The following is a 55623-nucleotide window of genomic DNA, read 5'->3' as shown; positions in this document are numbered from 1 at the left end:
GCCGTGGTGGTGTCTGTCCTTGCCTTCGCCTATTCCAGCAATTTCGGCCAGATCCTGATCCTGGCCTATTACGCGGTCTGGCTGCCGCTGCTCTTCGTCGACTACAGGCGCTTCACCTGGAAGCTCTCGAACGCCTGGCTGCCGATACTCTTCGCGGCCTATGTCTGCCTGTCGGTCTTCTGGTCGCAGGCTGCCGGCACCAGCGCGCGTGCGGCGGTGCAATATTCCTCGCACATCGTCTGCGCCTATATCGCGGCGCGCACCATCAGCGTCCGGACGCTGGTGCTGGGCTCGTTGATCGGCATCTTTTTCGTCCTGCTCTACTCACTGAAAGTCAACGCTTACGCGCTCGACATCATCGACGGTACCTTCAATTTCGTCGGCGCTTTCACCTCCAAGAACCTGGTCGGTTTCTTTTCGTCGCTGGGAATCTTTTTGTCCTTCGTCTTCCTGATGTTTTACCGGCGCAACTGGCTGAGCTTTTTCTGGACCGCGCCGATCATCCTGATGTCGGCATACATGCTGGCGATCTGCCATTCGGCGACGTCCGTCGCCTCGCTGCCGGCGGTGCTCGGCATCGTCATCTTGCTCACCATGAGCAGGGTCCTGTCGCGGCGCTACCGCCGCGTGCTGTTCGTGGTCGGCGGCGGCGCGCTGGTGGGCGGCGTGGTGGCCGCGCTGAACCTTGGCCTGCTGGACGTCGTGCTCGGCATCTTCGGCAAGGATTCGACGCTGACCGGCCGGACCTATCTCTGGCAGCAGGGCTGGGAGGCAGCGCAGCTGCATCCGCTGCTCGGCTACGGCTATGCCGCCTACTGGGTGCAAGGCTTCGCCGATCCGGAACGGCTGTGGGCGGAGTTCTACATCACGACCCGCACCGGCTTCCACTTCCACAACACCTATATCGAGACCCTGGTCGAGATCGGCTTTATCGGCGTCACAATGCTGGCGCTGGTCATCCTGCGCGCCTTCTACGGCCACATATCGAAGGTGGTGTTCGGTGACTGGAACGCCGATTCGGTGGTGCTCGCCGGCGTCGTCGGGCTGATGCTGATCCGCTCTTTCTTCGAGGTCGAGATCCTCGGCCCGTACTTCATGGCCTCCTTCATCGTCTATTTCGGCCTGTTCAAGCTGAGCCCGATGCCGGTTGCCCGGCGACGGCGGGTCGTCATCCCGGTCGAGGACCAGAAGCCCGCCAACGGCCGCGTCCCCGCTCCGGTCTGATCGGCTGGGGCAATGCCAGCAAGGCGCGGAGCGGTTTCCGCTCCGAAACTGTACATGGAAATGTCCGAGATCCTACGCCACGGCCCGCGAGCGCTGCATCTGCCGCTGCAGGAAGCGGCGCAGCGGCTCGTCATAGATTCGGGTGGCGATGTCGGCGATGACGATGACCGCAACGGCCATCAGGATGCCGAACCAGGGATGGTGCGCGAACGGGTCGACCGACACCGCCTTGCCGGCTCCGGCGATGATCATCAGCATCGGCGTGTGGATGATGTAGATCGGGTAGGAGATCCGCCCCAGCCAGCCATAGAGGCCCGCCAGCCGCGGAGCGGTCGGCGCCACGGCGCCGGTCACCACCATGATCGGGAAGACGATGGCGATGCAGGCGAGATCATAGGCGACGCGTACACCGCCCGCCGGTGCAATCGCAAAGACGATCAGCGTGAGCAGGATCGCGGCCTCGACCCACCAGCCGCGCCGCAGGAAGCCGAGGCCGTCGTGGTAGCGGGCCATCGACCGGCATAGCAGCACGCCGAGGAAGAAGGAGAACGACACGCGCGGCAGCCCGCTGACGATGGTCTTGCCGGTCATGCCGAAATCGAGAGTGCCGGCGATCACCGAGGCGACGATCAGCAGCACGAGGCTGACGGCGATCAGCGCCGTCAGCACGCGTCTCGACAGCAGGAAGAAGAGGGCGGCATAGGCGATGTTGACGATCAGCTCGAAGAACAGCGACCACGAGGCGGGATTGAGCGGAAAGATCGTGTGGTAGGCCTCGCCGACCAACGGAATGAAGAACATGCCTGTGGTGAGCTGCGTGCCGATCTCCGTCAACGGCATGTAATCCGCCGGCATCAGCCCGTTCTTGACCAGCAGGTAGAAGAAGCCGAGCAGCGTGCCGGCGAGGTAGAGCGGATAGAGGCGTATCAGGCGGATGGCCACGAACGTGCCGAAACCCATGCCGTTCTCGATCTTGCGGTCATAGGCATGCGCGATGACGAAGCCGCTGAGCAGGAAGAACAGGTCGACCGCGAGATAGCTCGACGGCAGCACCTTGCCGTCGGCCAGGAACGGCGAGAAGTGGTAGAGCATCACGCTGATCGCCGCCACGCCGCGGATGGCGTCGAGGTTGAGATAGACGTGACGCGGAGCGGCGGGTTGCATTCTATGCCTTCAAGCGGTCCAAACAGATCGCTCGCCCGCGCCTTTGCGCGAACGAGCCTGACGTGTTCCTCCCGCCTCCGTGCCGGGCCGCTGAAGCGAGGCCCGAGCTGGTGGCGCTATTGGCTGGCCGTCGGCGACAGCTTGACCTTGATCACGTCGCCCGGCAGCACCGGCGTGTCTTCCTTGGCGTCGACCTCGCTGGTCTTGCCGTCGGCGACGCGCACCAGCGAATAAAGCAGGGTTGGTGCCTCGCTGCCGGTCATGGCAGCCATCGTCGCCGGATCCGACGCCTGCGCGATCAGGCCCTTCTGCATGGCTGTCCTCAGCGTCGCCTCGTTGAGGTCGGCTTCGGCCTGCTGCCGGCTGGCGGCCAGGTTGGAGTTGAGCGTGTTGCGGGCATCGATGGCGTCCTGCTCGGCCTTGCTGATCGACTGCTTGGCGGTGAGGACCGCTGTTTCATAATCCAGGATCTTGCCCTGCAGGTCGGCCACCGACTGTTTCGAATCGAGCAGCCGCGCATTGGCGACCAGGCCCTTCTGCGCCAGCGGACCGATGCTGGTCAGCTGCTGCTGCGCCAGGTCCACCTGCTGCTGCTGGTTGGCAATCTTCTTCTCAAGCGATTCGATTTCGCCCTGCAGAACCCCTTTCAGGTCGTCGAGCGCATCGAGCTTCAGCTTCAGCGCCTTCTGGTCGGCCGTAAGGATCTGCATTTCGTCGGCGACGATCGCCTGCACTCTCGGATCGCCCTCGACCTCCTTCGGCACGTCGAAGCTCGGCTTGCCGGCGAGATCTGCATCGATGCGGGCGCGCTTGATGATCAGCCGCAGCCGCTGGTCGTCGTAGATATCGAAACTACCCTTGGCGGTGACCAGGTCCTTGCCGAGTTGAGGGCCGTAATCGGCGCTGCGCCGGATGCCGCCGGCGATGCTCAGCGCCTTCAGCACCGTCAGGTCGGGCACATAGGGAAACTGGCCGGGATTCTGCACTTCGCCAGAAATATAGAACGGCCGGAACTGCGCCATTTCGACCGAGGCTTCAGGCTTGTCGGGCAGAGCCAGCTTCCGCTGCAGCGCAAGCCCGATCGCCGTCGCGACCTCCGACGTCGTCTTGCCGGCCGCCTGCATCTCGCCCACGAAAGGCACCGAGAGCGTCCCGGCGGGGCCGACCGAATAGTCGCCGTTGATCGCCGACCAGTCGCGGAACGTGCCGTCGACCGTCTGCCATTCGGCGACGCGGATGTTGAGCTTGTCCTGTGGACCGAGACGATAGTCCTCGGCCGCCGCCATCTGCGGCGTCAACAGAGATATCACAAGCGCCGCGGCCGCGAATCGGCCGGGCGCCCTGGAAAGAAGACTGCTGGCGAAAGACAGTCCGAACGGGTGTTTTTTCAAATGAACGTTTCCGATCCGCTTTGGCCCCATCCGCCCGATGAGATCACTGCCGGATGCCTGCCCCGCGTTCAGCGCGGCAGGCCCGTCGGTCAATAGCTGCCGCGCGACATCCACACGGCAGGCACGGTCTTGACGATGATGCGAATGTCCTCGACCATCGACCAGTTCTCGACATAGTGGCGATCGAAGGCGACGCGCGTGTCGTAGGACACGTCATTGCGTCCGCTCACCTGCCACAGCCCGGTAAGGCCGGGGCGCGACTTCAGATAGTAGACGGCGGCGCTGCCGTAGATCTCGAGCTCGTCGCGAACGACCGGGCGCGGCCCGACAAGGCTCATGTCGCCCTGCAGGATGTTGATGATCTGCGGCAGCTCGTCGAGGCTGAGCTTGCGCAGCACCTGGCCGACACGCGTCACACGCGGATCGTTCTTCAGCTTGCGCGTCGCCAGCCATTCGGCATTGGCGTCCGGATTGGCGGCCAGATGCGCCGCGAGCACCTTCTCGCCATCCTGGACCATGGTGCGGAATTTGAGGCAGGCGAAAATCCTTCCGCCGCGACCGATTCGCTTGTGGCCATAGAAGATCGGCCCGCGGTCGGAAAGCTTGACCAGCAGGGCGACCATCAGGAAGAGCGGGCTGAGCAGAACCAGACCGGCGAGCGAACCGACGATATCGAAACTGCGTTTGAGCAGACCGCCGATGGGGGGTGGAAAATCAATGCCAGCCTGCGAAAAACCCGCATTAGCCGGCTTGGCGACGTCCCTCATGCAAAAGCTCCATACGTTGAACGGATGGTTTACGGCACGATACCAAAAAAATGTTGCAGCGCAACACACAATTTCCCATCCGCATGAAATGTTCACGTCATGAATTGACTAAATAATAAACCTGCCCTGCACAAATTTTGGCCTTTGTGGCATGTTTATGACAAGGTGAGGGAAAATCAGGGAAATGTAGTGCGCCATTTGGGCCGTTTTTGGACAGCTCATTCTTTGCTGCAGACGATTGGTGGTTGCAGGCTGGCCGAATCACTCGCGGGGGTAAGTTCTTAGCGTAAAATACTAATTAATATTTTGAGTTTTACTATGGTTGGTTTAGCTATCTTGAATATGTGGTGGCGCCGGAATGTGCGTCGCAGCATGGCAGAGTCGATCCCGCAAAACCGTTGGAAATCACTTGCACCTGGCCTTGCTGCAAAGGCCTTGCCTTAATAGAGTCGCAAACTGTTTCTGTCATAGTTTGGATGGGTCAGGAAGGCCGGAAGCAACCGGTCGAATTGGGCAGCCAGAAATAGCTCTTTGGCGCAACGGGGAGTCACGCGGGTGGGTAAGTCACAGCTTTTGCATGCTTGTGTCGGTTGACGGGCCGACGAGCATGTCTTTACCAAAATTCATCGTCGGGATGATATTCGCGCTCGCGATCGTGGTCGGCTGGTCTTACTTCGACGGCACATCGCTTGGCACCATCATCATGCGTGGCGTCATTTGCGCCGTGGTCATTCAGGTGGGTTATTTCCTTCTGGTCTACGTCATGATTGCCAGGAGCGGGCCGGTGCCCGCCGATAAGAGCCGAGAGGCCGACCGCGGCATCAAGGTGGCCAAGCGCGAAAAGCTAAGCGCCAGGCGCGGCAGTCTCCGCTGATCGTTCGGCCGGCGCCGGGAGCGGCGCACTGTCGGCCAATGCCTTGTCGGCCAGCGGCGCGGTTTCCCGTTCGGCTTGCTCACCGGAGAGCATCCTGGCCAGCCGGCTGCCGGACTTCGCCTTCAGCCTTTGATATTGCCCGGCTTCCACGATACGTCCGTTCTCGATGGCCACGACCCAGTCGGCGAAAGCGATCATCGACGGCCGGTGCGCGATGGTCAGGATCGTCATCTGGCCGCGCAGGTCTTCGATCGATTGAGCGATCAGCGACTGATTCTGCCAGTCGAGCGCGCTCGTCGCCTCGTCGAGGATGAGCAGCAAGGGTTTGCGCAACAGCGCCCGCGCCAGCGCGATGCGCTGGCGTTCGCCGCCCGAGAGGCGGACGCCGCGATCGCCCACCACCGTCTCCAGCCTCCGGTCGAGCCGCTCGACGAAATCGGCCGCATGTGCCTGGCGCAGCGCCGCCCAAAGCTCCTCGTCGCCGGCCTGCGGCGCCGCCAGCCGCAGATTGGCGGCGATCGTGTCGTGCAGCAGGAACACGTCCTGCGGCACATAGGCCACCTGGTCGCGCCAGGCCCTGCGGTTCCTGGCAGTGATCTCGACGCCGTCGGCAAGGATCGTGCCCTCGGTCGGCTCGAGCAGTCCAAGCAGCATGTCGGCGATCGTGCTCTTTCCCGAGCCGGACGGACCGATCAGCGCCGTCACCTTGCCGGCGGGAAGGCTGAAGGTGATGCTTTCGACCACCGGCGTTCCGTCGCCGTCGCCATAGGCAAACGAGACGTCGCGGATGTTGAGGCCGGTGTCGAGCGACAGCCTGGCGCCATGTCCGGCTTCGTCCGGCTCCGTCTCGCGCTCGGCGTCGAAGCGTGCCTTGAGGGCCTGCATGGCGGTATATGCCGGCAGGTTGATCAGCATTTGCTGCGCCTGCACCTGCATATCCATGAAGCGCGGCGCGACCCGCATGAAGACCAAGAGCAGCACGACGATCTCGGCGAGCGACAGGTGGAAGCGCACCAGCGCGATATAGATGAACAGGCTGAGCCCGATGACGCTCGTCACCTGGAACAGCGCTGTGCCGATGGTGCTGTTGCGGACATAGGCGATGTTGTCCGCCTTCATCTTCTCGAGCGTCGCGCGGAGCTGCGTGAAATAGCTCGCCTCGACGTTCAGGCTCTTGGCCACCTTGATGCCGCCAAGGAATTCCGAAACCGTGCGGTACTGGTCCTGGCGGCTGCCGGTCAGCACGCGGCCATAGGCCCTGGCGCGCGCACGGAAGGGCTGCAGTGCGACGAACAAGAGCACGCCGATGAGGATGGCGAAGGACGTCATCACCGGGGAGATGAACAGCGACACCACAAGATAGCCGGCAAGCAGCAACGCCGTCTGGGCGAGCATCAGCAGCGAGAAGGCGGCCGCCTGCACCCGGTCGATGTCGCCGGTCAGCGCATGGTCGAGGTCGGAGCTGCGCATGCGCGTGAAGACGCCCCAGCGCGCCCGGCCGATGCTCTCGAACAGGTTCATGCGCACGCGGTTGACGAAGTCATAGAGCAGCCGCGCCATGTAGAGCGACTTGAAGCGGTTGAAAATCGCCTGCAGCGCCACCAGGGCGACGAGCAGGCACAGCACCGTCGCCAGCGACAGCGTGTCGCCGGGCGCCAGCCAGCGTAAGGCGCCCGGCACCCGCACGGCGAAATCCTGGTCGGCATTGCCGATCAGGTGCAGGAGCGGGATCAGCAGCAGGATCGAGAGACCTTCGGTCAGGCTTCCCAGGATCAGGAAGGCCAGCGCCGTCAGCGTGCGCCGCCCGCCGATATGCGCCATCACGCCGCCGAAGCCGGCGACATCCCGCAAAAGCGACAGGCGAAGTTTTGAGGACCAGGCCATGCCTCTCATCACCTTGTTTGCGCGCTGGCCGCCAGATCGCGCCCGATCAGGTCGACTGCTTCATCGATCCGCTCCAGGGAGGCCGGCACTTCAAGTCGGCAGACACCGATCCGAGCGGCAAGCTGCGCGCATTGACTGAGATGCGTGGACACGAAATCGCCGACCAGCGCCTGCCGGCCAAACCGGGTGACGTAGGAGAACTTGATGATCGCCGGCAGGGCGCCGGCGCCCGGCAGCGGCGTGATCGTCGCCCGCTCGCCGCGCTCCAGCACATAGATCCGGGCTGCCGGCACGGCTTCGCCGGCAAATCCGTCACGCAGACGATGTTGCGCCTTCTCGATCTGCGGATGCACCTGCGGCCGCACCTCCGCTTGGCCTATGCGGATGGCATCGGCGGCGTCCGCCGCAAGCTTGAGCTGCGGAAAACCGGGCAGGATCATCGGCCGGGACGGACTGGACAGGTCGAGCGCCACGACATCATCGGTAAGCAGAAGGTGACCGGCGCGGATCATCGCGCCCGCCATGGTCGACTTGCCGGCGCCCTTGTCGCCCATGAAGATCACGCTTTGGCCGTCCACCGCGACCGCGCTGGCGTGCAGGACGAGCAGGCGGCGCTGATGCAGGGCAAGCGCCAGCACGGGTCCGAGAAGTGGGAAGGCAAGCAGCGGATCGTCGATCCCAGGCGCGGGATCGACATCGATTCGGCCGGCACCGCTGATCCTGAATGTCCCGATCGCCTGCCACGAAAGATATTGATGGCTCTGCTCGAACCGGAAGGCCGTGGCGTTTGGCAATGCGCCCTCCGGAAAATCGATCGGCCCGACAGCAATCTCGATGTCCGGCGTTGCCGGCGCAGTCGGCTCCAGTTCCGGTAGAGCCACTTCGGACCCGATCGTCAGACCGTACGCCTTATAGAAGCGACGGACGCGTCCGTTTCGAGCGGCCGCTTCGGGCCTTGTGGCAAGAGAAACGGCCCGAGGGTTCATGCAGGGCTTCCATCGTGCTGGACCTGCCGTAGCCACAGCGACAGCGAGGCCGAACGCCAGATATGTTGGACATCGGGCAGCGTCGCCTGCTCGGGCTCCCGAAGCATGCGGGCATAGGCGGCGTTCACTTCGGGCAAATTGACATAGGGGGCGATCAAGTCGCTGTCCGACACCAGCAGCCGGTCCAGGAGATCGCGATGATTGACGATCATGCCTTTGACGAGGTTTGCGGTAAAATCGATCTTGTCGCGCCGCCACTGCACCACGGGCGGCAGAATGCCCTGCATGGCTCGGCGCAGCACAAGGCGGCCGAAGCCGTCCTTGAGCTTTTCCTCACCGGGCAGCGCCAGGCAGAACTCAACGAGCGGCTTGTCCCAGAACGGGTAGCGGGGCTCGATGCCGAAATTGGCGGCGGCCTTGTCAAGAACCTCGAAAGCGTGCGGCACCAACCCGCTGGACAGAAGCCAGCGATGCGTCAGCGCTTCGCTGGCGCTGACGTTGGCTGGCATTTGGCCGGAATGGTGGAACCGGTCGGCAAGGTCGGTGCGCCGGGCGAGGTCGGGATTGACCATGCTGCCCCAGGCGGGGCCGCGCGCCCGTGCGGCGGTCTTCAGCCGCAGCCGGAACAGAAGCCGGTTCATCCGGCTTCTCCATCTGGCGATCCTCCACGCGGGTCCGTAAAGGGTCAGGAAGCTGAAATACAGCGACAGCATGCCCTCGCCATAGGTGTTGGCGGCGCTGTGCAGCTCGCGCCACAGCGCCAGCCATCGACCCGCCTTGGCGAGCTCATGCAGCAGCCCATGCCCGTGCGAAACGACTTCATCGCCGCCATGGCCGTCGAGCAGCACCTTCACCCCTTCGGCTCCCGCGGTCCGGTAGATGCCGCGGGTCAGCGACAGGCCGGGCGCGAGGAAAGTCCCTTCCTGTTCCTCAAGGATGCGTTCGAACTCGGCGAAGGGCGCGTAGTTGCCGATGGAAATCATCGTGCCGTCCAGCCGGTGTTGACCCAGCACCGCATCGATGAACGGCTTCTCGTCCATCGGCGAGCCCCTCTCGAAGACCAGCGAGAAGGTCTTGAGCTTCGGTTTCCGCGCCGCCGCGGCTTGCAGGCCGGCCACGCAGGCGATCGAGGATGAATCGAGGCCGCCGCTCAGCATCGCGCCAATAGCAGGGGTGCCGCGCATCCGGTTTTGCACCGACCGGTAGAAGAGATGCCTGAATTCTTCGGCCGCATCCGCGCGCAGCGGCCTTGGCGAAGGCTCGATGTGCCAGTACTGGCGAAGCGTCACCTGGTTGTCCGTCACCGTCAAGGTATGGCGGGCCGGCAAACGGAAGATCTCGGCATAATGGGTCGACTGTGGATCGTCGGGCAGCCCGGCAAGGAATCCGGAGATCTGATGCTCGCTGACGCGCGTGTTGACACCCTCCAGGGCCAGCAGCGGGCCGATCTCCGAGGCAAACGCGAAGCGCTTGGCGCCCGCGTGGTAGTAGAACGGCTTGATGCCGAAATGGTCGCGCGCGCAAAACAGCGCGCGGCGCTCGGCATCCCAGATCGCGAAGGCGAAATCGCCTTGCAGATAGGTCGGGCAGGCCTCGCCCCATTTGAGATAGGCGCGCATCAGAAGCATCGCGTCGGCGACCGACGGGTCGTGTATGCCGAACTGCACCAAAAGCTCCTCGCGGTTGTCCAGCCGGCAATCCGCCGTGACGGCGAGCTTGCCGCCGGCCATCGTCAGCGGGCCGGGGCCGTCCTCGCCCGTCGTGTCGAGCCAGGCATGGCCAAGCGCCACACTTCTGTCCGTCCACCACGAGCTGCCGTCGCGGCCCCGGTGGCGTATGCGCGCCAGCATCTGCTGGATGTCGGATGCCGCGACGGGTCTGCCGTCTTGCCTCAGCAGAATTCCGGCGACGCCGCTCATGGTCTATTGCCAGTGATCGACGAGACGTGATCGACGAGATGGGTGAAGCCGTGGATCGAGCCGCCGAGCACGATGTGGTTGCCGCTGACCAGCCAGGCATGCGCCTTGAGCTCCGCGCCGGTGTCGCGCCTCACGCCGATGCGGATATTCGAGGCGCTGCCCTGGCGGGCAAGCAGATATTGTCCGGCGAGAGCCTGCGTGAGGCAGCTGGCGCCGGGCACAAACCGTGCGGCAGCGGCGACGCCCCACGCGATGCGCCGCAGGTCGGCGATATCAGCGTCATCGCTCGCCTCCAGCCGGGTCACCAGAGCGCGCACGCGGTCACAAGAGAGAAGTGTCAGCCCCAGCCGCACCGCGCTGACCACTGCCAGACAGCGCGCCAGAAGCAGCATCTCCGGGCCGCTGAGAGAAAGGACCCTAGGCCAGTTCCTCATGATGGAGCCTCGCAAGCCCGGCTTCGATCAGCCCCTTGAGCAAGCCCTCGGCATCGGCCTTGCAGCGCTCGGCATCAACATCATAGCGCGCAAGCATGGCGCTTCTTATGTCGAGGATCGATCGCGGCTCCTGGATCAGCTCCCAGATGTAGGCGCCGACGCCGTTCAGGCTGTAGTAGATGTTGGATTTGAGATGGAGCAGCGCCAGTCCGTTGCCGAATTCGCAAGCCACGGCATCGCCGGTTGCGACCACACGGTCGTGGTCGGATGGGTTCCAGTTCATCCTAAAACCTCATTGTTGAACGCCACGCGTCTTCAATCCTGACCCGGATCGGTTGCCTGCGATCGCCGGACAGGAAGCCGGGGAACTGGGTCCCCCGGCCCATCTGCTTATGTTTAAAAAGGGGCGTCCGGAGCCCCAACTCCGACTTGCCGGACGCCTTGACCTCAGGAGAAGGTAAGCTGGTCGAACGGCGTGTTCGCGGGAAATGCCGCGTCCAGCGCCGTCGTGCCGGCGCCGCCCTGCGTGATCGTTTCGATCGAACCGTGAACCGTCAGGCTGGGGGTCTCGTATTCATGCTTTTCAACATTCTGTTCCATTCTACTCTCCAAGATTAAGACTGGAAGCGGCTTCAAAATGCCGCCAGCATATTTGCCATGCTGCGTTGCAATTGCTGCATGGCAACATCTATGAGTCAAGTCTGATTTACCCTGCGGTAATCAATTCATGGTTGTGGACGGCTTTCGCGGCGGGCGAACCGTGAGCATTTCGGTCCAGGTCGCGCCTCGCGCGGGAATTCAGTTTGGAATATTTGCCGCTTAAATAAGCATATGATTTGATTGCAATAATCTATTTGACATCAACGGAGGTTTCGTAGTCGCGAGGGAATTGCTGCAAAAAGCTGCCGTTGCCACTGCAGTATCTGGACCGCCTGCGCTGTCTTCAAAAGTGATCGGCTGCAGGGCGCAATGAACGCTTTGGTTGCAGGCAAGAAGCCTGGGGAAGGAATGGGCTGGACGGTCGCAGAGATTTTGGCGATGCTTTTCTTCGCAGTTGCAGTATAACAGCCGCGGGCGGTTTTTTACGGAGAACGACATCGGGCATGGCCGTGCAGGATGCTTCCTATGACAGGCTGCGTGCGGCCGGCTGCGCCGACGAAGTCGCCTATGTGCAGGCCTGTCTGCGGCTGTTCTTCAGTCCGGCCGCGAGTGCGGCCGACTATGGCGATATGCCGGCTCCGGCAATCTCCGTGGCCAACGTCGCCGACATTGCCAGGTTGAACAAGGTCGCGGTCTTCGTGCTCAAGGCTCTGGCGCACGGGGCGACCGGCGCCGCGCCCCCTGGATTGTCCGCATGGCTCGATGGCTATCGGCGGCGCACCATGGCCATGAACGCCGGCTGCATCGGCGATTCGCTCGCCATCCATCAGGTGCTCCGGAGCAGGCAGATCGACTTCGTCTTCCTGAAGGGGCCACTGCAACAGCAATTGCTCTATGGCGATCATTTCATGAAGCCGTCCGGCGATGTCGACATACTGGTTTCGCCGGCGGGCTTTGCCGCCGCTCGCGAGGCCCTGTGTTCGGTCGGCTACGAGGTGGCAGGCAAGTCGCGCTCGGTCTGGTGGGTGCGCTTCCTCGGCGAGCAGCATATGGTGCGCGACGACGGGGTTCGGGCTGCCACGGTCGATCTCCACCATCGGCTGCAGCAACCGGGTTCGCCGAGCCCGCGCGACATCGACGGCTTCCTGCGCCGCAAGCGCGAGGTCGAGGTTGCCGGAACCGCCATGCCGCTGATTTCGGCGTCCGACATGTTGCTCTTGTCCTGCATCAGCGTCGCCAAGGCCTTCTTCAACCGCGAACCGTGCGCCGGCTATGTCTGCGACGTCAGAGCCGCGGCCAACCGGCTGAGCGAAGCCGAGCAGCAGAAGGTGCTCGACCACGCCGCCGAGCAGGGCCTGGCGGATACGCTGCTGCTCGGTCTGCGCGCAGCCGATGTCCTGCTTGGCGGCACCGCCACGCTGCTTTCGGATCGCGCCACCCGCATCCTGGCGCGCATCGAAAACGCCGATCTCTTCCACATGGTGATCGCGCCCTGGCTGTCGTCGTTGCGCTGGCCGCAGCGGCGGGCGGTGCTGTGGGAACTTTGCGGCCGCGAGCCGGTGCGCTATCTGGCCGAGGCCGGCTGGGCGGCCTCGGCCGATCTCAGCCGGCGTATTTTCGAGCGGCCGGCCGGCGTCGCGCCAGCGCGGGGCAACGGATGAGAACCGGTTCGGCATTCAACATCATGGGCGGGCTGTCACTCATGCAATCGACACTTATGCAATCGAAAGGTGAACCATGTCCGTGACGACCCCCAGGGTCTGCGTCATCATCGCCGCCCGCAACGCGGCGCGGACCATACCGGTCGCCATCGCTTCGGCTTTGCGCGAGGCGGAGGTGGCTGAAGTCGTCGTGGTCGACGACGCCTCCAGCGACGACACCCAACATGTGGCGCGCGGCGCCGACGACGGCAGCGGCAGGCTCAAGGTGATGCGCCTCGACGTCAACCGCGGCCCGTCTTTCGCGCGCAACGCCGCGATCCAGGCATCCGCATCGCCCTTCATCAGCATCCTCGACGCCGACGATTTCTTCCTCGAGGGTCGCTTCCGTCGGCTGTTTGCCAGCACCGACTGGGATTTCGCGGCCGACAACATCATGCTGATCAGGGACGATGCGGCGACCGATCCCACCAAGGTCGCGGCGCCGTCCTTTGCGCCCGAGCCGCAATTCCTCGATTTCGAGCGCTTCGTCGACGGCAACATCTCCCGCCGTCGCGTGCTGCGCGGCGAATTGGGCTTCCTCAAGCCGGTGATCAGCCGGGCCTTCCTCGAACGTCATGGGCTGAGCTATGACGAAAACCTGCGGCTCGGCGAGGATTACGAGCTCTATGCGCGTGCGGTCGCCTGCGGGGCGCGCTTCAAGATCATCAAATCCTGCGGTTACGGCGCGATCGTTCGCGCCGATTCGCTGAGCGGCCGGCACAGGACCCAGGATCTGAAGCGGCTTGCCGATGCCGACCTGGCGCTGCTTGCGCTGGGAAACCTGCCGGAAGGCTCGAGGGCCGCATTGCGGCGCCACGAGCGCCATGTGCGCGACAAATACCGGCTGCGCAATTTCCTCGACGTGAAGGCGGAGCGCGGCCTGGCGTCGGCCGCCGCCTATGCCTTCGCCAGCCAGTCCAATCTGATCCCGATCGTTCGCGGCGTGGCCGCCGACAAGCTGGACGCGCTGTTCCGCCGCGCCGGCATTGCTGCAAAGCAGCAAGTGCCGCCGATGCGCTTCCTGATGTCGGCAACAAGTGTCGCAAAGGAATGATCGGGCAAAGGCGCTGAATCGGGACCATTCCCAAAAAAATCCGCTTTCCGAAACTACGAGGTTGCCTACTTACGCTGAGAATGGCACTCTATGTTGCGGTGCAGCAATTTCGAAAGGCCGATCGGATGGCTTCGATTTTTGGCTTCAGATCCAGGGACCCGGCCCGCGACCGGCAGACCGATCTCCAGCGTTTCGACCGTCTGGCGAAGCTGTTCGACCAGATCGGCGCCGAGATCGAGGCGGAGAAAACCGGGTTGGAGAATCGCTATCGGTCGACGACCGCCAACGCCGCCTTCCTGGTCGAAGCAATGGAGAATGGCTCAGCGTCGACGGATAAGTCGTCGGACGTCAGCGCCATGACCGGTGCGATTCTGAACTACGAGCGGCGCATCGCCGAGCTCGCCCGCCAGAAAGGCTTGATGAAGGAACTGCGTCATTCGCTCGACGCGATTGTCGATGATGGTGACGGTCGATCCGGTTCTCAGGCCGGACATGCGAGGCCTGCGGCAAGAAGCTGATGGCGCAGCGAAAGCGGCGCCGTCATCGGTAGAGACATAAGAGGAGTTCAACGGGCAGAGGATCAGAAGCGGCTCGCCGGAGGCGGGCCAGGAATGACTTTGGGTTGGGGCGGACAACACAAGGTGAGTTTGTTATGAACGCAGAGTCCAATAACACGATAGCCGCGGCGGCTTGCGGCAGGTCGCGCGTGCGCTCGAATGAGCGGCGAAGCCTTTGGCCAAGCCTGGCAGGCGCACTGTTTGCGGTTGCAGCCGCTTTTGCGGCAGCCCCGGCGCATGCCCAGGACATGGAGAGCGCGCCGTCCTTCGTCGACAATTTTTCGAGCTTCGACCGTTCGCGCTGGTACGTCTCCGACGGCTGGAACAACGGCAATCATCAGAATTGCACATGGTCGAAGGATCTGGTCCGGCTTTCCGACGGCGTGCTTTCACTGAGCTTCGAAAAGCGCAAATTGAAGGACCGCGAGTTCGCCTGCGCCGAGATCCAGACCAAGCAGCGCTTCGGCTACGGCGTCTATGAGGCGCGCATGAAGACGGATACCGGCTCCGGCCTCAACGCCGCCTTCTTCACCTATATCGGGCCGCAGGACAAAAAGCCCTGGGACGAGATCGATTTCGAGGTGCTGACCAAGGATCCGTCGAAAGTCCAGGTCAACAGCTACATCCAGGGCAAGCCGAAGAATGGCAAGCTGGTCGATGTCGAGGGTGGCGCCGACAAGGGCTTCAACGACTATGGCTTCGTCTGGGAGAAGGACCGGCTGCGCTGGTATGTCAACGGCAAGCTGGTCAACGAAGTGACCAATCCGGACGAATTGCCGACCAATCCGCAGAAGATCTTCTTCAGCCTGTGGGGCAGCGATAAGCTGACCAACTGGATGGGCGCCTTCGCGGACCCTGGCCGCAAGGTGACCATGCAGGTCAAGCGCATCGCCTTCACCGCTTTGGGTCAGCCGTGCCAATTCCCGGAATCGCTGGCATGCACCATAACCAACAGCAACTAGGCATGATCCCGAACCGAAGGTCCGCGCCAGCGAAAAGAATCGGTTTTTGCTGCGCCGACCTTCGGTTCGGATAAGATCATGCAGAACATCTAGGTCCCGTACAGGGCCTGGGGGACATCTGAACTGGCCGGGCCGTTTTGCGGCCCGGCCTTAAACAGGAATAGAATCAAATGAATTTGACGGTGTTTGGAATTGGCTATGTCGGTCTCGTCCAGGCCGCGGTGCTCGCCGAGGTCGGGCACGAAGTGGTGTGCGTCGACATCGACGAGAAGAAGGTGGAGCGGCTCAATCAAGGCCTCATCCCGATTTTCGAACCCGGGCTGGAAAGCCTCGTCAAGGAAAACCACGCCGCCGGCCGCATCCGCTTCACCACCGACGCGGCCGCTGCGGTCAAACATGGCCAGATCCAGATGATCGCTGTCGGCACGCCGCCCGGCGAGGATGGCTCGGCCGACCTGAAATACGTGCTTGCCGTCGCCGAGGCCATCGGCCGCGAGATGGACGCGCCCAAGATCATCGTCGGCAAATCGACGGTGCCGGTCGGCACTTGCGAGAAGATCAAGGCGAAGGTCGCCGAGACGCTGAAGGTGCGCGGCCGCGAGGACCTGGCCTTCGACGTCGCCTCGAACCCGGAGTTCCTCAAGGAAGGCTCGGCGGTGGCCGATTGCATGAGGCCGGACCGCATCATCGTCGGCACCTCCAGCGAGGACACCGAGGCGGTGATGCGCGAGCTCTACGCTCCGTTCAACCGCAACCACGAGAAGATGATCGTGATGGACGTGCGCAGCGCCGAGTTCACCAAATATGCCGCCAACTGCATGCTGGCGACCAAGATCAGCTTCATGAACGAGATGGCCAATCTCGCCGAACAGTTGGGCGCCGACATCGAGGAGGTGCGCAAGGGCATAGGCAGCGATCCGCGCATCGGCTACCACTTCATCTATCCAGGCCTCGGCTATGGCGGCTCCTGCTTTCCCAAGGATGTGCGCGCGCTGATCAAGACCGCTGAGGGCGTCAAGTTCGACGCCAAGCTGCTGCGCGCCGTGGAGGAGCGCAACAACGCGCAGAAATCGGTGCTGTTCGAGAAGGTCGATCGCTATTTCCAGGGCAATCTCAAGGGCAAGACCTTTGCGCTCTGGGGGCTGGCGTTCAAGCCGAATACCGACGACATGCGCGAGGCGCCTTCGCGCACCCTGATGGAGGCGCTGTGGGCGGCCGGAGCCAAGGTGCAGGCCTACGATCCCGAGGCCATGCAGGAGTGCCAGGCCATTTATGGCCAGCGCGAGGACCTTCTCTTGTGCGGCACCAAGGAAGCCGCCTTGCGCGGCGCCGACGCGCTTTTGATCTGCACGGAATGGAAGAGCTTTAGGGCTCCCTCCTTCGACGCGCTCAAGGACGCGCTGACCACGCCGGTCATCTTCGACGGCCGCAACCTCTACGACCCGAAGGTCATCGCGCGCTACGGCATCGAATACCACTCGATCGGCAGGATGGCGGCATGACGGTGTCCGCGGTGAGCTTCCCGCCAAACGGTTCCGGCGAACGACAACGGAGCCTGATGATGATCGCGCGCGTTTCGGGAAAGGGTTCGATCTGATGGCGCTGGACGTTCAGCCCGAGCAAATCGCCAACGAGCATTTCGATCTCGTCGTCATCGGTTCCGGTTTCGGTTCAGCCTTTTTCCTGCATGAGTTCTTGAAGCGGCGCAAAGCCCGCGTCCTGGTGCTGGAATGGGGCCGCCACAACACCCACGAATGGCAGCTCAGCCAGAACGCCAACACCGACATAGACGACGAAAGCACCTACAAGACCGACAACGCCGACAAGCCGTGGAACTACACGATCGGCCTCGGCGGCGGCACCAACTGCTGGTTCGCGCAGACGCCGCGCTTCCATCCCAACGACTTCAAGCTGAAAAGCACCTACGGCGTCGGCAACGACTGGCCGATCAGCTATGACGAACTGGAGCCGTTCTACTGCGACGCCGAGGAGGTCATGTCGATCTCCGGCGATCCCGACATGGCCCGCATGCTGCCGCGCTCGCGGCCGTTCCCGCAGCCGCCGCACCGCATGTCGACGCCGGACCGGATGATGAAGGCGGCGCAGCCGGAGCAGCATTTCGTCATGCCGACCGCCCGCGCCCGTGTGGCGACGGCGCAGCGTGGCTCGTGCTGCGCCAATCTCAGGTGCTGGCTGTGCCCGGCGGACGCCAAGTTCACCGTCAACAACGGTTTGATGCATGTCTTCGAGCATCCAGACGTGTCTGTGTGCCTCGGCGCGGAAGTGCGCCGGCTCGACCATGCCGGCGGCTCGGTCCGTTCGGTCACGTTCCTGCGCAACGGCAAGGAATACTCGGTCGGCGGCGACCTTATCATCCTCGGCGCCAATGCCATCCAGAGCCCGGCGATCATGCTACGCTCCGGGCTCGGTGGCGAGTTCGTCGGGCTCGGCCTGCACGAATCCTATGGCTGGAACTACGAGGTCTATCTCGACGGCGTCGACAATTTCGACGGCAGCACCATTACCACCGGCCTGAATTTCGGCCTCTATGACGGCCCGCATCGCGCCGAGCACGCGGCGGCGCTGGTCTATTTCGAGAACCGCTGGCAGCACGGCATGCGCGCCGAGAAGGGGCGGCTGCGGCAGGTGCTGCCGCTGGTCATCGTCACCGAAAACCTGCTCGACCCGGAAAACCGGGTGATCCTCGACAAGGACGAGAATGCCTTCGTCAGTTTCAAGGGCGCATCAGACTACGCAACCAAGGGCATGGCCAAGGCACTCGAGAGGCTGCCGTCGCTGCTCAAGCCGCTGCCCGTGGAGCAGATCTTCGATCGCGGCATAAGGCCGACCGAATCGCATGTGCAGGGCACCTTGCGGATGGGAACCGGCCCGGCCGACTCGGTGGTCGATCGCGACATGATCCACCACCAGCTCCGCAATCTCGTCGTTGTCGGCACCAGCACCTATCCGAGCTGTTCCTGCGCCAACCCGAGCCTTACTGCCGCCGCCCTTTCTCTGCGGGCGGCGAGCCGGCTGGCATGAAGGAGGGGCCGATGAAGATCACCCGACGCACCGCACTGGCCGTTGTTGCCGGCGGCATTGCCTCGACCGGCATTGCCGCTGCGGCCGTATCGTCCTTCTCGGATGAGGATCTGGTCCGCGTCACGCTCGAAAAATACTTTGGGCCGCTCAACATGCGCATCGAGCACCTGCAGCAATTCGTGCTCGAATTCCGCAACCGCAACCCGTGGGTATTCCCGAGCGACAAGCTGGCGGCTGCGATGACGCTTCTGGAGACCGTGAAGCTCGACAAGGCGCGCGAATTCCTGCCCAGGCAGAAGCAGCAGGATGTCGGGAATTTCGAGCGCTGGGTCATCGCCGAATTCCACATGCTGACCGATTATGCCTGGCGCAGTTCGCCGAATGATCCGATCCGGTTCACCGGCTGGCATCCATGCACCAATCCCTTTGCCAATCTCGAGCAGCAGAATGCCTGAAGCCGCCCGGCGGACATGCTCGCTGCCGGGCCAAGAAAAAAGTGACAAGGAGCCGAGCCCATGAAAGTTCTTTTCGCAGGCGGTACTGGCTACGCGCCCCAGTTCAGCGGCGGTGTCCAATCGAGCACGCATCACCTGGTCGAGCAGCTGATCGAGCACGGTCACGAGGCTTCGGTGCTCGCCGCTTTGTTCGGCCAGGGCATGTTCGGCTACAAGGCGCGCGCCAAGATGAAGCTCCTCGGCCAGCCCGCCGTGATCGACAGCTTTCCGGGCTATCCGGTGGTGCGTGCCTGGTTCCCTTGGGAGGCGGCGGCTTTCGCCGTCAAGAAGATGCGACCTGACGTTGCCGTCGTGCAGTGCCACAACTCCGTTCCGCTCGGCAAGGCACTGCAGGCCGAGGGTGTGCCTCTGGTCGTTTATCTGAGGAATGTCGAATTCCATGAATTGGGAGGCGACCTGCGCGAGCTCGATGCGGCGCGCTACATCGCCAACTCCGAATTCACGGCACGCACCTACAAGCGGGAGTTCGGTATCGATTCAACCGTCATCCCGCCGACCATCAACCCGGCCACCTATAGCACGCCGACGACCGGCGAATTCGTAACCTTCATCAACCCTTACGAGGAAAAGGGCTTTGACCTGGCGGTGCGCATTGCCGCCGCGTGCCCGGAAATCCCCTTCCTGTTCGTCGAGAGCTGGAAGCTCGAGGACGACCATCGCACCCAAATCGAACGGACCATCGCGCCATTTTCCAACATCAGGCTGGAAAACCGCACCAGCGACATGAAGACCGTCTATGGCCGCACGAAGATCCTGCTTGCGCCAAGCAAATGGGAAGAGGCCTGGGGCCGCGTCGCCTCGGAAGCCCATTGCAGCGGCATTCCGGTCGTTGGTTCCCGGCGCGGCGGCCTGCCCGAGGCGATCGGCGCGGGCGGCGTGGTGGTGGATTATGACGCGCCGCTCGAGGACTGGGTCGGCGCGGTCAGGCGGCTGTGGAATGACCGTCAGCAGTATGAACGGCTGTCGGAGGCGGCGCTCGCCTTCTCGCAGCGCCCGGAAGTCGATCCCGACCGCCAGTTCGCCACTTTCTTCGGCCTGCTCGAGAGGGCGGCGCAGCAGCGCTCCAGGCGCGCTGCTTAGAGCAACCGCGTAGAGAGGCCGCGTAAGATTTTACTTACGCAGGCCTTTTGACCCGGCTCTTCAGCATCTCGTAGGCGCGTTCGCCAAGCAGGGCGCGCGCCGCCATCTTGATAGCTTTCTTCCGCCCATCGGGTGAATTGACCTGCCTAAGCCGCGCCGGCAGGTTGCGGGCCGCTTGTTCCAGCGCCGGCAGGGAAAGCGCGTCGGGAAAGCTCACGATGTTGGTTTCGACGCACAGCACCGGCTTGCCCGACAGCTTGGCGATCTTGAGCGCCTGCTCGTGTTCGCTCTCGATGAACAGTATGGCGTCCGACTTGCGGTAGAACTCGGCCTTGAAGCTGCCATGCGCGCCGAGTCGCTGCCGCTCGGCCTTGCTCGGCAGGTCGAGCATGATCAAATGGTCGTATTTGATCTCGTGCTTGGCGAGCCATGCCTCGGTCAGCTTGCGGTATTTTTCCAGCCGGCTCGTCACCAGCCAGCCGATCTTGCGCGTCGGCCCGAGCAACGGTCGCGCTTCGGCGAGGAATTTTTCGTAGGCCGGCCCGTCGTCATTCTCTTCCTCGGTCGGGTCGAGGCAAAGCACGCCGTCGATGTCGACGCAGCACTGCTCGAGGAAGATATGGTGCATGAAGTTCCACTGGAACATCCTGGGATGCGGCACGACCTCGAAGACGATGTCGGTCTCCTTGTGCTCCGACAGGAGGCCGAACACCGCCGCGAAGACGAAATCGCCCTTTATTCCGGCGGCCTCGATCTTGTTGCGCGCGTCACGCATGGCATTGCCGCCGCTGACGCTGTCGTCGATCACCAGGATCTTGCGCATTTCGGAATGCTGCCGGTCGAGCGCGGCGCGCCGCTTGGTGATTCCCGATGTGTAGATCCTGCCGGCAAGGAAGCTGTCGAGATCGGTCATCGGGATGTTCGCCGTCAGGCTGACCAGCGTCGCGGCGAGGACGCCGCTTCTCGGCACGCCGACCACCAGGTCGATGTCGCGCGGCAGCCGGTGCAGATTCCGCATGATCGCGTCGTTCATGTCTGAAATCGATCGGTAATTCATGCTGTTGCCTTACCCTCAAGTCAGCGGTTTTGCCGGTTCTCCGGCTGCGACCGAAACGCAGTTGCGGTTGCGTCGAGCTATTTCGCCTCGCTGGGTGCCGGCGAGAACCCGCGCGCCGGGATCAGCCGCAAGGCCTCCCGAAGCGCCTCGCGGCCGGCGCCGAAGGCGAGCGCGACGATGATGGTGACGACATAGGAAAGCGCAGCGCCGCCTGCGAGCGCGATGACGGGCTGCGCAGGCAGCATCGGCTTGGCAAGCCAGACCAGCGCCAGCGCCAGATGCGCGCCGAGCACGAACGGGGTCGCCGCGTAGAGCACATCGCTCGCGCGCAACGGTCCGGCCTTGCCGACATAGAGCCAAAGGAAAGGCGTCCGCAGATATTCGCTGACCGCATAGGCGACGGCGACGCCGAGAGCGCCGTAGGGAAGGCCGACGGCAAACGCCATCACCGAGGTTATGGCCGTGACAATGCCCCAGCGCATGAAATCGCCCGAGCGGCCCTGGCTGACGAACAGCCATCCGGCCGGATTGTTGAGCGGCTGCAGCAGGCCGGCGAAACCCAGCGCCAGGAAGATGTTGGCGCTCTCCCGCCACTGCTGGCCGAGCACGAAGGGGATGAGCGTGTCGGACATGGCGGTGGCGAAGGCGACACCCGGCAGCGCCACCAGGAGGATCAGCGGCATGACGCGCAGATAGGCGCTGCGGTAGCGGTCCGGCTCGTCCTTCAGCCGCGACAGCGCCGGCACCATCACCTTCGACAGCGGATTGGTGATCTGGCTGAGCGGGAACAGCAGCAGCTTGTAGGCGCGGTCGTAGAGGCCGAGCTGCGCCTCGCCCCAGTATTTGCCGATCAGGACGTTGTCGAGGTTGCGGGCGAAGAAATTGGCGAAGTTGAAGCCGGTGATGCCGGCGCCGAAATGGATCAGCTGGCTGATGCCTTCGACCTTGCGCGGCAGCCCGGGGCGCCAGCGCGAGGACACCCAGTAGCAAAGCGTCGGCAGCACGGCGCCGGTCAGCGTGCCGGCAAAAAGCGCCCAGTAGGAGCGGTCGATGAAGGTCCAGGCGATCGAGACGACGAGGCCGGAAACGGCGCTGGCGACATCGATGATGGCGAGCCGGGTGAACTCCATGCGGCGCGTCAGCAGCGCCAGATGCTGGGCGCCGAGGCCGTAGGCCATGATCTGCAGGCCGAACGCGGCGACCAGCCCTGTCACGCGCGGCTCGCCGTAGAAGGCGGCCACCAGCGGGGCCGCCGCGGCAAGCACGCAGGCGAGGATCGCGCTCACCGCCGTGTTGATCCAGAAGAGGTAGTTGACCTCCTCGTGCCGGATGCCGGTTTTCTGGATCGTCGCCTGGGTCAGGCCGAAGTCCTGGAACAGCGCGATGAAGGCGAGCACCGGCGCGCACATAGCCACAACGCCGAAATCCTGCGGCGACAGCAGCCGCGACAGCACGATGACGGAGACGATCTGGGTGGCGACCCGCACGCCCTGCGCCATCGCGGTAACGACGGCGCCGCGCCCGACCGATCTGCGCAGTGAGCCCTCGGGCGGATCGAATGCACTGGTTTCCAAATTCAGGATCCCTGATTTTGCACCGGTCCGACACTGTCGTAACCGGCGCCCGCCGCCGGACACAAACTACCGCAAGAGGTTTTTGCAGTGCAACAAAAAATGTGGGGTGTTTGCTTCGTCGCACCAAAAATGTTGCGATGCAGCAAAACCTGTACTAGCATTCTTTTGGGTGGCGGGCCCAACAGCGGTCGAATTTCATGCTGCATGTCTTGTACCTTGTGCATGACGTCTCCGACCCGGCGGTACGCCGGAGGGTCAAAATGCTCAGGGCAGGCGGCGCCAGGATCACCCTGGCGGGCTTCCGCCGCACCTCCCGTCCGATCGCCGAGATCGAAGGTCTCGAGCCGGTCGATCTCGGTCCGACTCGCGACGGCCGATTCGCGCAACGCATCGGCGCGGTGGCCAAGGCCGCGATGTCGATCGGCGCCAAGCTTGGCGTCGTGCCGCGACCCGATCTGATCATCGCGCGGAACCTGGAAATGCTGGCGCTTGCCCGCCGCGCCAAGCAGGTTTTCGGCGCGAGCGTGCCGATCGTCTACGAATGCCTGGACATACACCGGCTGGTGCTGCGCAACGACCTGATCGGCAGGATGCTGCGCGGCGCCGAACGCTATCTCGCGCGCGACGTGAAGCTGCTGGTGACCAGTTCCCCCGCCTTCATCGCCAATTATTTCAAGCCGTTCGGGCAAATCGCCGCACCGGTCGAGCTGATCGAGAACAAGTATTTCGACACCATGCCGGTGCCGGCGGACCATCGGCGCGAAGATGACAGCCCGGTGGCGCCGCCCTGGCGAATCGGCTGGTTCGGCGCGTTGAGATGCCGCCGCTCGCTGGAGCTGCTGGCCGACTTCACCCGTAGCCAGAACGGACGCTTCGAAGTGGTGCTGAGGGGTCGCCCGGCACTGTCTGAATTCCCGGATTTTCATGCCTTCGTCGAAGCCGAGCCGTGGCTGTCCTTTCGCGGTCCCTACCGCAATCCGGAGGACATGGCGGCGATCTACCGGGAGGTGCATTTCTCCTGGGCGATCGATTTTTTCGAGCAAGGCCAGAACTCCGAATGGCTGCTTCCCAACCGCCTCTATGAAGGCTGCCGCTTCGGCGCCGTGCCGGTCTCGATGGCGAGCACCGAAACCGGTCGCTTCCTCAAGCAGCAGGACATCGGCGTGCTTCTAGCCGAAGCCACGCCCGAAGGCCTCGACACCGCGCTCGGCCGGATGGGGCAGGAGCGCTTCGGCAAGCTGAAGTCGCGGGTGCTGGCCCGCAATCCGAGGACCTGGAGCTACGACCGCAGCGATTGCCTGGCCTTCGTCGACAAGCTGCGCCGCCTGACCTCCGTTAGCGGAACCTTCGCGACGGAGGCCTTGGCATAGGATGGCTGAGAATGGACAAAAGCCGATGACGCAGACCACGCCATCGAGCCTCATCGTTGTTCCGTGCCTCAACGAGGCTGCTCATATCGGAGCGCTGCTCGCGCAGTTGCGGCCGACTGCGGCGAAGCTCGGCGCGCGCATCGTTGTCGCCGATGGCGGCAGCACCGATGGCACGCAAGCCATCGTCGAAAAGGTCGCTGCCGAGGACCCGCGGGTCATCCTGCTCGCCAACCCGAAGCGCATCCAGAGCGCCGCAATCAACCTGGCGGTGTCGACATTCGGCGACGCTGCCGACTATCTCATCCGCATCGATGCGCATGGCGGCTATCCGGCCGATTATTGCGACAGGCTGGTCAAGGAAGCGCTTGCCACAGGTGCCGATTCGGTCGTCGTCTCGATGCTGACCAGCGGCACCGGCGCGGTGCAGAAGGCCGTGGCCGCGGCGCAGAATTCCAAGCTCGGCACCGGTGGCTCGAAGCATCGCCACATGTCGGCCGGCGAATGGGTCGATCATGGCCACCATGCATTGATGCGAATCGCCGCCTTCCGCGCGGTCGGCGGCTATGACGAGAGTTTCAGCCACAACGAGGATGCCGAGCTCGATCATCGCCTCCGTCTGGCCGGCTACCGCATCTGGATGAGCGGAAGGACGCAGATGGTCTATTATCCGCGCTCCACGCTGAAGGGGCTGTTTTTCCAGTATCTCGGCTATGGCCGCGGCCGCGCCAAGAACGTGCTGAAGCACCGGATGATGCCGAAGCTGCGGCAGATGATCCCGCTGCTGGTATTCCCGGTGGTGCTGCTGGCCATCTTTGCTCCGGTGTTCGTGCTGGCGGCGGTGCCGTTTCTGACATGGGCGGCGGTTTGTCTCGGTTATGGCGTCGTGACGGCGATCAGCCAGCGCAATCCGGCCATCGCGCTGGCCGGCGTGTCGGCTATGGTCATGCATTTGGGCTGGTCCATGGGCTTCTGGCTGCAGCTCCTCGGCCCGAAGCCGGCGCGCGAGGTGGCATGATGGCAGGTCGCTCCATCGACATCTGCATCTGCACCTTCCGCCGGCCGGAGCTTGCCGACACGCTGCGCTCCGTCGCCGCGCTGGAGAAGCCTGCCGGCTTCGAAATCGGCGTCGTCGTCGCCGACAATGACGACCAGCCGACGGCGCAGAAGCTGGTGAAGGCGCTGGCGCAGGAGTTGAGGCTGCCGGTCCGCTATCGCCACGCGCCGGCGCGCAACATCTCGATCGCCCGCAATGCCTGCCTCGATGCCAGCGTGTCGGACCTTGTCGCCTTCATCGACGACGACGAGACGGCTTCGCCGGGCTGGCTCGTCGAGCTCGTCGCGACCATGGAGGCGACCGGCGCGATCGCGGTGCTCGGGCCGGTTCGCGCAAGCTATCATCCGGATGCGCCGGGCTGGATGCGCAAGGGCGATTTCCATTCGACCTTGCCCGTCTGGGTGCGCGGCGAGATCCGCACCGGCTATACCTGCAACGTCCTGCTCAGGACGGCCGAGGATAGCCTGCGCAACCGGCGCTTCAGCCTGGCGCGCGGCCAGACCGGCGGCGAGGACACGGAATTCTTCGATCAGATGGTCAAGGCCGGTGGACGCATCGCCTTTGCCCCGCAGGCCTTTGTCGACGAGGTGGTGCCGCGCTCGAGGGCAGCTTTCGACTGGCTGCGCCGCCGCCGCTTCCGCTTCGGTCAGACGCATGGTCACCTCATCGGGCGCGACACAGGCGGCCTGCGCCGTGTCGGCCAGGTCGGCCTTGCTTCCGCCAAGGCGGCCTACTGTTTCGCTATGGCGCTTTTGACGGCCATCAGCCCGGTGCGACGGAACCGCAGCGCGCTCCGCGGCATTATGCACGTTGGTGTGATCAGTGGTCTGCTCGGCGTCCGCGAAATCCGCCAATACGGCCTCACTCCGCAGGAAGGGGACAAGCGTGCAGCCTGACGTCAGCTTCGTCATCGCGGCCTACAATGCCGAGGCGACCCTTGACCGAGCGATTGCCGGCGCAATGGCGCAGCGCGACGTCTCCGTGGAGATAATCGTCGTCGACGACCGGTCGAGCGACCGCACCCTCGAAGTCGCGCGCGCCTATCCCGAAGACATCGTGAGGGTGGTCGCGCTTCCCGCCAACCGGGGTCCGGGCGGCGCCAGGAATGCCGGGCTCGATCTTGCCCGCGGCCGCTGGGTTGCGGTGCTCGATTCCGACGATGCCGTGCTGCCCGGCAGGCTGGCGGCAATGATCGCGCGGGCGGAAAAGGCGGGCGCCGAGATCGCGGTCGACAATGTCCAGGTCGTGCGCGAGGACGGAACGCCCGACGACATCATGTTCCCGGCCAGCTATCTCGAGGCGCTCGGCGAGATCTCGCTTGCCGGCTACATCGCCGGCAATGTGGTCTTCGAATCGCGCTTCAACCTCGGCTATCTGAAGCCGATCTTCCTGCGTCGGTTCCTCGACGAAAACCGGCTTCGCTACGACGAGCAACTGCGCATCGGCGAAGACTACATTCTTCTGGCGAGCGCGCTGGCCAAGGGCGGGCGCTGCGTGGTCGAGCCGACCACCGGCTATGTCTACCATATCCGCACCGGCTCGATCTCGCGGGTGCTCGAATTGCATCATGTCGAGGCGATGGCCAAGGCCGATGCCGCCTTCGCCGCGGCGCACTCCATGGACGACAGCGCCAGAACGGCCTTCGCGAGACGCAGCCGCAGCCTGCGCAAGGCGGCCTCGTTCCTGTCATTGGTTCAGCACATCAAAGCGCGTGCGCCGCTCAAGGCGATACGCACGGCGCTCAGCGATCCGGCCGCGGTCAGGCATATGTCGATGCCGATCGCGGTCCGGCTGAGAAGGGTAGCGGCACAATTTGCCGTGGGGGCGGGGAGGTGAAGCATGCGGGCAGATGGAATGAATTTTCATAGCCAGCGATAGGTAAAAATCGATCTCCTCAGAAGGAATAAGCGATGCAGAAAGTCAGGAAGGCAGTCATACCGGTGGCGGGGCTCGGAACGCGGTTCCTGCCGGCGACCAAGTCGATGCCAAAGGAAATGCTGCCCGTCGTCGACAAGCCTGTCGTGCAATATGCCGTGGACGAGGCGTTCGAGGCCGGCATCGAGCACATCGTCTTCGTCACCGGCCGCAACAAGGCGGTCATCGAGGACTATTTCGACCTGCATCCTGAACTGATCGGGACGCTCGAGCAGACCGGCAAAAAGGCGCAGTTGCAGTCGCTGGAAAGCCTGCTGCCGGTGGCCGGCGCCACCTCCTTCATCCGCCAGCAGTCACCGCAGGGCCTCGGCCATGCCGTGTGGTGCGCGCGCGACGTGATCGGCAACGAGCCCTTCGCCCTGCTGCTTCCCGACATGGTGTCTTTCGGCGCGCGCGGCTGTCTGGCCGAAACCGTCGACCTCTATCAGCGCACCGGAGGCAACGTCATCGCCGTCGAGCGCTGCGATCCCTCGGAAACCAGCAAGTACGGCATTGTCGGCCGCGGCGCCGAGGTGGCCTCCGGCTTCGAAGTGACCGCCATGGTCGAGAAGCCCGCCCCCGCCAACGCGCCGTCGAATTTCTATATCAACGGCCGCTATATCCTGCAGCCGGAGATCTTCGCGCTGCTCGGTAACCAGCAGCGCGGCGCCGGCAACGAGATCCAGCTCACCGATGCCATGGTTCGCCTGGCCGAGAGCCAGTCTTTCTATGCCCAGCCCTTCGACGGCCGCATGTTCGACTGCGGCTCCAAGGAGGGCTTCATCGAGGCCACCATCGCCTTTGCTCTGGCGCGCGACGACATGAAAGGACCTGTCTTCGAAATGCTGCAGCAATTCGTCCGGTCGCACGAGCGCCGGGAAGTAGCCGCATAATGCCCAAATTTTGGGTGCATATGCGAAATCGCGATGGCGCAACAGCCGTGCAAGCGCTTGGCCTTCCTGGCCAGGCGTCCCGTGGCACGGATGTTGCGTGGTCTTTTCTGGTAACGACGCCACTCTTCGAAGGCCGGTAGCGCCTGCAACCTGGAATTGGACCGAAGATGAATTATGCCAACTTTCCTCTCGACAAGAGGATGCCATTGCCCAGCACCGAACCGGAAAAGGGTGAAGACTTCATCGACGTCGAGCGTCTGCTTGGCATGGCGGCCCGGCAGGTCAAGGTGGTGGCGGTCTGCGCCGTCATCGGCCTGTTCCTGGGCGTGATCTACCTGCAGACCACGCCCAAGCAATTCACGTCTGTCTCGAGCGTGCTGATCGATGAAGGCCTGAACAAGGTCGTCGACGATATCTCGGCGGCCAACGTCACGCAGCAGACGGACGCGACCATCCTCAGCCAGATCGAAATTCTCAACTCCGCACGGCTGGCGTCGGTGGTGGTCGACAAGCTGAAGCTCGACCAGAACGACGAGTTCATGTATCCGCCGCAATCGGCCCTTGCCCAGGGTATCGGTTTCCTGCGCGGCGTGGTTTCCTATTTTCGCGGCGGCTCCGGCACGGACGACATCCCGGGGATCCAGAACGTCGACGCCGCGACCCGCCAGGCGATGATCACCGCCGCGCGTCATGACTATGCGGTCTTGAAGCTGCAGACCGAGTTGATGGCGGATCGCGTCGGCCGCAGCAACGTCATCACCTTGGGCTATCAGTCGACCAATCCGGCTCTCGCTACGGCCATCACCAAGACCTATGCCGAGGCCTATCTCGCGGATCAGCTCAATGCCAGCTTCGACGCCACCGAGCGCGCGGCTGTCTGGCTGCAGGGCAGGCTGACCGAGCTTCGCCAAAGCTCGCAGCAGGCCGCCATGGAGGTCGAGAAATTCAGGGCCGAGCACGGCCTGTCCGCAAACAGCGACGGCCAGTTGATCAGCGGCAAGCAGCTGTCCGACCTCAACGCCCAGCTCATCATCGCGCAGGCCGATACCGCACGCGCCAGTGCTCGCTACCAGCAGTACAAGGCGATCGTCGACAGCGGTTCCGAGAATGCTTTCAACGATTCGGCGATTGCGTCCGATCAGCCGAGCAGCTCGGTGATCATCGGGCTCAAGACCCGTTATCTCAGCGTCTCCAAGCGGCTGCAGGATGTCGAGGCGAATTTCGGCAAGGACCATCCCCAGGCGGTGGCGCTCACTAAGGAGAAGGCCGATGTGTCGGCGCAGATCTTCGGGCAGTTGAAGCAGATCACCGAAAGCTACCGCAACGACTTCCAGGTGGCGCAGGCGCGCGAGGCCGAGCTTAGGCAGAAGATCACCACCGCTGCCGGCCAGAGCTCTGCCGACAACGAGTCGCAGGTGAGGCTGAGGGAGCTCGACCAGCAGGCGCAGGCGCTCTCCACGCTCTACCAGACCTTCCTCGGCCGCTATCAGGAAGCTTCGCAGCAGCAATCCTTCCCAGTCGGCAAGGTCCGCATCATCTCGGACGCGAACATGCCCCTTGCCGCGTCGAGCCCGCGCACCATCAGGGTGCTGGCGCTCTCGCTGGTGCTTGGCCTTATGCTCGGCGCCGGTTTCGGCGGCCTGAACGAGTTCAACGAGCGCTTCTTCCGCACGGGTGAGGACGTTCGCGACCGCGTCGGCCTGAAGTTCCTCGGCTATCTGCCGACGATCGGCGGCGGCAAGGCCAAGGAGACGAAGCCGGACGACTTGCCGGCCGACGGCAAGGTCACCAGCCTGTCGGCCGCCGAGAGAAGGGCGCGCATGCGGGTGAGCCTCGACGCGCCGGCCTCGATGTTCGCCGAAACGCTCCGCAACGCCAAGATCGCGTTCGATGTGGTGATGGAAGACAAGGGCAGCCGGGTGATCGGCGTCATCTCGGTCCTGCCCGGCGAAGGCAAGTCGACGGTTGCGGCAAACCTCGCGGGCCTGCTCGCCGCCAACGGCGCCAGGACCTTGCTGATCGACGGCGACCTGCGCAATCCGGGCCTCAGCCGCAGCCTCGGCATGGAGTCCGAGCAAGGGCTGATGGAAGCGGTGGTCAACGGGCAGACCTGGCAGTCGGTCGGCAAGGTCGACCGCCAGACCAAGCTGGCGATCATCCCCGCCGTGCTGCGCGGCCAGTTCTCGCACACCAGCGAGCTTCTGGGCTCGGCCGGCATGCGGCGCTTCATCGAGAACGCCAGGGAGACGTTCGAATACATCATCGTCGACCTGCCGCCGCTCGGCCCGGTGGTCGACGCCAAGGCCTTCGCGCCGCTGGTCGATGGTTTCGTGCTCGTCACCGAATGGGGCCGCACGCCGCGCGCCATGGTGCGCTCGATGCTGGAGCAGGAACCCTACATCGCCGAGAAGATCACCGGCGCGGTGCTCAACAAGGTCGAGCTGAAGAAGCTGGCGAAATACGGCTCGCTCGGCGGTTCGGAAAAGTTCTTCGACCGCTATTCGAGCTACTATCTGGACAAGTCGGAATCGCGCGCCAGGCAGGCCGCTTAAGCAATTCCAGGAAAGCGTACAGCCTTACTCTCCGGACGACAGCAGCCGGCCATATCTGCCGACGATCCTGAGGGCGGTCAGCCGGCCGCTCTGGAAGGCGCCGGTGTCGATGCCGAGCCGGCGCCCGTCAAGCGTCGGGACGTCCACGATCGTATGTCCGTGTACGACCCAGTGGTCGAGGCGATGCGCGGCCGCGAGGAAATCGGATCGGATGTTGAGCAGGTCGGCCTCGTCCTGAGCCTCGAGCGCGATGCCTGGCCGGATGCCGGCATGCACGAACACGAACTCGTCCGAGCAGACCATCACCGGCAGCGAGCGCAGGAAGCCGATATGGCCGGCAGGTATGGCCTCGCGAATGCGTTCGTCGACCTCTTCGCTCGAAGCGTAGAGATTGGCGAGATGGGCCGGGTCGACGCCGTAGGAATAGAGGGTCTCCCGCCCGCCGACCGCGAGCCATGGCTCGCGCGACAGATAGCCGTCGAGATAGTTGAGCATCGCCACCTCGTGGTTTCCGGCCAGGCAGACTCGCAGGAAGCCTTTTGGCGGCGGCGCCATGAGGTGTTCGATCACGCGCCGCGACTGCGGCCCTCGGTCGATATAGTCGCCAAGCGTGATGATGATCTTGCGGCCGCGGAACTTCGCCGCGTCGAGCTCAATCTTCTGCTCCAGCGCGCGCAGCTCGTCATAGCAGCCATGCACGTCGCCGATCGCGTAGACCACCGTGTCGCGCATATCCATCACCAGCCGTTCGCGCGGCAAGGGGCGGGGTCGTCTCGATCGCTGGAACAGGCTCACGGATTGCGGCTCGGTATTTAAACTAGGATCGCGCGGCGGAGCGCGGACCAAGCCTCGATATCAGCCGAATGCAAACAATTCCACACTGGGAGCTGCTGCGGAGTTAAGCATGTCTCCCGAAAGTGGGTCCGGTTTCGGGACAAAGACATGCTTTAAATCAAAAACTTAAAACGGGTCGCGTGAATCCTTTTCACGCGACCTGCTTTAGGCGGCTTTCAACCGGTAACGGAAGAGCGTGTGGTCGAGCAGCAGGCGGATGCGCGGCTCGGCCTCGGCCGCCACCAGCCAGCTTGCCGCGATCATGGCTGCGCCGACGATCGGGATCGAGATGAGGTAGGGCAGGCCCGCCCGGATCAGGGCGCCGAGCATTGCTGCGCCGACGACATCGTGGAGGAGATAGAGCGGATAGGTCATCAGCCCGATCCGGCGCCAGCCGCGCCAGGAAAGATCGAGCCTGAGCGACCAGGCCATCAGCGCAACCGCCGCGAGGAAGACGATGATCGGAGGCGCATAGGGCATCGCGGCTTCCACCTTGATGCTGTGCACGTCGACCGAACTGACGATCTGCAGCACGCCGCCGGTGAGGAAAAGGGCTGAAAAGCCGAGGCGTGGGATGGTCACCGCCTTGAAGCGCATCAGCCAGATGAGCACGCCGACGGCGAAGAAGGCGCCGTGATGGACCAACGTCAATTGCAGCCAGCGCGTTTCGGCAAGATCGGACCAGCCGAAGAGAAAATAGGCGCACCAGAACAGCGTGCTGGCGAGGCCGATGACGACGGCGACGGCCTCCATCAAATCGAAGCGGCCGAGCCGCAGCAGGGTCCAGACGATGGCGTAGAAGGCGATCTCGATGCCGAGTGTCCAGTAGACGCTGTCCACCCACGGCTCGAACGGCACGAACAACGCGGTGCGGGCAAGCCGCACCACCGCGTCGGTCGGCCAGGAAAGGCCGACCAGCAACAGCACAATCGCGGAGATCGGCGCGCAGACCCAGACCGCCGGCGCCAGCCGCCTGACGCGGGCCTCGAAGAATTTGAGCGGCGTCGAATTCTCCGCGCTGAAGGCGATGACGAAGCCGCTGATGACGAAGAACACCTGCACGCCGACCCAGCCGGAGCCGACAAATGCCATCTCGGGATGGGCCGCGATGCCGCCGGTGGCGCGTGCCGAGACGCCGTTGGGAAACGCCCATACCCAGAAGCCATAGTGATAGAACATCACCATGACGGCGGCCAGGAAACGCAATATGTCGACGCCGCCGAAAGTCGTCTTGTGCTGAGCCATGCCTTGCCTTGGGAATGGCCCCCCAGGCGAACTTTAGGGTCTGTTGCTGCATTGCACAACAGCCGATTGCAGTGCGGGAGGAATTGTGAATCCGCGCCCGCGCCAGCATCACCACCGAAGCGGAAGAAGCTGGGACAATTCCGGGAAAGTGAAAGGGCGCGTTACCGCGAGGTAAGCCAATCGCGGAGTGCCGTGGCGCTTGCTGAAAGTCTCCTTCCTTTGCGCGCGACCACATAGAAATCGCTGCCAGAAGTGAATTCCACCGGCAACGGACGAACAAGCTCGCCGCGCTCGACCAGGTCGCTCACAACGTGGTGCCAACCTAGTGCCACGCCTTCGCCGGCAATCGCCGCGTGCAGCACAAGAATGTAGTTGTTGTACATGAGCCTCGGCGAACTCTCATGAAGTCCAATATCAAAATTGTCCAAGAAATCGCGCCATGTAACCCCGTCGTGATGGCTTTCGTCCAGATGCAGAAGGGTTTGCCGGGCCAGGGCGTCGAGGCCGTCTATCGGCCCGCACCGGGCCAGGTAGGATGGGCTGCAGATCGGGTAGATCAACTCTTTTGCGAAGAGCGACATCTCATAACCAGGCCAGTCGCGCCTTCCCCCTGTTACGGCAATTGATAATCCGTCGGAGGGCAGGTCCAGTGTTCGGTCCGAACTGTATAGGCGCAATTCCATCTGGGCTTGGTGATCTCGAAGGGTGGCGAGGCGCGGCAGAAGCGAATAGGTCGCCACGGTGATCGAGGCATAAAGCTTCACGATGCTCGATGAATGGGCCGCGTGGATTTCGTCGACGGTCTGCTCGATGCGATCCAAGCCGGAAGCAATGCTCTGAAACAGTTTGGCGCCAGCTCCCGTGACGCGCAATTGCCGGTGCCCTCGATCGAACAGCGAGACCCCGAGGCCGGCTTCCAATTGTCGTATCGAATGGCTGACTGCGGCAGGCGTGACGTTCAACTCATCCGCGGCCTTGGCAAAACTCTCATGCCGCGCGGCCGCGTCGAACACGTAGAGCAGATTTCCCGAAGGGATGAGTCGGCGCAGATTTCGCATGAATACAATTTGCCAAAGGAATGAGAATTTTTGCAAGTCACATCGGCAAAACGGTGCAGTAGCCTTCCATCCACGTCAAACACACCTCATCTCAAAAGATGACAGCCCGGCAGGAGTGGACATGGAAAGCAGGCTGGAGGCAGCGCTGGAGGATGCGAGCAAGGCCCGTGCCGATCTGTACCGGGCGTTCTTCGTGGCAGTTGAGAAACGCTTGGGGCGCGAAAGCGCCGTCGCTGTCCTGAAGGAGGCTGTGCGCGACTGGGGCGAGGGGCTGGGCCATGGGCTGAATGGCTGCAGCATCGCTGACCTGCCAACCGCCTTTGCGTTGCAGCCGGACGGCGGCAAGCAATTCCAGCCACGTGTCGATCGCCTGGATGACGACGGATTCGATGTCCAGTTCGAAGCCTGCCCATTGAAGCAGCGGTGGATCGAGGCCGGCCTGTCGGACGGTGACGTCGAGATGTTCTGTGAAATCGCGGCCGAGGCCGACTACGGCACGCTGGAAGCCGCCGGCTTCAACGTGTCGATCGACCTTTGGAAATCCGGAGACACGGGCTGCTGCAATCTCAGGATCAGAAACGTCAAGTAACGCCACTTGAAACACATCGAAATTCGCGGAGGGGAACGAAATGCCCGATAGGTTTGGACGCGTTGCGGCTTCCTATCTCAGTGGAAATCTTTCGCGCAGGAGTTTTCTGCGCGAAGCCGCTGCGCTCGGCATCGGCTCGGCTGCGGCAAGCGCTATGGCGGGTTCCGCCTTCGCCTCTGCCCCACCCAAGGGAGGCCGTCTCAAGGCGGCATTGGTGGGCGGTGCTTCAACCGACACCCTCGATCCCGCGCTGTTCGCCAGCCAGGTGCCGCTGACTTTCGGTCGCTGCTGGGCCGAGCAACTTCTGGAAATGTCTCCGGACGGGAAGATCGAACCAAGGCTTGCCGAGGACTATGACCAGTCCGACAAGGCCAAGAGATGGGCATTCCGTATCCGCAAGGGCGTGACCTTTCACAACGGAAAGACGCTGACACCGAAGGATGTCGTCGAAACGTATGGTCGGCACTCCGACGCGAAGTCGAAGTCGGCCGCCCTGTCGCTGGTCAGCAGCTTCGAATCGATTGAGGCGGACGGCGACAATGTCGTCATCACGCTCAAGGAAGCGAACGTCGATCTACCCTATCTCCTGACCGACTTCCACTTGATGATTCAGCCCAACGGCGGTCGCGACGATCCAAATGCCGGCATCGGGACAGGACCTTATAAGGTTGCCGGAAATGAGCCGGGTATCCGCTACGTCGGCGAGCGTTACAAGGACTACTGGTCGCCGGACGCGAGGGGCCACGCGGATCAGGTCGAAATCCTCGTTGTCAATGACGCCAGCGCTCGCGTATCGGCGCTCCAATCGGGCCAAGTCGACATGATCAACGGGGTGGGCCCAAAGATCGTTCCCCTCCTTCAGCGGTCGAAAGGGATCGTGGTCCGGAACGTGTCGGGGCGTGGGCATTACTACATGGTGGCCCACTGCAACAGCGCGCCCTTCGATAACAACGATCTGCGCCTGGCGCTGAAATACGCCGTTGACCGCGAGGCGTTCGTCAAGACTATCCTCGGCGGTTACGGCATGGTCGGCAATGATACGCCCGTGAATGCGGCCTATCCGCTATTCTCGGGCGAGATCGAGCAACGCGTGTACGATCCCGACAAAGCAGCATTCCACTACAAAAAATCGGGGCACAACGATGCCATCACGCTTCGTACGTCGGACGTCGCGTTTCCTGGCGCCGTCGATGCGGCCCAACTTTATCAGCAGAGCGCCTCAAAGGCCGGAATCACAATAGACGTCAAGCGCGAACCCGGCGATGGCTACTGGTCGAACGTATGGAACAAGCAGCCCTTTTGCATGACCTTCATTTTTGGTCGACCGACGCAGGATCAGGTTTACTCGCTCTCCTATCTATCGACGGCGGAGTGGAACGACACGCACTTTTTCCGCGAAGATTTCGACCGCCTCATACTTGGCGCGCGAGGTGAAACCAACCCTTCGACACGAAAGGAAATGTATCACGACGCGACCATGATCCTGCGAGACAATGGCGGTGCCATCATTCCGATGTTCGGGGACTTCATCGACGCCACCAGCCAAAGGATTGGAGGGTGGATCGACAATCCGAACGGAGAACTTATGGGAGGCCAGGCGTTGATCAAATGCTGGATGGCTGGTTAATCGGCCTGTCGCGGGGAACGGAGTTCTTTCCGAGCCGGTCTACACCCCGATGCCGCGTCCCTTCAGCGTCGCCGTGATCTCGTCGAGGATCGCCGGATCGTCGATGGTCGCCGGCATGGTCCATTCCTCCTGGTCGGCGATCTTTTGCATCGTGCCGCGCAGGATCTTGCCAGAGCGCGTCTTCGGCAGCCGCTTGATCGTCACCACCGTCTTGAAGGCGGCGACCGGGCCGATCCGCTCGCGCACCAGCCCCACCACTTCGCTTTCGATGGCCCCGGTGTCGCGCGAAACGCCGGCATTGAGCACGACGAAGCCGAGTGGCACCTGGCCTTTCATCGCATCGGCGATGCCGATCACCGCGCATTCGGCAACGTCCGGGTGCGCGGCCAGCACCTCTTCCATGGCGCCCGTCGACAGCCGGTGCCCGGCGACGTTGATGATGTCGTCGGTGCGGGCCATGACATAGAGATAGCCGTCCTCGTCCATCATGCCGGCGTCGGCCGTCTTGTAGAAACCGGGGAATTCCTCGAGGTAAGCCTGCCGGAAGCGGGCGTCGGCATTCCAGAGCGTCGGCAGGCAGCCCGCCGGCAGTGGCAACTTGACCACGACATTGCCGAGCGTGCCGCGCGGCATCTCATGGCCGGCATCGTCGAGAATGCGAATGTCGTAGCCCGGCATCGGCACGCCGGGCGAGCCGTATTTCACCGGCAAAAGGCCTAAGCCCGCCGGGTTGATCGTCATCGGCGAGCCGGTCTCGGTTTGCCACCAGTGGTCGATCACCGGACGGTTGAGCTTCTGCTCCGCCCATTTGATGGTTTCCGGGTCGGCGCGCTCGCCCGCGAGGAACAGCGTGCGGAATTTCGACAGGTCGTATTTCTGCACGAACTCGCCCCTGGGGTCCTGCCCCTTGATGGCGCGGAAGGCGGTCGGCGCCGTGAACAGCGCCACCACGCCATGCTCCGAGATGACCCGCCAGTAGGTTCCGGCGTCGGGCGTGCCGATCGGCTTGCCTTCGAAGAGCACGCTGGTGCAACCGTGCAGCAGCGGCCCGTAGACGATGTAGGAATGGCCGACCACCCAGCCGACATCGGAAGCCGCCCAGAACACTTCGCCAGGCTTGACGCCGAACTCATTGTCCATCGTCCATTTCAAGGCGACCATATGACCGCCATTGTCGCGCACGATGCCCTTGGGCTGCCCGGTCGTGCCGGAGGTATAGATGATGTAGAGCGGATCAGTGGCGTGAACCGGCACGCAGTCGACATTGGCGCCCGCTGCCCGCTCGCGGGCAACCGCATCCGCATAATCGAAATCGTAATTGTCCTTCATCTCGCAGCGTAATTGCTCGCGCTGCAGGATCAAGCAGGCGACAGGCTTGTGCCTCGACATCTCGATCGCCTTGTCGAGCAGCGGCTTGTAGGCGACCACGCGGCCGGGCTCGAGGCCGCAGGATGCGGTGATGATCAGCTTCGGCTTGGCGTCGTCGATGCGGGTGGCGAGTTCGTGCGAGGCGAAGCCGCCGAACACCACCGAATGCACGGCGCCGATGCGGGAACAGGCGAGCATGGCAATGGCCGCCTCCGCCACCATCGGCATGTAGATGATGACGCGGTCGCCCTTGGTAATGCCGCGATGCCTCAGCACCGAGGCCAACGCGACCACCTCGCGTTTCAGCTCCGCATAGGTGAATTTGCGGACCGTGCCGGTGATCGCGCTGTCATGGATCAGCGCCAGCTGGTCGGCGCGCCCGCCGGCGACATGGCGGTCGATGGCGTTGAAGCAGGTGTTGCAGGTGGCGCCAAGGAACCAGTGGCCATAGACGCCGGCCGTCGGATCGAAGACGCTTTCGGCCGGCGAATACCAGTCGATCTCCTTGGCCGCCTCGGCCCAGAACCCTACGGGGTCGCGTTTCCAGCCCTCATAGATCTCGTGGTAGCGTGACGCCATCAAGCTTCCTCCCCAGGAACGGTTTGCCGTCTTGCAATAAACTAAGCCGCATCTTGCGGCCATGTCTTCCTGCATTTTGGTCGACGTCGCTGGCAAAGGTCATCTGGCGGCGCTTCCGCCTGAGCGCCGTACTGTCCGTCCGAGACAAGAAGTCGGGCTTTAGAGTGGCAATGCCGCCAGCATCAGCCCGACACCGCCGGCAATCAGAAGGGCGGCCGCAAATGCCTTCCGATGGCGCTCGAAAGCCGTCGGAGCCCGATCCCAATTGTAACGCATACTTGTCCACTCCCCAAAGCCCGGCGGACTCTTAGCTTACCATGCGGAAGGAAGGCAACACTCCGGCCGAATCCGCTTCGCCGGCTTGACAGCCAGCGATACTGCTTGTCATTTGCGGCTGTTGATTACTCCAAGGGGGATGCCTGTGAAGAAAACCTACGAAAAGCCTGTGCTGACCAAGCGCGAGAAGCTGTCGCATGTGGCGGCGGTTGCGGTTTCTCGCGGAGGCACTGACTAACCAGCATCCGATGTCACGGCAAAGGCCCGCTTCGGCGATCGGGGCAGGCCGTGCTGTGTGGCTTGGCGTGAAACCGAGCCGATCCTCATGGCCGGTATTGCCGGACAATGGACAGCGCGGCAGCGCCGCGCTAATTCCTCCGGCAGCTGATCTGGAGCGGGCGCATGGTCGAAATCGCCTCTGAAACGGTTCTCCGAATGGCGGACGACGCCTCCGTGCAGCATGTCGGCGACGGCGCCGTCGTGTTGCTGGCGCGCAGCGGCCAGCTCTATACCTGCAACGGCACCACCGAAGCGTTCCTCGACAAGGTCGACGGCGCCCGCAATCTCGATCAGATCGTCGATCTGCTGTCGAACGAATTCGAGGTCGACAAGGCGACGCTCGGCGAGGACATGACGGCGCTGGCCACCGAACTGGTGGCGGAAGGCATCCTCGCCGACCCGGGCGCGTGATGGCCGACGGACCGTTCCTGCGCGCCCTGTTCCGAGCCCATTTGTGGCTTAGCGCCCGGCTGATGCCGGTGCTGATCGGCCGGCGCGACTTCGAGACGGTGCTGAAATGGGCGCCGCTCAACGTGCCTACGCCCTATCAGGGCCTGACGTCGTCCTACATCGTCACCCGCGTCAACCGCACGGTCCGCCATCCGTGGCTGATGCGCGACCGCAGATGCCTGCGGGAAGGGCTGCTCGGCTTCCGCTTCCTGCGCATGGCCGGCTTCGACCCTGAACTGCGCTTCGGCGTCGATTCGAAATCGATGCATGCGCCGCGCCTGTCGGCGCATTGCTGGGTTTGCCTGGATGGCAAGCCGGTGGTCAGCGACAGCCTGCCCGGCATGGTTGAGATCTATCGCCACCATGCGGATGCGGCGAAGGCGCGCGCCGCTTGACCGGTGCGGCAACCACCTTCTGCTATGACCTCAACGGTCAGGTCATCAGCATATCGGCGGTGCGCGACGAGCTCTGGCCAAGCTTCGACCTGATGCTGGGCGCCTTGCGTGTCAGCGAACTCGTCCAACCCGGCTTTCGCATCAATATCCTCGAAACGCCGGCGCTGTCCGAAAAGCCCGGAGGGAAGCTCGCCTTCGATGGCGAGGTGCCGCTGGATGGCCATTGCCGGCTGATCGACGGCGGCGACATCGTCCATCTGATCTTCCCCGGCCTGCAGTTGGCCTCGGTCCATGCTGACGAAGGCTGGGCCGAAATCCGTGTGCATCCAGACAGCAAGGTCAAATGGACGCTGCTAATGATGGTGCTGGATGCCGCGCTCGATGCCGGCGGGCAGCACATGCTCCATACCGCTGGCCTGACGCTGCCTGACCGCGAAGCGCTCGTGCTGATCCACGCGCCGAGCGGCACCGGTAAGTCGACGACGTCAATGGCGTTGGCATCGCAAGGCTTTGGCCTTTGCTCGGACGATGTGATGATCCTCAGCACGACGCCAGGCGGCACCGCAGCCTGGGGCATGCCGCGCAAGGTGAAGATCCATCGCAACACCGCGACGATGCTGCCATTTCTCTCTCCCTGCCTTGGCGACACCTGGGACGCCGAGGGCGAGCAGGCGGTCTCGCTGGACCGTCTCGGCGAGATCATCCGCATCGAGGACGCTCGTTCCAGACCAGTCGCGGCGCTTCTGCATCTCGCGCGCTCGGCCGGCGGCCAGACCCGGCTCATGCCCATGGCGAGGACCGATGCGATGGTTGCGCTTGCCACCGACAACGTCAGGACCGGCATGACCGGCTTGCTGCCGATGCAGAAACGGCGCATGGCAACGATCGCGGCGCTGGTGAAGGCGGTCCCAACCTTTACCCTGGAGGTCGGCTCAAGCCCGGCGGATGCAGCGGCGCTGATCCGCGCCGCGGTGCTTGATCAGGCCTAGACAGATATCTTCAATCCCATCGAACGACTCCGCAGAGCGGGCTCTCAGGCGGGATAGGGCCTCGGCCGGGCCAACCTCTGAACCCAGCGGAAGGCATCGCGGCTGAGGCGCGAGCGCATCTTGTCCCGGGAATTGACCCTAAGCAGCATGTTGCCGGTGATCAGCCACTTGGCGAGCCGTATTGATAGATCGGGCTTGATGCGGCTGGCGAGCTCGACCGCGTGCGGTTCGTCGAACAGGCGCCCGGTCACGTTGAGAACGGTCGCCAGCTCGAGCTCGATGCCGGTCATGCGCGCGGCCTCGAGCAGCCGCGCTTCCGCCTCCGGCGACTGCAGCGCGCGCACGCCCTGCAGCACGTCGACACAGAGCTGCAGCCGGTGGAATTTGTGGCCGCCGGCGGCATGAACGATGGCGATGGTGAGCAGCGACGCCGGCGTATCGGTCTCGCCGCCGTCGATGACCTGCAGCTCACGAAAGCCGAGAGACAGCCGCCGCCGCATGCCGGTGTCGTGCACCAGATTGCCGTGCAGCTCGATCAGCAGGCTGGAATTGTCCTTCTCCAGCCATTTGAACTCCTGCAACTCGTGCGACTCGGCCTCGCCGCTGGCCAGCTCGAAGCCGCATTCCGCGATCACCTTGTTGGCCTCGCCGATGCTGGCGGGATCGACCAGTATGTCGATGTCGGTGAACGGCCGGTCGGCGGCATGACGATAGAGCTTGCGCGCGAAGACCGGACCCTTGACGATGCGGGCCGGGATGCCCTTCGCCGCCAACGCCTTCATGATGCGGTCGCCGTGATATTGCAGCAGCATCGATTGCCCGGTCGCGATCGTCGCCTGGTCGCGCAGCTCGGAGAGCCTCTGCCGCAAGGCGGCATCTTCCGGCAGGTTGGCGTCGCCGATTTCCCGAAGCTTGCGCAACATGATCGGCAGCACGCCGTGGAACTCGGCATTGGCAAGAAGCGCCATAAGGGGCTCGGCCGACAGCGGTCCGGTTACCTGAGCCTGGGGGTCGGCAAAGGATAGCAACAGCTTTTCATCGGCAGGCGAAAGGGATGGCAGCATGAACCCGGTCGAAGCGTGGGCACTAACAGACAATACTGCGAATATGTCTGCAGAAAAAGCATCGTGGAAAGCGGCGTAAGCCGGCGGAACCGGCCGCGAATTGACTTTGCGAGGGGCTTTCCTTCATTCTTGACCTGGATTCGGAGGGTGATGAAATGACCAGGAAGAAGTACGAGGCGCCTGTTCTGCGCAAGGCTGGGAAGCTTTCCAGCGTCGTGGCCGGTGCGCCGTCAAAGGCGATTTAACATTACGCGGCTTCGGTCTGGCTGAAGCCGCTACATTCCCCAGCGCAGCGCCGCTGTGTGCACCGGCGCGTCCCACAGCGCCGTCATTTCATCGTCGAGCATGGTCAGCGTGATCGAGCATCCAGCCATGTCGAGCGACGTCACATAAGAGCCGACCAGAGAGCGGGTTACCCTCACACCGCTCCTCTCGAAGATTTTGCGTGCGCTGTTGTACATCAAATAAAGCTCCATCGACGGCGTGCCGCCGAAGCCATTGACGAACAGCAGCGCCGGCCCCTTTGCACGTCCGCCAAGATCGCCGAGGATCGCCGCGCAGATCTCCTCGGCGATGCCGTCGGCGCTCCTCAGCGCATCGCGCCTCCGGCCGGGCTCGCCATGGATGCCGACGCCGAACTCCATCTCATTGTCGCCGATCTCGAAAGTCGGCCTGCCCGCCGCTGGCACCGTGCAGCTGGTCAGCGCCACGCCCATCGAGCGCGTCGCGCCGTTGACGCGATCGCCAAGCGCCTTGAGCTCAGGCAAGGTCATGCCTTGCTCGGCGGCGGCGCCGAGGATCTTTTCCACCACCAGCGTGCCGGCGACGCCGCGCCGTCCGGTCGTGTAGGACGAATTCTCGACCGCGACGTCGTCATTGGTCACCACCTGCAGCACGCCGTCGGACATTTCGGCGGCCATGTCGAAATTCATCACATCGCCTTCGTAGTTCTTGACGATGAACAGGCAGCCGGCGCCGGTGTCGACGGCCTGTACCGCCGCCAGCATCTGGTCCGGCGTCGGCGAGGTGAAGACCTGGCCGGGGCAGGCGGCGTCCAGCATGCCGTGGCCGACCAGCCCGCCATGCAATGGCTCGTGGCCGGAGCCGCCGCCCGAGATCAGCGCCACCTTGCCCGGCTTGAGCTCCTTGCGACGGATGAATTTGTGCTCGTCTCCCAGCACAAGAATGTCCGAATGCGCAGCGACGAAGCCGTCAAGGCTCTCGGTGAGCACTGTGTCTACCGAATTGAGAAATTTTTTCATGGCAGTCCTCCCGAACAGTCCTGCTTAGCCGCTGCCCTTGCCGGCGATGCTGGTGATCTTCTGGATGAATTCGTTGATCGCCCGGTCGAGCGCGGCGTTCTGCTTGTCATCGCCGAAATCCGGAACGATGAGCGAGACGTGGCGCGTCTTGCGCGGACCCGAAGCCGCCGGCAGCTTGCCGGGATGCGCCTGATGATAGGCGACCAGGAATTGGTCGCGCTCGGCCGGGCTGAAATGGCAGACCGAAAAGATCGACGGCAAATGCTTCGACGGAATCGGGATCGAATAGGCCGGACTTGAGATCTGCGTGACGAAGCTGCGATGCTTGCCGAGCGCATCGGCGAGGCGCTGGCGCATGCCCGATGGCCGCTGGTCGATGACCTGCGACAGGATCGTCTTGTAGGCGCGGATCGCGTCTTCCGAGCCGGCTTCTTGTATCTTGGCTGCCTTGGCCATGCTTATACCGAAACGTCCGCTATGGCCGCCTTGGCCATGGCGAGCTGCGCTGGCGCGACCGAAAGGTCGCGCAGGCCGGCCTCGAGCAGCGCCGGGATGGCGGCTGGATCGCCGCCGGCATCGCCGCAAAGGCTGACCGGAATCCCTTTCTCCCGTCCAAAGGCGGCGACCGAAGCGATCAATCGCAGGACGGGCGGGTGACGGACCGAATTGAGATGCCCGACGGCAGCGTTGTCACGAGCGGCCGCCATCACATATTGGGTCAGGTCGTTGGAGCCGATCGAGAAGAAGGCGACGTCGGCGAAGGCCTCCGGCGCGATTGCCGCGGACGGCACCTCGACCATGATGCCGAGCGGCGGCAGCTTGTGCGCAACACCGCGCGCGGCAAGCGCCGTCTGCTCTTCGGCGAACAGCACGGCGGCCTGGCTGTACTCTTCGGCGGTGGCGATCATCGGAAACATCACCTTCAGATTGCCGTGTACCGCGGCGCGCAGCAATGCCCGGATCTGCACCCGGAAAATGTCGCGCCGCGCCAGCGACAGCCTGATGCCGCGCAAGCCGAGGAAGGGATTGGTTTCTTCGACGGTGAATCCGGGCACCGGCTTGTCGCCGCCCGCGTCGACCGTGCGAATGGTAACCGGCTTGTCGCCCGCCCATTCCAGCACCTTGCGATAGGCTTGGTACTGCGTTTCCTCGTCCGGCAGTGACTTGCCGAACAGGAATTCCGTCCGCATCAGGCCGACACCGTCGCAGCTCGCAATGTCGATGCCGTCGACATCGGAAGGGTTAGCAATGTTCACCTGCACCCGCACGGGCGTGCCGGCCTTGGTCACCGCCGGCCGGGTCAGAAAAATCTGCGCCTTGCCCTGGCGCGCTGCGAAGGAGGAGGACGACTGCCGGAAGGCCTCGATCTCCACCGGCGAGGGCGAAAGCACGATGGCGCCATGCTCGGCGTCGAGCAGCGCGATTCCGGTGGGCTGATCCGCCAAGGCACCAAGCCCCACCACCATTGGCACGCCGCGCGAGCGCGCCAGCATGGCGACATGGCTGGCGGAACTGCCGCCTTTCAGCGCAATGCCGCCGCCTCTGCTCCAGTCGGTTTCGAGGAAGCGCGTCGGCGCGATGTCCGTGCCATGGAGGATGGCGCCTAGGGGTGCGGAGGCCTCATTGTCCTCGCTCAGCGCCCGCAGCACCTGGTCGCGAATGTCGCGCAAATCGGCGGCGCGCGCGCGGAAATAGTCCTGGTCGGACGACTCGTAGCCGGCGACTTCGGCGTCCAGCGTCTGCCGCCAGGCAAGATCGGCCGGCTCTCCGGACCCGATCGACACGAAGGCCGGACCGCTCAGCGCGTCGTCTTCCAGCATGGCGATGTGGAATTCGAGTATGCCGGCAGCGTCGGCGTCGGCGGTTTCGGCAAGCGACGTCAGCCGGCTCACCGCCTTGCCGATCGCCGCGGTCAGCGCTGCTTTTTCCTCGGCCGTGCTTGCCTTGCCTCTATAGACGGCCGGCGGCCGGTCGAGGTTGAACAGTGGGCCTTCGGCATAGCCAGCGGAGGCTGGAATACCTTCAATCCGCATGGCCCGCATTCCTTGCGGGTCCGGGGACATGCAGACCCGTCTCAAGCGGACCGGGCATGGTCCCTGTCCTCGTCGAAGTCGCGCCGCACCAGGTCGACCAGCGCGCCGACCGCTTGCTCGGCGCCGTCACCTCGCGCCCTTATGTGCAGCAACGTCCCCTTCGGCGCCTTGGCCGCCATCACCTTGACGATGCTCTTGGCGTCGAACCAGGGGCCGTTGGCGGCGACCGCCACTTCCACCTCGGCCGCGAACGTCTTGGCGAGCTTGGTGAACTTCACCGAAGGGCGCGCATGCAGGCCCACTTCGTGGGTGATCAGAACCGTGGCTTCGGCGGATGCGGACATGCAGTCGGTTCCCGTTCATTCACGACGGCGACAATTCATGCGCCGTCGCCACCACTTCCTTGAGCGAGGCGCCGCCGGAGGCTTCCGTCGCCGCCATCACCGCCCCTTCGACGATCGGCGCGTTGCAGACGATAATCTTGTGCGCGCGCGGCTCGCCGATCATCTCGACCGCCATCTCGCTGTTGGTCTCGGCGCCGCCAAGGTCGACCAGGATGGCGACACCCGCTTCCGACCAGGCCTTGTCGATCGCGCCCATGATCGCCTCGACGCTGGTGCCGAGCCCGCCGTGGCCGTTTCCGCCGCACCATGCGAGCGGCACCTCGTCGCCCACCATCTGGCGCACCATGTCGGCCGTGCCTTCGGCGACCAGCGGCGAATGCGATACGATGACGATGCCGACATTGCTCATCAAGAACCCTCGATCGCTTCAGCGACTGCGCGCACCAAGAGCGCGGTCGAGCGCGCCCCGGCGTCCATGTGCCCGATCGAGCGCTCTCCCAGGAAGGAGGCGCGCCCGCGCAGGGCCTTCATCGGCACGGTAGCGTCCGCTGCCTTGTCGGCGACGGCGGCAATCTCCGTGCCCGTCTTGCCTTGCGCCAGCGCCTCATACACCGGTTGCAGCACGTCGAGCATGGTTTTTTGTCCGGGCTGCGATTTGCCGCGCGCCGAAACCGCCTCGACCGCCTTGCCAAGAGCCGTGGTCAGTGCGGCGCGGTCGGGTGCCGACGGCAATTCCTTGCCGAGCGCCATGAACAGCGTCCCGAACAGCGGACCGGAGGCCCCGCCCACCGTCATCACCAGCTTGGTGCCAACCGCCTTCAGCGCGTCCGGCAGCGGTTTTGTGGCGATTGCCCCTGCTTCGGCGCGCACCGCCTCGAAACCGCGCTTCATGTTCAGCCCATGGTCGCCGTCGCCGATCGCCTGATCGAGCGCGGTCAGCTCATCGGCATGCGCCGCGATCGTATCCGCCGCCGCCGCGATCAGGTGTGAGAAATCGGATGCGGCCATTCTCTGTCCTTCAAGCCGGGGCGAACATGGCCGCCACGGCCGCGAACGCTTCCGCCACTGCAAAGGCGCCTGGATCCGCTATGTCAAGCTGCCGGCCGATATAGGCGGAGCGGCCGGCCTTCGCCTTCTGCATCGCGGCGGTAGACTCTGCACCATGCCGCGCGGCCTTGGCCGCTGCCTCCAGCCCGTTCGCATCGAGCGCCTTGAGCGCCGGCTCCAGCGCATCGACCATGGTGCGGTCGCCGACCTTGGCGCCACCGTAGAAGGTCATGCGGTCAAGCCCTGCCAGCAGCGCCTTGCTAAGAAGTGCGCCGCCGTTGAGCGACTGCGCCGCTGCCGTGAAGAAGATCGACAGCAGCACGCCGCTGGAACCGCCCATCGAGGTACCCAGCGTATCGCCGATCGCGGCGAGCGTTGCGGCCTTGTCGGCAAGCGGCAGTGTGTCGATGCGGTCGAGCACGCTGCGCGCGCCCGTCGCCACCGTCGAGCCGGTGTCGCCGTCGCCGGCCTTGGCGTCGAGGCCGTTCAATGCCTCTTCGAGCGAGATCAGCTTCTCGCAGACGGCGGTGATCAGCCGCTCGGTGCTGGCGTCGCGGCTGGCCGCTCCGGCGGCATTGCGGCTTGCCGGTTTGGCCGCTGCCACCACGACCGGTTGGCGAACCGGCTTCGCCGGCAGCCAGGCATGCGGGCCGACCGGCGCCTTGAGCGCCGCCTCGCGCTCCGCGTCCAGCTTGATCAGCGACAGCGAGAAACCGTTCATGTTGAGCGCGGTCATCAGATGCCCCGGACCCATCGTCATCGTCACTGCCTTGGCCAGCGGCGAGGATAGCACAGCGTTGGCAATGAGCGACATTTCAAGCGGCGGCACCGATCCGAGATTGTTGATCAGCAAGGCATAGCGGCTGCGCGGATCGAGCCGCGCGGCGAGGCGTTCGGCCATGATGGCCACCAGCTCGCCGGCGCTCTGCAGCGCGATGCGCTCGACGCCCGGTTCGCCATGGATGCCGAGGCCGAGCTCGCCATCGTCGGCGCCGAAGCGGTTCTCATGCGCCTGTCCAGGGATCGAGCAGGAGGAGAGCGAGATGCCGAGCGAAACGATGTCCTTCGCCGCCGCGCGCGCCGCTGCCGCGACCGACGACAGGTCATGCCCGGTCTCGGAGAGATGCCCGGCGATCTTGTGCACGAACAGCGTGCCGGCGACACCGCGCGGCTGGGCGATGTCGGGCAGCGCGATGTCGTCGGCGACGATCACCATCTCAACCGCAAAACCTTCGGCGCGCGCTTTTTCTGCGGCCAGCCCGAAATTGAGGCGGTCGCCGGTATAGTTCTTGACGATCAGCAGGCAGCCGGCGGGACCCGTCGTCGCGCGGATCGCCTGCGAAACCGCGTCGACGCTCGGCGAAGCGAAGATTTCGCCAGAGACGGCGGCCGTCAGCATGCCGGCGCCGACGAAGCCGGCATGCGAGGGCTCGTGCCCGGCGCCGCCACCGGACACGACGGCGACCTTCGTCTTGTCCCAGTCGGCGCGCAGCACGACCTTGACCTCGGGATGGCCGTCGAGCCGCGCCAGAGTGCCGGAGCCTGCGGTCGCGAGAAAGCCGTCCAGCGCTTCGGTGACGATCGTCTCTTTGCGGTTGAAAAAGTGCTTCATGGATTTCGTCCAGTCCGTATATGCGGTCGTCAATCGGAATGTGGCGTACGCAACAATGCGAGCCGGCTACATCAATCCCCACTACCTCAGTCTTTGCCCGTCCGAACCGAAATAAAGCGGCGAGCGGTAGCGGATCGTCACCTTGTCCCCCTTTTCGAGCGGCGTGTCGGGGTCCGTGAGTGTCACCAGCTTCTTTGCCCCGACCGTCACATGCAGATGGTTCTGGTCGCCGAGATGCTCGACCCAGTCGACGACGCCATCGGCATGGCCGTTCGCCGCCTTCTCGATCGCGAGATGCTCGGTGCGCGCGCCGATCGTCTTCGTGCCGGTCGGCGCGCCGCCGTCGGGTAGCAGCCCGGCCGGCAAAAGGTTGATCGCCGGCTGGCCGAGGCGGGCCGCGACATGAAGGTTTGCCGGCTCAGAATAGATGGCGCGCGGCGTGCCGATCTGCACCAGCACGCCATCGGCCAGGATGCCGATACGGTCGGCCATGGTCATCGCCTCGATCTGGTCGTGCGTGACATAGAGCATGGTGGCCCCGAGCTCGGATTGGATGCGCTTCAGCTCCAGCCTGAGATCGGCGCGCAGCTTGGCGTCGAGCGACGACAGCGGCTCGTCCATCAGGTAGATCGCGGGTTTCCGCACCAAAGCGCGGCCGATGGCGACACGTTGCATCTCGCCGCCCGACAGCCTGGTCGAGCGGTTGTTGAGCTTGTGGTCGATGCGCACCATCCGCGCCACCTCTTCGACGCGGCGGCGGATCGCTTCTTGCGGGAAGCGCCGTGCCGGCGAGCGCAGTGGGAAGGCGAGGTTGTCGAAGACTGAAAGATGCGGATAGAGCGAATATTGCTGGAAGACGAAGGCAGTGTCGCGCTCGGCCGGCGACAGCGCCGTCGCGTCATGGCCGCCGATGTGGATCGTGCCGCTGTCCGGCCGCTCCAGCCCGGCGATCAGCCTGAGCGTCGTCGTCTTGCCGGCGCCGGTCGGGCCGAGCAGCACGACGAACTCGCCGTCCTTGATCTGCAGGTCGAGATTGCTGACCGCGACGGTGTCGCCAAAGCTCTTGGTCACACCCTGCACGTGGACGTCAGCCATGGCGCGCCTCCTGATCATGCATGGCGGTCCTGACCGCGCGTCCAGTGCCCTTCTCGAACAGCGACAGCCGCGCGCTGCTCAATGCCAGCCCGACCTGTTCGCCAGGATTCAGGTGGATGCCGGCCGGCACGCGGGCCTTGATGATGCCGTCGGCCGTCTCGACCGCGACGATCTGCGTGGTGCCGAGATATTCGGTGCCGTAGATCGCGCCGCGCAGCTTCGAGGCGTCATCGAAGCGGATGTGCTCGGGCCGGATGCCCAGCGCCATATCGGCGGGCGCCACGTCCTCGCGCACTTCCGGCACCGCCACCTTGGCGCCCTGCACGACGATTTCCTTGGCGCCCCTGGCGAGCCCGCCGCCGAAGCGCAGGAAATTCATCGGCGGCGAGCCGATGAAATCGGCGACGAACATCGTCGCCGGCCGGTCGTAGATCTCGCGCGGTGTGCCGAACTGCTCGATCACGCCGTGGTTCATCACCGCGATCTTATCGGCCATCGACATGGCTTCCATCTGGTCATGCGTGACGTAGACGGTGGTGGCGTGGATACGGTTGTGCAGCTCGCGCAGCTCATGGACCATCAAATCGCGGAATTCGGTGTCGAGGGTTCCGAGCGGCTCGTCCATGAGGAAACATTTCGGCCGCCGCACGATGGCGCGGCCGAGCGCGACGCGCTGGCGGTCGCCGCCGGCGAGGCCGGAGACGGATTTGTCGAGCAGATGGTCGATGCGGAGCAGCTTCGCCGTCTCTTCGACCCGCGCGCGGATCTCCGCCGACGCCATGCCTTGCGCCAAGAGCGGGAAGCCGATGTTCCTGCGCACATTCATGTGCGGGTAGAGCGCGAAGAGCTGGAAGACGAAGGCGATGTCGCGCTCCCGCGCCCGGCGCATGGTGACGTCCTCGCCGCCGAGCAGGATCTTGCCGCCGGTCGGCAGCTCGAGGCCGGCTATCATCCTTAGCGTCGTTGTCTTGCCGCAGCCGGACGGCCCGAGCATGACGAAGAATTCGCCGTCCTCGACGACGAAATTGGAATCCTGCACGGCGACGAATTCGCCGAAGGCCTTCCTCAGGTTCTGAACGCGGATCTCGGCCATGGCTATTCCGGGAATTTCGAGACGATGATGAACATGGCCGTGCCGGCGAGCATGGTGACGAAGGAATAGCTGTAGAGCGACAGCGCGAAGGGCTGGAACAGCATCAGGAAGCCGATGGCGATGATCGCGGTGGCGATGTTTTCCATCAGGCCGCGCCTTGCCCAACGGGGCCAAGAGGAGCGCTTGGAGACAACAGTGCGGCTCATGCGTTCCTCCCGTCCTTCTCCCCATTTACGGGGAGAAATGGTTGCCAGGTGGTTCCCCCACTCCGTCGCTGCTTCGCAGCGCCACCTCTCCCCCCTCCGGAGGGAGAGGAAGGGAGCCTGGCTGAATGAAGTTCGCGCCCTTCCTCTCCCCCGTCGATCGGGGGAGAGGTGTCGAGCGAAGCTCGACGGAGTGGGGGTCGATCCGGCGCGGCGCGAGACCATGCATGCGCCGGCTTGCCATGCACGCTTTCGCCAAACGCTAAGCGTTCGCAAATGTATCGATACCGTCTAGTCATTTGCGCACCGCGCCGAAGGTGATGCCGCGCAAGAGCTGCTTGCGGAGCAGGATGGTGAAGACCAGGATCGGCACCAGGAAGATCGTCGTGCCGGCAGCCACCGCCGGCCAGTCCTGGCCGCCTTCGCCGATGATGGTCGGGATGAAGGGCGGCGCGGTCTGCGCCGTGCCTGACGTGAGCAGGGCGGCGAACGCGTATTCGTTCCAGGCGAAGATCAGGCAGAAGATGGCGGTCGCGGCAATGCCGGTCGTCGCCTGCGGCAGCACGGTGCGCCAGAAGGCCTGCAGCCGCGTATAGCCGTCGATCATCGCCGCTTCCTCGTATTCGCGCGGAATCTCGTCGATGAAGCCCTTGAGCAGCCACACCGCCAGCGAGACGTTGACCGCGGTGTAGAGCAGGATCATGCCGAGCGCGGTGTCGGAGAGGCCGAGCTCGCGGTACATAAGGTAGATCGGGATCGCCACCGCGATCGGCGGCATCATGCGCGTCGACAGGATGAAGAACAAAAGGTCGTCGGCCAAAGGCACCTTGAAGCGCGAGAAGCCATAGGCCGAAAGCGTGCCGAGGAACACCGCGCAGAAGGTCGAGCCGAAGGCGATGATCAGCGAGTTGACGAAGCGCGGCAGGAAGTTCGACGGCCCGGCGATCACCATGTTACGCTTGCGCACCGTCTCATCGCAGAAGCCGGTCGCCGGTCCGAGCGCGTTGATATATTCCGGCGTCTGCCTGGTGCGGGTGGTGAACAGGTTGCAATAGCCTTCGATGCTCGGCTGGAAGACGATCTTCGGCGGATAGGCGATCGAATCCGGCGGCGTCTTGAAGCTGGTGGCAAAGATCCACAACAGCGGCACGATCGAGATCAGCGCGTAGCCGACGACGAGCACGCCGGCGATCCGCTTCGAGTTCGTCGACGGTGCGACGACGGAATGGGCGGTGGTCAGGCTCATCTCTGCTTCACCTTGTTGAGCGCCTTGACGTAGATGTTGGCGAGGCCGAACACCGCGACGAACAGGATGATGGCGAAGGCCGAGGAATAGCCGGTGCGCCAGCTTTCGAAGGCTTGCCGCTTCAGCGTGATCGAGGCGACCTCTGTCGTCGAGCCCGGCCCGCCGCCGGTCAACAAATTGACCATGTCGAACATCTTGAAGTTCTCGATGCCGCGGAACAGCACCGCCAGCATGATGAAGGGCAGCGCCATCGGCAGTGTGATCGACCAGAACTGCCGCCAATTGGAGGCGCGGTCGACCTCGGCCGCCTCATAGATGTATTCGGGGATGGAGCGCAGGCCGGCGAGGCAGATCAGCATCACGTAAGGCGTCCACATCCAGGTGTCGACGATGATGATCGCCCACGGCGCCAGCTCGACATTGGACAGCATCTGCACATTCGTCGGCGGGATGCCTGTGAGGAAGGAGACCGCATAGGCGAACAGCCCGATCTGCGGCTCGTAGAGGAAGCGCCAGAAATTGCCGACCACCGCGGGCGACAGCATCATCGGCACCAGGATGATCGTCGTCCAGAAGGCGTGGCCGCGGAATTTGCGGTCGATCAGCCAGGCGAGCGTGAAGCCGATCACCGTCTGCAGCAGGATGGTCCAGAACACGAAATGCGCCGTCGTCTGCATGGCGATCCAGATGTCCTGGTCGCCCAGGATGCGTCGGTAGTTGGAGAGCCCCAGATTCTTCACCACCTCGTTGGGGCGATTGGCGCGGTAATTGGTGAAGGAGAGATAGATCGCCCAGAACAGCGGGAAGATGTTGATGGCCAAAAGCAACAGGATCGTCGGCGAGATGAACAGCCAGGCGAGGCCCTTGTCGCTGATGCCCCGGATCTTCCTGGCCAACGGCTCCGGCGTGGCCCGGGCAACGTTGTCCGCAGTCCGATCGAGCATGGTTAGTCCTGCATCGGTCACTGGTAAGTCTCGGCGATTGAATTTATCTGAACTGCGTCCCGTGCCAAGGGCGGCACGGGACGCGTCGGTCTGGCTCGGGAGGAGCCTACATCTGCCCCGACTACATCTTGCCGTCGTCCTGGAAGACCTGGGTCCAGTCCTTGACGAGGCCGTCGAGCGCGTCCTTGGCTGAACCCTGCCCGGCGACGACATAGTCATGGAAGCGCTTCTGCGAGGCCTGCAGCAGCGGCGCGTAGCTTGGCTCCGCCCAGAAGTCCTTCACGATGGCCATCGAGTCGAGGAAGGCCTGCGCGTAGGGCTGGCTGGACGGGAATTTCGGGTCCTTGACCACGGAATTCAGGCAGGAATAGCCGCCCAACGACCACCACTTGGCCTGCACGTCCTTGTTGGCGAACCACTTGATGTATTTCAGCGCCGATTCCTGCTTGTCGGAATAGGAGACTACCGAAATGCCCTGGCCGCCGAGCTGGGCGAACTGGTCGCCGTCGGGACCCTTCGGATTGACGAAATAGCCTATTCTGTCGCCGCCGACATTCTCGTCCTTCTGCAGGCCGGGCCAGGTGAAGGCGAAGTTCATATGCATCGCCACCTGTCCGGATTTGAAGGCGTCGACGCCTTCGCCCATGTAGCTGTTGGAGGCACCGGGCGGCGTGCAGCAGTCATAGAGCGCCTTGTAGAATTCCAGCCCTTTCACCGACTTCTCGGAATTGACGAAGCCTTCCATCTCGTAGGGCTTCTTCGGGTTCTCGTACTGGAAGCCATAGCTGTAGAGCACGTCCATGGCGCCCATGGTGATGCCTTCCGAGCCGCGCTCGGTGTAGATCGACGCGCCATAGACGGTCTTGCCGTCGATCTGCCGCTTCTGGAAGAACTCGGCGATCTGCTTCAGCTGGTCGAAGGTGGTCGGCGGGGCGAGGTCCCAGCCATACTTCTCCTTGAATTCCTTTTGCAGCTCCGGCCGCGAGAACCAGTCCTTGCGATAGGTCCAGCCGACGACGTCGCCCATCGCCGGCAGCGCCCAGTAGTTCGGCGTGTTCTTCGGCCATTCCGAATAGCCGACGACCGTCGCCGGCACGAAGTCGTCCATGCTGATCTTCTCCTTGTCGAAGAAGTCGTTCAGCTTGACGTAATGGCCGTTCTCGGCGGCGCCGCCGATCCACTGGCTGTCGCCGATGATCAGGTCGCAGAGCTTGCCGTGCGAGTTGAGCTCGTTGAGGAAGCGGTCGGCATAGTTGGTCCACGGCACGAACTCGAATTTCATGCCGATGCCGGTTTCCTTGGTGAAATCCTTGGACAGTTCCACGAGCGCGTTGGCCGGATCCCAGGCCGCCCAGCAAAGCGTCAGGTCTTCCGCATGCGCGACGTTCGAGACGGCTGTCGACGCGGTGATCGCCGAGGCCAGTCCCAACGCCAGTTTCCAGGTCGATTTCATGCCTTACCTCCCATTTTGCGAAACGCGTCCGGATGACGGTTTCAAAAGCCCCTCAACCCTCGCTCCTCCGAGGGCCTGAACAAGGCGCGCTATGCGTCGCCATGACGCGCGATGCGCCGCCGATGTTTAGTAATTTGTTTAGTGATGCTCTTTTTACTAAACAACGCAAGCGAATTCGTTGCTGCGCCGCAGCATGGCGAAACCGGTGCTTGAAATCATTGGGAAATAGCCGCCGGCCGATCCGGCCGGTCGTTCGTCAGCCGGCTTGCTGGGTGGTCTTGGTGCCCACCACCCGGCAGCCTGGCGCGCCGTTGCTTTGGCCGGTCCGGAATTCGTTCTACGTGCTCGGCGTCGACGCTTTGAACTCCTCACATGCACCGGGCTTCGACCGCGATAGATTGCGCGTCGTGCACGGCCGCTGATATGCGGACGCCATGAAGACAGGATTTCTACCGGAACTCCCGATCACCGCCGCGCTGCCGGCGCTCGGCGAGGCGCTTGGCCGTGGCAACGGCGCCGTGCTGGTGGCGCCGCCCGGCGCCGGCAAGACCACGCTGGTGCCTCTGGCGCTGCTCGACGCGCCATGGCTGGGCGCGGGCCGGATCGTGCTGCTCGAGCCGCGCCGGCTCGCCGCCCGCGCCGCCGCCCGCCGCATGGCCGAGCTGCTCGGCGAGGAGCCGGGCGGCACCGTCGGCTACGCCATGCGCATGGAAAACCGCACCTCGGCGCGGACAAAAATCCTTGTCGTCACCGAAGGCGTTTTGTCCCGCATGATCCTCGACGATCCGGAACTGCCCGGTGTTTCGGCCGTGATCTTCGACGAATTCCATGAGCGTTCGCTCGACGGCGATTTCGGCCTCGCGCTGGCGCTCGACGTGCAAGGCGCGCTCAGGCCCGACCTGCGCCTGCTGGTCATGTCGGCGACGCTCGACGGCGCGCGCGTTGCGAAATTGTTGTCCGGCGCGCCGGTGATCGAAAGCGAAGGCCGCGCCTATCCGGTCGACATCCGCCATGACGAGCGGCCAGCCGGCGTGGCAGTCGAGGACGCCATGGCCAAGGCGATCCGCTCGGCTTTAGCTACCGAGCAGGGCAGCGTGCTCGCTTTCCTGCCTGGCCAGCGCGAGATCGAGCGCACGGCCGAACGGCTTGTGGGCAATGTCGGCGCCGATACCGACGTTGTCCCGCTCTACGGTCAGCTCGACAACAGGACACAGGACGCCGCGATCAAGCCGGCGCCCTCCGGCCGTCGCAAGGTGGTGCTGGCGACGTCGATCGCGGAAACCTCGATCACCATCGACGGCGTGCGCGTCGTCATCGATTCCGGCCTGTCGCGGCTGCCGCGCTACGAGCCGGCGAGCGGCCTGACCCGGCTGGAGACAGTGCGCGTCAGCAAGGCCTCCGCCGACCAGCGCGCCGGCCGCGCCGGGCGCACGCAACCCGGCGTCGCGGTCCGGCTGTGGCGCGCCGAGCAGACGGCAGCGCTTCCCGCTTTCACGCCGCCGGAAATCCTCGAGGCCGACCTTTCCGGCCTGCTGCTCGACTGCGCCGCTTTCGGCGTCGCCGATCCGACGAGCCTGGCCTTCCTCGATCCGCCGCCGGCGCCCGCGCTCAACGAGGCGCGGGTGCTGCTCAAGGCGCTGCACGCCATCGATGATGCCGGCCGTCTGACCGAGGCGGGTGCTGCGATGCGCAAGCTGGCGCTGCCGGTGCGGCTCGCGCATATGGTGGCGGAGGCGGCGAAGACCGGGCAAGCGCTCGAAGCGGCGACGCTTGCCGTGCTGCTCACCGAGCGCGGGCTGGGCGGCGACAGCGCCGACCTCGAGCGGCGGCTGATGCGTTTTCGTGGGGAAAGATCGCCGCGCGCCAATGCCGCCCGGCAGCTAGCCGAGCGCCTCGCCTCACCCTCCCCCTTGAGGGGAGGGTCGATCCGCAAAGCGGATCGGGGAGGGGGCGCGTCGGGCACGCCAACGT

At 63.9% G+C, this 55623-nt stretch carries 51 protein-coding genes (1 of these 51 only partly in view); 22 read left to right on the top strand and 29 right to left on the bottom strand.

Annotated elements, in window-relative coordinates:
• Positions 1 to 1224, top strand: partial view of an O-antigen ligase family protein gene (locus AC4FWB_RS27490; RefSeq protein WP_491029373.1) — the 3' portion only. Its footprint begins 60 nt before the window's first position; 1224 of the gene's 1284 nt are visible here — the last part of the coding sequence; its start codon lies off the left edge, out of view; its stop codon occupies positions 1222 to 1224.
• A gap of 72 nt (positions 1225 to 1296) precedes the next feature.
• Here the strand turns inward: AC4FWB_RS27490 and AC4FWB_RS27485 are convergent, their stop codons facing one another.
• The 3 genes from AC4FWB_RS27485 to AC4FWB_RS27475 form a co-directional block, all read right to left on the bottom strand.
• Positions 1297 to 2388 (bottom strand): acyltransferase family protein, encoded by a 1092-nt coding sequence (locus tag AC4FWB_RS27485; RefSeq protein ID WP_491029372.1) that lies wholly within the window; start codon positions 2386 to 2388, stop codon positions 1297 to 1299.
• Between the two features lie 116 nt (positions 2389 to 2504).
• Positions 2505 to 3674, bottom strand: a complete 1170-nt coding sequence (locus AC4FWB_RS27480; protein ID WP_491029399.1) for a polysaccharide biosynthesis/export family protein — start codon at positions 3672 to 3674, stop codon at positions 2505 to 2507.
• A 194-nt stretch (positions 3675 to 3868) separates the two neighbouring features.
• Positions 3869 to 4546 (bottom strand): sugar transferase, encoded by a 678-nt coding sequence (locus AC4FWB_RS27475; RefSeq protein ID WP_491029371.1) that lies wholly within the window; start codon positions 4544 to 4546, stop codon positions 3869 to 3871.
• Positions 4547 to 5153: 607 nt separating this feature from the next.
• On the opposite strand from AC4FWB_RS27475, the gene AC4FWB_RS27470 reads away from it, so the two are divergent.
• On the top strand, positions 5154 to 5420 hold the full coding sequence (locus AC4FWB_RS27470) for an exopolysaccharide production repressor protein (protein WP_491029370.1): 267 nt from the start codon (positions 5154 to 5156) through the stop codon (positions 5418 to 5420).
• On the opposite strand, the gene AC4FWB_RS27465 is transcribed toward AC4FWB_RS27470, so the two are convergent.
• From AC4FWB_RS27465 to AC4FWB_RS27440, 6 genes are all read right to left on the bottom strand, one after another.
• A complete protein-coding gene (locus AC4FWB_RS27465; RefSeq protein ID WP_491029369.1) occupies positions 5391 to 7304 on the bottom strand; it encodes an ABC transporter ATP-binding protein in 1914 nt (637 codons plus the stop codon). The two genes, AC4FWB_RS27470 and AC4FWB_RS27465, sit on opposite strands and share 30 nt — an antisense overlap.
• An 8-nt stretch (positions 7305 to 7312) precedes the next feature.
• Entirely contained in the window at positions 7313 to 8185 is an 873-nt protein-coding gene (locus tag AC4FWB_RS27460) for a phosphoenolpyruvate carboxykinase (ATP) (RefSeq protein WP_491029368.1), read from the bottom strand.
• Between the two features lie 101 nt (positions 8186 to 8286).
• Positions 8287 to 10209, bottom strand: a complete 1923-nt coding sequence (locus AC4FWB_RS27455) for a lasso peptide isopeptide bond-forming cyclase (protein WP_491029367.1) — start codon at positions 10207 to 10209, stop codon at positions 8287 to 8289.
• The gene (locus AC4FWB_RS27450; protein ID WP_491029366.1) at positions 10206 to 10643 is read right to left on the bottom strand and encodes a lasso peptide biosynthesis B2 protein; all 438 of its coding nucleotides are present in this window, start codon (positions 10641 to 10643) and stop codon (positions 10206 to 10208) included. The genes AC4FWB_RS27455 and AC4FWB_RS27450 overlap by 4 nt, the downstream gene beginning before the upstream one ends.
• A complete protein-coding gene (locus AC4FWB_RS27445; protein ID WP_491029365.1) occupies positions 10627 to 10926 on the bottom strand; it encodes a PqqD family protein in 300 nt (99 codons plus the stop codon). The genes AC4FWB_RS27450 and AC4FWB_RS27445 overlap by 17 nt, the downstream gene beginning before the upstream one ends.
• A 164-nt stretch (positions 10927 to 11090) precedes the next feature.
• Positions 11091 to 11243: a lasso peptide gene (locus tag AC4FWB_RS27440; RefSeq protein WP_491029364.1), complete on the bottom strand. Its 153-nt coding sequence runs from the start codon at positions 11241 to 11243 to the stop codon at positions 11091 to 11093.
• Positions 11244 to 11746: 503 nt separating this feature from the next.
• Here AC4FWB_RS27440 and AC4FWB_RS27435 point away from each other — a divergent pair.
• The 8 genes from AC4FWB_RS27435 to AC4FWB_RS27400 all read left to right on the top strand — a co-directional run bounded on the left by AC4FWB_RS27435 (position 11747) and on the right by AC4FWB_RS27400 (position 20153).
• Complete coding sequence (locus tag AC4FWB_RS27435) at positions 11747 to 12904, top strand: nucleotidyltransferase family protein (RefSeq protein WP_491029363.1); 1158 nt, start codon at positions 11747 to 11749, stop codon at positions 12902 to 12904.
• 76 nt (positions 12905 to 12980) lie between these two features.
• Positions 12981 to 13997: a glycosyltransferase family 2 protein gene (locus AC4FWB_RS27430; protein WP_491029362.1), complete on the top strand. Its 1017-nt coding sequence runs from the start codon at positions 12981 to 12983 to the stop codon at positions 13995 to 13997.
• Between the two features lie 125 nt (positions 13998 to 14122).
• Entirely contained in the window at positions 14123 to 14515 is a 393-nt protein-coding gene (locus AC4FWB_RS27425; RefSeq protein WP_491029361.1) for a hypothetical protein, read from the top strand.
• A gap of 134 nt (positions 14516 to 14649) precedes the next feature.
• Complete coding sequence (gene exoK / locus AC4FWB_RS27420; RefSeq protein ID WP_491029360.1) at positions 14650 to 15516, top strand: endo-1,3-1,4-beta-glycanase ExoK; 867 nt, start codon at positions 14650 to 14652, stop codon at positions 15514 to 15516.
• 170 nt (positions 15517 to 15686) lie between these two features.
• Positions 15687 to 17018: a UDP-glucose dehydrogenase family protein gene (locus AC4FWB_RS27415; protein ID WP_491029359.1), complete on the top strand. Its 1332-nt coding sequence runs from the start codon at positions 15687 to 15689 to the stop codon at positions 17016 to 17018.
• 94 nt (positions 17019 to 17112) lie between these two features.
• Positions 17113 to 18558, top strand: coding sequence for a GMC oxidoreductase (locus AC4FWB_RS27410; protein WP_491029358.1), 1446 nt, complete (start codon positions 17113 to 17115; stop codon positions 18556 to 18558).
• An 11-nt stretch (positions 18559 to 18569) separates the two neighbouring features.
• A complete protein-coding gene (locus AC4FWB_RS27405) occupies positions 18570 to 19013 on the top strand; it encodes a hypothetical protein (RefSeq protein ID WP_491029357.1) in 444 nt (147 codons plus the stop codon).
• Positions 19014 to 19073: 60 nt separating this feature from the next.
• Positions 19074 to 20153, top strand: a complete 1080-nt coding sequence (locus AC4FWB_RS27400) for a glycosyltransferase (protein WP_491029356.1) — start codon at positions 19074 to 19076, stop codon at positions 20151 to 20153.
• A 34-nt stretch (positions 20154 to 20187) separates the two neighbouring features.
• Here the strand turns inward: AC4FWB_RS27400 and AC4FWB_RS27395 are convergent, their stop codons facing one another.
• Both AC4FWB_RS27395 and AC4FWB_RS27390 read right to left on the bottom strand, forming a co-directional pair.
• Positions 20188 to 21210 (bottom strand): phosphoribosyltransferase, encoded by a 1023-nt coding sequence (locus tag AC4FWB_RS27395; RefSeq protein ID WP_491029355.1) that lies wholly within the window; start codon positions 21208 to 21210, stop codon positions 20188 to 20190.
• A 77-nt stretch (positions 21211 to 21287) separates the two neighbouring features.
• Entirely contained in the window at positions 21288 to 22784 is a 1497-nt protein-coding gene (locus AC4FWB_RS27390; RefSeq protein WP_491029354.1) for a lipopolysaccharide biosynthesis protein, read from the bottom strand.
• 197 nt (positions 22785 to 22981) lie between these two features.
• Here AC4FWB_RS27390 and AC4FWB_RS27385 point away from each other — a divergent pair, with 197 nt between their 5' ends.
• From AC4FWB_RS27385 to AC4FWB_RS27360, 6 genes are all read left to right on the top strand, one after another.
• Positions 22982 to 24154 carry a glycosyltransferase family protein gene (locus tag AC4FWB_RS27385; RefSeq protein WP_491029353.1) on the top strand — a complete coding sequence of 391 codons (1173 nt, stop codon included), beginning with the start codon at positions 22982 to 22984 and terminating at the stop codon, positions 24152 to 24154.
• 25 nt (positions 24155 to 24179) lie between these two features.
• On the top strand, positions 24180 to 25169 hold the full coding sequence (locus tag AC4FWB_RS27380) for a glycosyltransferase family 2 protein (RefSeq protein WP_491029352.1): 990 nt from the start codon (positions 24180 to 24182) through the stop codon (positions 25167 to 25169).
• A complete protein-coding gene (locus AC4FWB_RS27375; protein ID WP_491029351.1) occupies positions 25166 to 26104 on the top strand; it encodes a glycosyltransferase family 2 protein in 939 nt (312 codons plus the stop codon). Before AC4FWB_RS27380 ends, AC4FWB_RS27375 begins: the two co-directional genes overlap by 4 nt.
• Positions 26094 to 27044: a glycosyltransferase family 2 protein gene (locus AC4FWB_RS27370; protein WP_491029350.1), complete on the top strand. Its 951-nt coding sequence runs from the start codon at positions 26094 to 26096 to the stop codon at positions 27042 to 27044. The genes AC4FWB_RS27375 and AC4FWB_RS27370 overlap by 11 nt, the downstream gene beginning before the upstream one ends.
• A 74-nt stretch (positions 27045 to 27118) precedes the next feature.
• Positions 27119 to 28015, top strand: coding sequence for a UTP--glucose-1-phosphate uridylyltransferase GalU (gene galU, locus AC4FWB_RS27365; RefSeq protein ID WP_491029349.1), 897 nt, complete (start codon positions 27119 to 27121; stop codon positions 28013 to 28015).
• Between the two features lie 167 nt (positions 28016 to 28182).
• Positions 28183 to 30567, top strand: coding sequence for a polysaccharide biosynthesis tyrosine autokinase (locus AC4FWB_RS27360; RefSeq protein WP_491029348.1), 2385 nt, complete (start codon positions 28183 to 28185; stop codon positions 30565 to 30567).
• Positions 30568 to 30591: 24 nt separating this feature from the next.
• On the opposite strand, the gene AC4FWB_RS27355 is transcribed toward AC4FWB_RS27360, so the two are convergent.
• The 3 genes from AC4FWB_RS27355 to AC4FWB_RS27345 form a co-directional block, all read right to left on the bottom strand.
• Positions 30592 to 31305 carry a metallophosphoesterase family protein gene (locus AC4FWB_RS27355; protein WP_491029398.1) on the bottom strand — a complete coding sequence of 238 codons (714 nt, stop codon included), beginning with the start codon at positions 31303 to 31305 and terminating at the stop codon, positions 30592 to 30594.
• A 261-nt stretch (positions 31306 to 31566) separates the two neighbouring features.
• Entirely contained in the window at positions 31567 to 32646 is a 1080-nt protein-coding gene (locus AC4FWB_RS27350) for an acyltransferase family protein (protein WP_491029347.1), read from the bottom strand.
• A gap of 161 nt (positions 32647 to 32807) precedes the next feature.
• A complete protein-coding gene (locus tag AC4FWB_RS27345; protein WP_491029346.1) occupies positions 32808 to 33704 on the bottom strand; it encodes a LysR substrate-binding domain-containing protein in 897 nt (298 codons plus the stop codon).
• A gap of 121 nt (positions 33705 to 33825) precedes the next feature.
• Here AC4FWB_RS27345 and AC4FWB_RS27340 point away from each other — a divergent pair, with 121 nt between their 5' ends.
• Positions 33826 to 34293 carry an L-2-amino-thiazoline-4-carboxylic acid hydrolase gene (locus AC4FWB_RS27340; protein ID WP_491029397.1) on the top strand — a complete coding sequence of 156 codons (468 nt, stop codon included), beginning with the start codon at positions 33826 to 33828 and terminating at the stop codon, positions 34291 to 34293.
• Positions 34294 to 34333: 40 nt separating this feature from the next.
• Complete coding sequence (locus AC4FWB_RS27335) at positions 34334 to 35920, top strand: ABC transporter substrate-binding protein (RefSeq protein ID WP_491029345.1); 1587 nt, start codon at positions 34334 to 34336, stop codon at positions 35918 to 35920.
• A 39-nt stretch (positions 35921 to 35959) separates the two neighbouring features.
• Here the strand turns inward: AC4FWB_RS27335 and AC4FWB_RS27330 are convergent, their stop codons facing one another.
• On the bottom strand, positions 35960 to 37867 hold the full coding sequence (locus AC4FWB_RS27330; RefSeq protein WP_491029344.1) for a propionyl-CoA synthetase: 1908 nt from the start codon (positions 37865 to 37867) through the stop codon (positions 35960 to 35962).
• Positions 37868 to 38545: 678 nt separating this feature from the next.
• On the opposite strand from AC4FWB_RS27330, the gene AC4FWB_RS27325 reads away from it, so the two are divergent.
• The 3 genes from AC4FWB_RS27325 to AC4FWB_RS27315 are packed head-to-tail and all read left to right on the top strand — an operon-like array spanning position 38546 to position 40256.
• Entirely contained in the window at positions 38546 to 38833 is a 288-nt protein-coding gene (locus AC4FWB_RS27325; protein WP_491029343.1) for a PqqD family protein, read from the top strand.
• On the top strand, positions 38833 to 39267 hold the full coding sequence (locus AC4FWB_RS27320) for a lasso peptide biosynthesis B2 protein (protein WP_491029342.1): 435 nt from the start codon (positions 38833 to 38835) through the stop codon (positions 39265 to 39267). The genes AC4FWB_RS27325 and AC4FWB_RS27320 overlap by 1 nt, the downstream gene beginning before the upstream one ends.
• Positions 39264 to 40256, top strand: coding sequence for a serine kinase (locus AC4FWB_RS27315; RefSeq protein ID WP_491029341.1), 993 nt, complete (start codon positions 39264 to 39266; stop codon positions 40254 to 40256). Before AC4FWB_RS27320 ends, AC4FWB_RS27315 begins: the two co-directional genes overlap by 4 nt.
• A 44-nt stretch (positions 40257 to 40300) precedes the next feature.
• On the opposite strand, the gene AC4FWB_RS27310 is transcribed toward AC4FWB_RS27315, so the two are convergent.
• The 14 genes from AC4FWB_RS27310 to AC4FWB_RS27245 form a co-directional block, all read right to left on the bottom strand.
• Positions 40301 to 41320, bottom strand: a complete 1020-nt coding sequence (locus AC4FWB_RS27310; RefSeq protein ID WP_491029340.1) for a nucleotidyltransferase family protein — start codon at positions 41318 to 41320, stop codon at positions 40301 to 40303.
• Between the two features lie 275 nt (positions 41321 to 41595).
• Complete coding sequence (gene dhaK / locus AC4FWB_RS27305; protein ID WP_491029339.1) at positions 41596 to 42582, bottom strand: dihydroxyacetone kinase subunit DhaK; 987 nt, start codon at positions 42580 to 42582, stop codon at positions 41596 to 41598.
• A 24-nt stretch (positions 42583 to 42606) separates the two neighbouring features.
• Positions 42607 to 43038 carry a hypothetical protein gene (locus AC4FWB_RS27300; protein WP_491029338.1) on the bottom strand — a complete coding sequence of 144 codons (432 nt, stop codon included), beginning with the start codon at positions 43036 to 43038 and terminating at the stop codon, positions 42607 to 42609.
• 2 nt (positions 43039 to 43040) lie between these two features.
• Positions 43041 to 44615 carry a phosphoenolpyruvate--protein phosphotransferase gene (ptsP, locus tag AC4FWB_RS27295; RefSeq protein ID WP_491029337.1) on the bottom strand — a complete coding sequence of 525 codons (1575 nt, stop codon included), beginning with the start codon at positions 44613 to 44615 and terminating at the stop codon, positions 43041 to 43043.
• 41 nt (positions 44616 to 44656) lie between these two features.
• Positions 44657 to 44959 (bottom strand): HPr family phosphocarrier protein, encoded by a 303-nt coding sequence (locus AC4FWB_RS27290; protein ID WP_491029336.1) that lies wholly within the window; start codon positions 44957 to 44959, stop codon positions 44657 to 44659.
• 19 nt (positions 44960 to 44978) lie between these two features.
• Positions 44979 to 45368 (bottom strand): dihydroxyacetone kinase phosphoryl donor subunit DhaM, encoded by a 390-nt coding sequence (dhaM, locus tag AC4FWB_RS27285; RefSeq protein WP_149905703.1) that lies wholly within the window; start codon positions 45366 to 45368, stop codon positions 44979 to 44981.
• Positions 45368 to 45967: a dihydroxyacetone kinase subunit DhaL gene (dhaL, locus tag AC4FWB_RS27280; protein ID WP_491029335.1), complete on the bottom strand. Its 600-nt coding sequence runs from the start codon at positions 45965 to 45967 to the stop codon at positions 45368 to 45370. The genes dhaM and dhaL overlap by 1 nt, the downstream gene beginning before the upstream one ends.
• A 10-nt stretch (positions 45968 to 45977) precedes the next feature.
• Complete coding sequence (locus AC4FWB_RS27275; RefSeq protein ID WP_491029334.1) at positions 45978 to 47618, bottom strand: dihydroxyacetone kinase subunit DhaK; 1641 nt, start codon at positions 47616 to 47618, stop codon at positions 45978 to 45980.
• Positions 47619 to 47699: 81 nt separating this feature from the next.
• A complete protein-coding gene (locus AC4FWB_RS27270; protein WP_491029333.1) occupies positions 47700 to 48713 on the bottom strand; it encodes an ABC transporter ATP-binding protein in 1014 nt (337 codons plus the stop codon).
• The gene (locus tag AC4FWB_RS27265; protein WP_491029332.1) at positions 48706 to 49806 is read right to left on the bottom strand and encodes an ABC transporter ATP-binding protein; all 1101 of its coding nucleotides are present in this window, start codon (positions 49804 to 49806) and stop codon (positions 48706 to 48708) included. Before AC4FWB_RS27265 ends, AC4FWB_RS27270 begins: the two co-directional genes overlap by 8 nt.
• A gap of 2 nt (positions 49807 to 49808) precedes the next feature.
• Positions 49809 to 50012: a hypothetical protein gene (locus AC4FWB_RS27260; protein ID WP_491029331.1), complete on the bottom strand. Its 204-nt coding sequence runs from the start codon at positions 50010 to 50012 to the stop codon at positions 49809 to 49811.
• Positions 50013 to 50304: 292 nt separating this feature from the next.
• Entirely contained in the window at positions 50305 to 51255 is a 951-nt protein-coding gene (locus AC4FWB_RS27255; RefSeq protein ID WP_067324280.1) for a carbohydrate ABC transporter permease, read from the bottom strand.
• Entirely contained in the window at positions 51252 to 52199 is a 948-nt protein-coding gene (locus tag AC4FWB_RS27250) for a carbohydrate ABC transporter permease (protein ID WP_491029330.1), read from the bottom strand. Before AC4FWB_RS27250 ends, AC4FWB_RS27255 begins: the two co-directional genes overlap by 4 nt.
• 121 nt (positions 52200 to 52320) lie before the next feature.
• Positions 52321 to 53652, bottom strand: coding sequence for an ABC transporter substrate-binding protein (locus AC4FWB_RS27245; protein WP_491029329.1), 1332 nt, complete (start codon positions 53650 to 53652; stop codon positions 52321 to 52323).
• A 434-nt stretch (positions 53653 to 54086) separates the two neighbouring features.
• On the opposite strand from AC4FWB_RS27245, the gene hrpB reads away from it, so the two are divergent.
• Positions 54087 to 55623, top strand: a 1537-nt coding sequence (hrpB, locus tag AC4FWB_RS27240) for an ATP-dependent helicase HrpB (protein WP_491029328.1), incomplete at its 3' end; no start/stop codon positions are given.

This window comes from Mesorhizobium sp. LEGMi-168a, from assembly GCF_058312955.1.
This window is presented reverse-complemented; position numbering and strand designations above follow the sequence as displayed.

What these genes read in the sequence shown, in the direction of transcription:
- AC4FWB_RS27300 (WP_491029338.1), bottom strand. Translation starts at nt 43,038, where the DNA reads ATGGCCAAGGCAGCCAAGATACAAGAAGCCGGCTCGGAAGACGCGATC.
- AC4FWB_RS27410 (WP_491029358.1), top strand. Translation starts at nt 17,113, where the DNA reads ATGGCGCTGGACGTTCAGCCCGAGCAAATCGCCAACGAGCATTTCGAT.
- AC4FWB_RS27320 (WP_491029342.1), top strand. Translation starts at nt 38,833, where the DNA reads ATGGCCGACGGACCGTTCCTGCGCGCCCTGTTCCGAGCCCATTTGTGG.
- AC4FWB_RS27430 (WP_491029362.1), top strand. Translation starts at nt 12,981, where the DNA reads ATGTCCGTGACGACCCCCAGGGTCTGCGTCATCATCGCCGCCCGCAAC.
- AC4FWB_RS27485 (WP_491029372.1), bottom strand. Translation starts at nt 2,388, where the DNA reads ATGCAACCCGCCGCTCCGCGTCACGTCTATCTCAACCTCGACGCCATC.
- dhaK (WP_491029339.1), bottom strand. Translation starts at nt 42,582, where the DNA reads ATGAAAAAATTTCTCAATTCGGTAGACACAGTGCTCACCGAGAGCCTT.
- AC4FWB_RS27325 (WP_491029343.1), top strand. Translation starts at nt 38,546, where the DNA reads ATGGTCGAAATCGCCTCTGAAACGGTTCTCCGAATGGCGGACGACGCC.
- AC4FWB_RS27245 (WP_491029329.1), bottom strand. Translation starts at nt 53,652, where the DNA reads ATGAAATCGACCTGGAAACTGGCGTTGGGACTGGCCTCGGCGATCACC.
- exoK (WP_491029360.1), top strand. Translation starts at nt 14,650, where the DNA reads ATGAACGCAGAGTCCAATAACACGATAGCCGCGGCGGCTTGCGGCAGG.
- AC4FWB_RS27310 (WP_491029340.1), bottom strand. Translation starts at nt 41,320, where the DNA reads ATGCTGCCATCCCTTTCGCCTGCCGATGAAAAGCTGTTGCTATCCTTT.
- AC4FWB_RS27385 (WP_491029353.1), top strand. Translation starts at nt 22,982, where the DNA reads ATGCTGCATGTCTTGTACCTTGTGCATGACGTCTCCGACCCGGCGGTA.
- dhaM (WP_149905703.1), bottom strand. Translation starts at nt 45,368, where the DNA reads ATGAGCAATGTCGGCATCGTCATCGTATCGCATTCGCCGCTGGTCGCC.
- AC4FWB_RS27470 (WP_491029370.1), top strand. Translation starts at nt 5,154, where the DNA reads ATGTCTTTACCAAAATTCATCGTCGGGATGATATTCGCGCTCGCGATC.
- AC4FWB_RS27405 (WP_491029357.1), top strand. Translation starts at nt 18,570, where the DNA reads ATGAAGATCACCCGACGCACCGCACTGGCCGTTGTTGCCGGCGGCATT.
- AC4FWB_RS27375 (WP_491029351.1), top strand. Translation starts at nt 25,166, where the DNA reads ATGATGGCAGGTCGCTCCATCGACATCTGCATCTGCACCTTCCGCCGG.
- AC4FWB_RS27455 (WP_491029367.1), bottom strand. Translation starts at nt 10,209, where the DNA reads ATGAGCGGCGTCGCCGGAATTCTGCTGAGGCAAGACGGCAGACCCGTC.
- AC4FWB_RS27465 (WP_491029369.1), bottom strand. Translation starts at nt 7,304, where the DNA reads ATGGCCTGGTCCTCAAAACTTCGCCTGTCGCTTTTGCGGGATGTCGCC.
- AC4FWB_RS27345 (WP_491029346.1), bottom strand. Translation starts at nt 33,704, where the DNA reads ATGCGAAATCTGCGCCGACTCATCCCTTCGGGAAATCTGCTCTACGTG.
- AC4FWB_RS27290 (WP_491029336.1), bottom strand. Translation starts at nt 44,959, where the DNA reads ATGTCCGCATCCGCCGAAGCCACGGTTCTGATCACCCACGAAGTGGGC.
- AC4FWB_RS27335 (WP_491029345.1), top strand. Translation starts at nt 34,334, where the DNA reads ATGCCCGATAGGTTTGGACGCGTTGCGGCTTCCTATCTCAGTGGAAAT.
- AC4FWB_RS27475 (WP_491029371.1), bottom strand. Translation starts at nt 4,546, where the DNA reads ATGAGGGACGTCGCCAAGCCGGCTAATGCGGGTTTTTCGCAGGCTGGC.
- dhaL (WP_491029335.1), bottom strand. Translation starts at nt 45,967, where the DNA reads ATGGCCGCATCCGATTTCTCACACCTGATCGCGGCGGCGGCGGATACG.
- AC4FWB_RS27330 (WP_491029344.1), bottom strand. Translation starts at nt 37,867, where the DNA reads ATGGCGTCACGCTACCACGAGATCTATGAGGGCTGGAAACGCGACCCC.
- AC4FWB_RS27415 (WP_491029359.1), top strand. Translation starts at nt 15,687, where the DNA reads ATGAATTTGACGGTGTTTGGAATTGGCTATGTCGGTCTCGTCCAGGCC.
- galU (WP_491029349.1), top strand. Translation starts at nt 27,119, where the DNA reads ATGCAGAAAGTCAGGAAGGCAGTCATACCGGTGGCGGGGCTCGGAACG.
- AC4FWB_RS27395 (WP_491029355.1), bottom strand. Translation starts at nt 21,210, where the DNA reads ATGAATTACCGATCGATTTCAGACATGAACGACGCGATCATGCGGAAT.
- AC4FWB_RS27380 (WP_491029352.1), top strand. Translation starts at nt 24,180, where the DNA reads ATGACGCAGACCACGCCATCGAGCCTCATCGTTGTTCCGTGCCTCAAC.
- AC4FWB_RS27425 (WP_491029361.1), top strand. Translation starts at nt 14,123, where the DNA reads ATGGCTTCGATTTTTGGCTTCAGATCCAGGGACCCGGCCCGCGACCGG.
- AC4FWB_RS27400 (WP_491029356.1), top strand. Translation starts at nt 19,074, where the DNA reads ATGAAAGTTCTTTTCGCAGGCGGTACTGGCTACGCGCCCCAGTTCAGC.
- AC4FWB_RS27360 (WP_491029348.1), top strand. Translation starts at nt 28,183, where the DNA reads ATGAATTATGCCAACTTTCCTCTCGACAAGAGGATGCCATTGCCCAGC.
- AC4FWB_RS27440 (WP_491029364.1), bottom strand. Translation starts at nt 11,243, where the DNA reads ATGGAACAGAATGTTGAAAAGCATGAATACGAGACCCCCAGCCTGACG.
- AC4FWB_RS27265 (WP_491029332.1), bottom strand. Translation starts at nt 49,806, where the DNA reads ATGGCCGAGATCCGCGTTCAGAACCTGAGGAAGGCCTTCGGCGAATTC.
- AC4FWB_RS27270 (WP_491029333.1), bottom strand. Translation starts at nt 48,713, where the DNA reads ATGGCTGACGTCCACGTGCAGGGTGTGACCAAGAGCTTTGGCGACACC.
- AC4FWB_RS27480 (WP_491029399.1), bottom strand. Translation starts at nt 3,674, where the DNA reads ATGGCGGCGGCCGAGGACTATCGTCTCGGTCCACAGGACAAGCTCAAC.
- AC4FWB_RS27250 (WP_491029330.1), bottom strand. Translation starts at nt 52,199, where the DNA reads ATGCTCGATCGGACTGCGGACAACGTTGCCCGGGCCACGCCGGAGCCG.
- AC4FWB_RS27445 (WP_491029365.1), bottom strand. Translation starts at nt 10,926, where the DNA reads ATGAACTGGAACCCATCCGACCACGACCGTGTGGTCGCAACCGGCGAT.
- AC4FWB_RS27275 (WP_491029334.1), bottom strand. Translation starts at nt 47,618, where the DNA reads ATGAAGCACTTTTTCAACCGCAAAGAGACGATCGTCACCGAAGCGCTG.
- ptsP (WP_491029337.1), bottom strand. Translation starts at nt 44,615, where the DNA reads ATGCGGATTGAAGGTATTCCAGCCTCCGCTGGCTATGCCGAAGGCCCA.
- AC4FWB_RS27340 (WP_491029397.1), top strand. Translation starts at nt 33,826, where the DNA reads ATGGAAAGCAGGCTGGAGGCAGCGCTGGAGGATGCGAGCAAGGCCCGT.
- AC4FWB_RS27350 (WP_491029347.1), bottom strand. Translation starts at nt 32,646, where the DNA reads ATGGCTCAGCACAAGACGACTTTCGGCGGCGTCGACATATTGCGTTTC.
- AC4FWB_RS27450 (WP_491029366.1), bottom strand. Translation starts at nt 10,643, where the DNA reads ATGAGGAACTGGCCTAGGGTCCTTTCTCTCAGCGGCCCGGAGATGCTG.
- AC4FWB_RS27255 (WP_067324280.1), bottom strand. Translation starts at nt 51,255, where the DNA reads ATGAGCCTGACCACCGCCCATTCCGTCGTCGCACCGTCGACGAACTCG.
- AC4FWB_RS27355 (WP_491029398.1), bottom strand. Translation starts at nt 31,305, where the DNA reads ATGGATATGCGCGACACGGTGGTCTACGCGATCGGCGACGTGCATGGC.
- AC4FWB_RS27435 (WP_491029363.1), top strand. Translation starts at nt 11,747, where the DNA reads ATGGCCGTGCAGGATGCTTCCTATGACAGGCTGCGTGCGGCCGGCTGC.
- AC4FWB_RS27260 (WP_491029331.1), bottom strand. Translation starts at nt 50,012, where the DNA reads ATGAGCCGCACTGTTGTCTCCAAGCGCTCCTCTTGGCCCCGTTGGGCA.